Genomic DNA, 55955 nt, shown 5'->3' on the forward strand with positions numbered 1-55955 from the left:
CCAGCTGCTCCTCGGTCAGCCACTCCACGTCGTGCCCGCCGGCCGCGATGAGACGGTGGATCAGCTCGTCGCCGTCGCCGGGGTACTCGGTGAGCGAGTAGCCGGCGTCGCGCAGCGCGTCCAGGACGCGTACCGCCGAGGCGGGGGTGTCGAGGCCGACGGCGTTGCCGACACGTGAGTGCTTGGTCGGGTAGGCGGTGAAGACCAGCGCGAGCCGCTTGTCGGCGTTCGCCGTGTGCCTCAGCCGCGCGTGCCGTACGGCGATCCCGGCGACGCGCGCGGCGCGCTCGGGGTCGGCGACGTAGACGGGGACGCCGTCCGGGCCCTGTTCCTTGAAGGAGAACGGCACGGTGACCAGGCGCCCGTCGAACTCGGGGATGGCGACCTGCATGGCCGCGTCCATGGGGGAGAGCGCGGCGTCCGACGCCTCCCACGCGGCCTGCGAGGAGGTCAGGCACAGGCCTTGCAGCACCGGGACGTCGAGATCGGCGAGCGCGCCCACGTCCCAGGCCTCCTCGTCGCCGCCCGCCGAGGCGGGGGAGGCGTGGGTGCCGCCCGCCGCGAGGACGGTGGCGACCAGCGCGTCGGCCCGCCCCAGCAGCTCGTACAGCCCCAGGTCCGCGCCGCGCAGCGAACCGCAGTACACCGCGAGGGCGTTGGCGCCGCGTGCCTCGATCGCCTCGCACAGCGTGTCCACGAAGGCGGTGTTGCCGCTCAGTTCGTGCGCCCGGTAGAAGAGCACGCCGACCGTAGGACGGTCCGGCACCGCGGCGGGGGTGCCGTGGACGCCGTACTCGGGCATCGGCCGGGGCTGTTCGAAGCCCTCGCCGGTCAACAGCACCGTGTCGGACAGGAACCGGGCCAGCTCGGTGAGGTTGGCCGGGCCGCCCTCGACGAGATAGCGCAGCGCCTCCGCGACCACCCCGGCCGGCACCGACGACTCGGCCATCAGCTCGGCGTCGGGGACGGTCTCGCCGCCCAGCAGCACGGTCGGGATCCCGGCGGCCCGCAGCGCGGCGAGCCCGTCCTCCCAGGCCCGCTTGCCGCCCAGCAGCCGTACGACCGCCACGTCCGCGCCCTCGACCAGTCCCGGCAGCTCGGCCGTGACGTCCACGCGGGTGGGGTTGCCGATCCGGTAGGCGGCGCCGGAGGCCCGGGCCGCCAGCAGATCGGTGTCGGCGGTCGACAACAACAACACTGTGCTCATGCGGGCGCTCCCGGGGGAATGAAGGGCAGTCCTTGCGGCGCGCCGGACTCGATGAGCCGCCACAGCGCGTCCGTGTCCGCGTGCTGTTCGATCAGGTCGCCGAGCCGGTCGAGCTGCTCCTCGCGCAGCGCGGCGAACGAGGTGCCGTCGGCGGGCACGAAACGGCGGCCCGCGGCGGCCGCCACCTCGCGCAGGAAGGCCCGCCGGAAGCCGTCCGACTCCAGCGAGCCGTGCCAGTGCGTGCCCCAGACCGCGCCGACCCGGCAGCCGTCCAGGGGGCGGCCCCCGTCGTCGGTGAGGAAAGCCTCGCCGCCGAGGACCTCGGCGACGCCGTGGTGGATCTCGTACCCCTCGACGCGCTCGCCGAGGGCGCGGCCCACCGGGCGGGTGAGGGTCTTCTCGCGGGCGAACCGCACCCGCACGGGCAGCACACCGAGCCCGGCGACCCGCCCCGCCCGGCTCTCCACGTCGTCGTCGATCGACTCGCCGAGGATCTGGAAGCCGCCGCACACCCCGAGCACCGGACGGCCCTCCCGGGCCCGCTCGGCGACGGCGCGCGCCAGTCCGCGCTCGCGCAGCCACGCCAGTGCGCGGACGGTCCCGCGGGTGCCCGGGATCACCACGAGGTCGGCGTCGGCGAGTTCCTCCGGCCGGTCCACGAACCGCACCACGACGCCCGGTTCGGCGGCCAGCGCGTCCACGTCCGTGAAGTTGGACATCAGGGGCACCGCGCAGACGGCGACCCGCAGCACCTCCTCGCCGGCCGGCGGGGCGACGGCCGACTCGCGCACGGTGCCCCGCAGGGACACCCTCCCCCAAGCTCTCGACTGCGTTCGAGCAGGGGGGACCCCCATTCCGTCCTCCTCGTCGATGCCGAGCCCGTGCCGGAACGGCAGCACGCCGTACGTCCGCCGGCCGGTGAGCCCGTGCAGCATGTCCAGGCCCGGCTCCAGCAGCGACACGTCGCCGCGGAACTTGTTCACGAGGAACCCGGCCACGAGTTCCTGGTCCTGCGGGGACAGGAGCGCCACCGTCCCGAAGAAGGAGGCGAAGACGCCGCCCCGGTCGATGTCGCCGACGACGAGCACCGGCAGCCGCGCGCCCCGGGCGATGCCCATGTTCACGATGTCCGTCCGCCGCAGATTGATCTCGGCGGGAGAACCCGCCCCCTCACAGATCACCGCGTCATACGTGCCCCGCAGTTCGGCCAGACAGTCCAGCACCGTGCCGAGCAGCTTCTGCTGCCGCCCGCCGTGGTAGCCGCGCGCGCTCAGCTCACCCACCGGTTTGCCCAGCAGCACGACCTGGCTGCTCTGCTCGCCGCCCGGCTTGAGCAGCACCGGGTTCATCAGCGCGGCCGGCTCGATCCGGCAGGCCTGCGCCTGCATGGCCTGCGCCCGGCCGATCTCGGCGCCCTCACGGGTGACGAACGAGTTCAGGGACATGTTCTGGGCCTTGAACGGCGCGACCCTGACCCCCTGCCGCACCAGCCACCGGCAGATACCGGCCGTCACGACGCTCTTGCCCGCGTCGGAGGTGGTGCCGGCGACCAGAAGACCTCCGCTCATGACCTCTTCCCCCTCATGCCTCGGGTGACGAACCGTCCGGCGACCGCGACGCCGAGGGCGAGCGTGCCGACGCGCCGCGACAGCCGTACGGCGCGCTCGATGTCGGTGACGACGACGGCGCGCCCCGCCGCGCCGTTGAGGACGGGCCGGTGCTCGACGCGGCCCCCGTACGACAGCGTGCCGCCGAGCCGGATCCCCAGGGCGCCGGCGAACGAGGCCTCCACGGGACCGGCGTTGGGGCTGGGGTGCCACCCCGCGTCGGCGCGCCAGGCGGCCACGGCACCCCGCGGATCGTCCCCGGCGAGCGCCGCGAGGACGGCGGTCAGGCGGGCCCCGGGCCAGCCGGCGACGTCGTCCAGGCGCGCGGCGGCCCAGCCGAAGCGCCGGTGGCGGGCCGACCTGTGGCCCACCATGGCGTCGAGGGTGTTGACGGCCCGGAACCCCAGCAGTCCCGGCACCCCGGCGACGGCACCCCACACCAGGGCGCCGACGACGGCGTCGGAGGTGTTCTCGGCGACCGACTCCACCACCGCGCGGGCGATCCCGTCGGCGTCGAGCGCCTGCGGGTCGCGTCCGCACAGATGCGGCAGGCGCTCCCGCGCGGCCTCGACGTCACCGGCGTCCAGCGCCCGCCCGACGGCCCTGGCCTCGCGCGCGAGCGACGTCCCGCCGACCACCGCCCAGGTGGCGGCGGCCGTCAGTACGGCCGGGGCGGCGGGGAAGGGGCGTACGGCACGCGCGGCGACGGCACCGAGCGCGACGGCGCCACCGGCGCATACAGCGGTGTGCAGCGCGCCCCATGCGCGGTTGTCGCGCCACAGTGTCCGTTCCACGGCGGCGGCGGCACGGCCGAACGCGGCGACCGGATGCCCGCGGCGCGGATCGCCGAGGAGGAGGTCACCGAGGAGGCCGGCGGCGGCGCCGTACGCGAAGTCGCGATCGGCACCCACCGGCTCAGCCGACCGGGCGGCGGGTCAGCGGACCGACGGGCCCGGCGGACCCACCGGGCCGGAGGGGTCTGGTGGGCCGGACGGATGCGGTGGGTCGGGCCGATCCGGTGGGCCGGACGGATGCGGGGGTTCCGGAGGTCCCGGGAGACCGGTGCGGGGACCTCGGACGGCGGCCGAGCATGGCGGTATGTCCTCACTCAGGGTGTCCACGCCCTGGTTCGACGAGACCGGCGGCGAGAGTTCCTGGCTCCCGGGGACGAACACCCCGGTGACAGTGGCGGGACCGCGCCGGACTCGCACCGGCTTCCTCTCGTTGCCGCCGTACATGGCCCCGGAAGTCCACCACGGGGCCCGAAGGGCCGTCAACCTGCTGTTGACCTGGGGCGGAGGAGTGTGGGCAGATCCACACCCGGGGGTTTGACATGGGGGTACAGCTGTGTGGGGTGCGGGACGGCACATACCGTTCCGCACCCCACACGGTGCTGCGAGCAGAGGCCCGGGGCCGCTGTCAGGGGCCGGTGTCAGCCCTTGGCCATGATCAGTTGGATGCCGTAGAGCACCGCGGCCGCGCAGGCCGCGAAGCACACGTACGCCGCCGTGACGGCGAGGGTGGCCGAACCGCCCTCGGCCGCGGCGCGTTCGCGGCGTGACAGGCCCGCCACGCCGAGGGTGAACAGGCCGACGAGGGCCACGGTGACCACGAGGCTGACGCCGAAGACGGAGCCGAGGGCCGCCCAGTCGATCTTCATGGTGATTCCTTCTTAACCGAGGGCTCGATGACTCGGGGACGGGGACCGGGGCTCAGACGGCCGCGGCTGGTGGGACCGCCTGGTCGGCGGCGGGTGCCGGGGCGACGGTGGGCAGCACGGCCGGGGCCGGTGCGGGGATGGTGGCCGTGAGGTCCTCCGGCACCATGACCGGCGGGACCGGGGTGACGGGGGCGACCGGGGCCACCACCACCGGGGCGACGGCCGGGGTCACGGGGGTGATCTGGGGCGTGGAGGCCGTGGGCGCGGTGGGGGTCAGCACCTCGGCCGGGTCCTGGCCGTGGTCGGTGACGTTGGTGTGGTCGATCACCTGGCGGCGGGAGACCCGGTAGATCGTGACGGCGGCCGCGATCAGGAACACGGCGACGACGGCCGTGCCCCAGTCACCGAGGTCCATGACCGACTCCGCACCGGCACCGACGACGGCGGCGGCCGGGAGGGTGAGCATCCAGGCGATCATCATCTGGGTCGCGGTGGACCAGCGGACCACCCCGCCCTTGCGGCCGAGGCCGGCGCCCATCACCGAGCCGGACACGACATGCGTCGTGGAGAGCGAGAAGCCCAGGTGCGAGGAGGCGAGGATGGCCGTGGCGGCGCTCGTCTGGGCGGCGAAGCCCTGCTGCGGCTGGAGGTCGGTGAGGCCCGTGCCCATGGTGCGGATGATGCGCCAGCCGCCGATGTAGGTGCCGAGCGCGATGGCCGTACCGGCCGACAGGATCACCCAGGTGGGAGGGTTGGAGCCGGGGGCGAGGGCGCCGCCGGTGACCAGGGCGAGGGTGATGATGCCCATCGTCTTCTGGGCGTCGTTGGTGCCGTGCGCGAGGGAGACCAGGCCGGCCGAGGCGATCTGGCCCGCACGGTAGCCCTTCTTGGCGGCCTTGCCGTCCGCGGTGCCGCCGACGGTGTAGGACAGCCGGGTCGCGACCATCGCGGCGATACCCGCGACGAGCGGGGCGGCGAGGGCGGGGAGCAGCACCTTGGTGACGAGCACGTCGCCGTGGACCGCGCCGGTGCCCGCCGAGGCGATGGTCGCGCCGATCAGGCCGCCCATCAGGGCGTGCGAGGAGCTGGAGGGCAGGCCCACCAGCCAGGTCAGCAGGTTCCAGAGGATCGCGCCGACCAGGGCGGCGAAGATCACCTCGGGACGGATGCCTGTCTCGTCGACCAGGCCCTTGGAGATCGTGTTGGCGACCTCGACGGACAGGAAAGCGCCAGCAAGGTTGAGCACGGCGGACATGCCGACGGCGACCTTGGGCTTGAGGGCACCGGTCGAGATGGTCGTGGCCATCGCGTTGGCGGTGTCGTGGAAACCGTTCGTGAAATCGAACGCAAGTGCGGTGACCACCACAATCGCGAGAATCAGCGAGAAGTTTTCCATTTACCCAGGCAATCGTTCGTAGTAATTGGCGCGATGAACGTACGTAACCTGGGTGAACGGAAGGTGAACTGGGACGGGCTTCCGAGTGTCCAAAGGTGCGGAACGTTCCTCCTCTGCGGATCCACGGCGCCGGTGCCGCCTGGCCTGGGGCGGTGAGCGATCGATTCCGGCCACCCGGAGCCCCGTTGAAGAGACGTTCGTCACTTTGGCAGGATCACCGCATGGCTGATCACGGGAACGACCACGAGGCCCGACAGGGTGTGACGGACGAGGCCGGTGCGACGGGCGGGGCGCCGGAGCGGGCGTGGGAGGCACTGGTCGCGACCGCCCGCCGGACCGTCGCCGACGGCCTGGTCGTCGGCACCTCGGGCAACGTCTCCGTCCGGGTCGGCGGCACCGTGCTGGTCACGCCGTCCGGAGTCCCCTACGACCGGCTGACCCCGGCCGACATCACCGGCACCGACCTCGACGGTCGGCAGGTGCTGGGCACCCTCGTGCCGACCAGTGAACTGCCGATGCACCTGGCCGTCTACCGCGGCACGGACGCCGGTGCGGTGGTCCACACCCACGCGGTGCACGCGACGGCGGTCTCGACCCTCGTCGACGAGCTCCCCCTGATCCACTACATGGCCGCGGCCCTCGGCGGCCCCGTACGGGTCGCCCCGTACGCCACCTACGGTACGGAGGAGCTGGCCGGAAACATGCTCCGCGCCCTCACCGGCCGCAGCGGCTGCCTCCTGCGCAACCACGGCACGATCACCTACGGCGCCACCCTCGACCAGGCCTACGACCGCACCGCGCAGCTGGAGTGGATGTGCCGCCTCTGGCTGACGGCCTCCTCCCTCCCGCACCTGACCCCGGCCCTGCTCACCGAGGACCAGCTGAAAGAGGTCCAGGACAGACTCCGGACCTACGGCCAGACCACCCCCGGCAGCCCGTCCGGCGTCTGACGGCGGGGGACAGGGGACCGGGGACAGGGGGTCCGGGGCGCAACCCCGGGGGACGGGAACGGGAAGGGGCGGCGGGGGCGAGAACCCCGTCCTGCCCCGCCCCCTGCCCCACCACCCCGCTCCCGCCACGCCCCCGCCCCCCACTGGCCCGGGAACGGATCCGCCCCGACACTGGACAGGTGCGCACAGTCACAGCGGCGGCCACAGCCGCCACCGCGGTCCTGACGGCCGCCGCCGCCGGCATCGCCGCGGGGCGGCTCGCCAGCGACGCCGCGCTCAGGGCGGCACCCGGCCGGCCCCTGCCCACCGAGCCCAGGCTCACCGTGCACGGCACCGCCGCGGGCCACATCACGCTCACCCGGGACCTGGCCTCGCTGCGCCCCGGCACCTACGGCCTGACCGGCAACGGCTCCCACGCGGTCGTCGGCGGTGTCCTGGAGTCGGCACCGCACGGCGCGGACAGCGTCGTACGGCGGCTGGAACGCGTCACACGCGGCACCCTGGCGTCCGGCGACAAGGTCTGGTTCACCCCCGCCGTCCATGTCGGCGACCCCGGCACGGCCCTCGGCCTGGAGCACGCCGACATCGACATCCCCGGTGAACTCGGCTCCCTGCCCGCCTGGTTCGTGCCCGGCGTACGGGACGTCTGGGTGATCGCCGCGCACGGGCTCGGCACCACCCGTGAGCACACCATGAACGTCATGGCCTTCCTCAACCGCCGTCACGTCCCGGTCCTCGCCCTCGCCTACCGGGGCGACCCCGGCGCGCCGCGCCCCGCCGACGGCCTCGGCCACCTCGGCGAGACGGAGTGGCGCGACCTGGACGCGGCGATCCGCCACGCCGTCCGCCACGGCGCGAAAGGCGTCGTCCTGCTCGGCTGGTCCACCGGCGCCACCATGGCGCTGCGCGCCGCGGAGCGCTCCCCGGTACGCGACCGGATCCGCGGGCTCGTGCTGGACTCCCCGGTGCTCAGCTGGGAGACGACCCTGCGCGCCCTCGCCACCGCCCACCACACCCCGCGCCCGCTGCTGCCGCTGGCGGTGCGCGCCGCGCAGGGCCGCACCGGACTGCACGCCGGTGGCACCGCCCCCGGCCCCGGTGGCCTCGGCGTGCCGACGCTGATCTTCCACGGCCCCGGCGACCGGGTGGCCCCCTGGGGCCCCTCCCGCCGCCTGGCCGCCGTCCGGCCCGGCCTGGTCGCCCTGCACACCGTCCAGGACGCCCCGCACGGCGCCATGTGGAACGCCGACCCCGCCGCCTACGAGGAGATCCTGCGCCGCTTCCTCACTCCGCTGATGTGAGAACCCGACACCGACCCCTGGCGGGAACCCAGATGGGCCCAGGCCCTCGCGGCCCGCCCCCGCAGCCCGCTCCTGCGGCCTCACACCGCTGCGCGCCCCACGGCCTCCCCGCGGACGTCCGGCAGGAGCCGCCTCCCCGCGTGGGCCCCGATCCGGCCCCGATCCGGTCCGGCGCCGGACCGCCGACGACCGCGCGCGGCAGCCGACACGGCAGCCCGTCGCGCCACGCCCCGGCGCGCCGCGCGGCACTTGCGGCAGCCTGCCGCGCAGCCCGTCCCACACCCGTTCCCACGGGCGTTCCCGCGGGTGGCCGCGCGGCGGCCGAGCCCCGTTCCGGGCCCTCCGGCAACCGGTTGCCGCCATTCCGTTTCATTTCGTACCACCGGCCCGATCACGCCCCCCACCGTTGCGGAGACCCGGGTACCGGTCGGCCCAGCGGTCGGCCAGGGCATTCCGTTTGGGTTTTCGGACCGTCAACCGGAAGACTGCACCCGTGACGTCCCGTATCCCGCGCGACTCCAGGCTTCGACTCGTCCGCCAGCGACCCCTGGCCGCCGCCCCCACAGCTGTGAACCAGCGGCGCCCACGCCGCCCCGCACCACGCCCCCCGGAGGGCACGCCGGCACCCGCGGAACTGGCCAGAATGGCGCGCTCCGGCCTGGCCGGGGCGGTCCGCGTCGCCCGGTGGGCGGACGCCGCGCTCGGTCCCGGCCGGCATGCCGCGGCCTCCGACGGCAAAGCCACCCTCTCCGACGCCACCGCCGAACACGCCGCCCAGGCGCTGGGCCTGACCACCGCTCAGGTCCGCGCCGACTGGGACAACGCCCGCCTCGCGGGCCTCGTCGAGGTGCACGGCGCCACCGCCCGCCCCGGCTGGCGGCTGCGCGCCTGGGACCGTGACGACAGTGCCGTACTGCGCGGCTGGGTCGCCCTGTTCGACGCCTGGTCGCTCGCCGACCCGGGGCCGGCGCACCACGACCAGTCCGCCGTCGCCGACGTCGTCTCGGCCATGCCCCAGGTGCTCTCCTTCCTCCAGCTGTCCGCCGGACCCGTGCCCGTGGCCCAGCTCCTCGACCTGCTCCAGCAGCGCGTCACCGAACTGCGCACCGAACGCTGCGAGGTTCCCTACGGTCCCCGCCCCGCCCCGGCGGACCCGGCGACCGGCCAGGCCCACCAGGCCACCGCCGCCCTCACCGCGGGCACGGCCACCGCCCCCGCGCTGCCCGCCGATCCGGCCCCCGCCGACCACGCCTCGCTCGCCCCGCTCCTCGACTGGGCCCTGCGCGCCCTCACCTACGTCGGCGCCCTCACCTACGGCGACGGACACGCCACGCTCACCCCGCTCGGCAGCTGGGCGGTCTGGGTCAAGCTGGAGCAGATCTGCGTCGCCGCCCAGAGCCCGGCCGGCCACATCGAGCAGGCCGCCGAGGACATGCTGCGCGGCTGCGCCCAGCTCCGCCCCAACGCGGCCCGTGCCGAGTACCGCGCCTGGCTCGCCGCCCGGCCCGTCGGCAGCGCCGTCACCGCGCTCCTCGGCGCCGCCCGCGGCGAGGACGCCCTGCTGCGCGGCCTCGCCTTCGAGGCGCTGCGCGTCGTGGGAGCCCCCGCCGAACCCGACGTACGGGCCGTCGTCGACGAACCGGCGCTGCGCCCGTACGCCCTGCTGTGGCTCGCCGAGCACGACGGCGTCGACCCCGAGGACGCGCACGAGGTCCTCACCCGCGACGAGGCGACCTGGCTGTGGGTGGACACCGCCGCGGCCGTCGCCGACCACGGTGAGGCCCCGATGCTGGTGCGCCACCTGGAGTCCGCCGTGCAGCCCACCGTGCCGCAGCTGCTCGACGAGGTGCGCGCCGTCGGCCATCCGCGCACCGTGCAGGTCCTCGTCGCGCTCGCCGCGGCACACCCCGACCCGGCCCTCGCCAAGGCCGTACGCCGAGCCGCCTTCCAGGTCCACACCGGAGGCAACTGACCACCCCCGCCCCCTGGCCGCCGCCCCCGATCACCGGTCCTCGGCGCCAGGCCCTCCGGGGCGGCGCGGGCCTCCCCCGCGCCCGGCGGCGCGGCGCACGACGAGAAACGCGGCGGCGTGCCCCGGTCGGCTTTCCTGGTGCACACCGGGGCGGCTGACCCGTCCCTGCCCGCTGCCCCCTGACCGCCGGCCCCCGACCACCGGCCGCCGGTCCTCGGCTTCCGGCCCACGGCGCCCGGCTCTCCGGGGCGGCGCCAGTCTCAGGCCGTGCCCGGCGGCACGGCGCACGACGAGGAGCGCGGTGCCCGAGCCACTTTCCTGGTGCACACCGGAGGCAACCGACCCGCCCCCGCCCCTCGCCCCCTGGCCGCCGGTCCTCGGCCGTCGGCCTCCGGCCCACGGCGCCCCGCCCGCCGGGGCGGCGGCCTCCCGCCGTGCCCGGCTGCGCGGCGCGCGGTGGGGTGCGCCGGTGCCGCTGCCACGGCAGATGCGACGCCCGACGCCCGCAGGGCCCGCCCAAGCTGCCCGCCGTCGGCCGGTGTCCGCAGAGGGACCTTGCCCAGAGGGGCCTCGCCGCACCCGGGGGAGCGGAACCCCCTACCGAGCCCCGCGGCCCCGCGGCCCCGCCCCGGAAATGCGCTTGCGTCGCCCCGTTAGACTTGCCGCATGGCCATTCTCCTCGCGCATTAGACGGCGGGAACGTCCTCAGCCGCCCATCCCGCCCTCCGACCCCGCTCTGGAGTCTGTCCGTGATCTCCGCCTCCGGTATCGAGCTGCGCGCCGGTGCCCGTGTCCTCATCGAGTCCGCCAGCTTCCGCGTCGCCAAGGGCGACCGTATCGGCCTGGTCGGCCGCAACGGCGCCGGCAAGACCACCCTCACCAAGGTCCTGGCCGGTGAGGGCATCCCCGCCGCGGGCACCGTCACCCGCTCCGGCGAGGTCGGCTACCTCCCGCAGGACCCCCGCACCGGCGACCTCGACGTCCTCGCCCGTGACCGCGTCCTGTCGGCGCGCGGCCTCGACGTCCTGATCCGCAAGATGCGCGAGAACGAGCAGCGCATCGCCAACGGCAAGGGCGCGACCCGCGACAAGGCGATGAAGCAGTACGAGCGCCAGGAGACGGAGTTCCTCACCAAGGGCGGCTACTCCGCCGAGGCCGAGGCGGCCACCATCGCCGCCGCGCTCAACCTGCCCGACCGGGTGCTCGGCCAGCCCCTGCACACGCTCTCCGGCGGCCAGCGCCGCCGTATCGAGCTGGCCCGCATCCTGTTCTCCGATGCGGACACCCTGCTGCTCGACGAGCCGACCAACCACCTCGACGCCGACTCGATCATCTGGCTCCGCGACTATCTGAAGTCCTACCGCGGCGGCTTCATCGTGATCTCGCACGACGTCGACCTGGTCGACACGGTCGTCAACAAGGTGTTCTACCTGGACGCCAACCGCTCCGCCATCGACATCTACAACATGGGCTGGCGGCTCTACCAGCAGCAGCGCGAGGCCGACGAGAAGCGCCGCAAGCGGGAGCGGCAGAACGCCGAGAAGAAGGCCGCCGCGCTCCACTCGCAGGCCGACAAGATGCGCGCCAAGGCCACCAAGACGGTCGCCGCGCAGAACATGGCCCGCCGCGCCGACAAACTGCTCGCCGGTCTGGAGGCCGTCCGCCAGTCCGACAAGGTCGCCAAGCTCCGCTTCCCCGAGCCCGCCTCCTGCGGCCGGACCCCGCTGATGGCGGAGGGCCTGTCGAAGTCGTACGGCTCGCTGGAGATCTTCACCGATGTCGACCTGGCCATCGACAGGGGCTCCAGGGTCGTCATCCTCGGCCTCAACGGCGCCGGCAAGACGACCCTGCTGCGTCTGCTCGCGGGTGTCGAGCAGCCCGACACCGGCATGGTCGTCCCCGGGCACGGCCTCAAGCTGGGCTACTACGCCCAGGAGCACGAGACCCTGGACGCCGACCGCACGGTCCTGGAGAACATGCGCTCGGCCGCGCCCGACATGGACCTCGTCGAGGTCCGCAAGGTGCTCGGCTCGTTCCTCTTCTCCGGCGACGACGTCGACAAGCCCGCCGGGGTCCTCTCCGGCGGCGAGAAGACGCGGCTCGCCCTGGCGACCCTGGTGGTCTCGTCCGCGAACGTGCTCCTGCTCGACGAGCCCACCAACAACCTCGACCCCGCCAGCCGCGAGGAGATCCTCGGCGCGCTGCGCACCTACAAGGGCGCGGTCGTCCTCGTCACCCACGACGAGGGCGCGGTGGAGGCGCTCCAGCCGGAGCGCATCATCCTGCTCCCCGACGGCGTCGAGGACCTGTGGGGCTCGGACTACGCCGACCTCGTCGCGCTGGCCTGACCGACCCGGCCCGGCCCGACCGCCGCTGTTCTCACCGCTTGTCGCACGGCCCTGACGTTCCGCAACGTCAGGGCCGTTTGCTCGAACGCGTGATCCCCTGGGTATGGATCATTCGGCCCAGTGGTGATCCATCATCTGTGTGAGATCTCCTCATACCCCGGTGTGTCATACATCTATTCGGCACTCTGTCTCTTTGTCGACAGGGGGTGTTCGAGGGTGCGCCTGTGACCTGGTGTTTCACGGAGGAACCCGTTCGGCCGTACCGGCGGAACAGTTCGGAATAAGCGATTCCGTATGTGGGGGCGTGCTCCTGTCGTCACAACCTTGTCCCACGGACCTTGCCGAATGGGTGGCCATGAAGGCCCAGAGGGGTGATCATGAGGGGACCAGAGCGCACTTCCCATGAGGAGGCACGGGTGGCCGAGACTCTGAAGAAGGGCAGCCGGGTGACCGGCGCCGCGCGCGACAAGCTCGCGGCAGACCTGAAGAAGAAGTACGACTCCGGTGCGAGCATCCGGGCACTGGCCGAGGAGACCGGCCGCTCGTATGGCTTCGTGCACCGGATGCTCAGCGAGTCGGGCGTCACGCTCCGTGGGCGTGGCGGGGCGACCCGTGGCAAGAAGGCCGCATCGGCCTGAGTCCGGGCAGCTCCACGGCTCCATGGCTTCGATGGTGGCCACCCGGTCGGTCGTCCGATCGGCCGGGTGGTTACTGTGCAGTCACTTAGGGATGTCCGACCGCCGGCTACGGCGGCGTCCCCTACGACCGCACTCATCGGAGGCACTCCATGGCTTCGCCCGCGAAGGACCTCGCTCCCGTACTCGACAAGGACGGCGTACGGCTCACCGTCGACGACGCGATCGCCACGGTGACGCTGGCCAATCCGGCCAAGCGCAATGCGCAGAGCCCCGCCCTGTGGCGGGCGCTCACCGAGGCCGGGCGGCTGCTGCCCGGTTCGGTGCGCGTGGTCGTGCTGCGCGGCGAGGGCCAGTCCTTCTCCGCGGGGCTGGACCGGCGCATGTTCACGCCCGAGGGAATCGCCGGCGAGCCGACGTTCATCGACCTGGCGCGCCGTGACGACGCCGCGCTGGACGCGACCATCGCCGGGTACCAGGAGGCGTTCACCTGGTGGCGGCGCAACGACCTCGTGTCCGTCGCCGCCGTACAGGGACACGCCATCGGGGCGGGCTTCCAGCTCGCCCTCGCGTGCGATCTGCGGGTGGTCGCGGACGACGTGCAGTTCGCCATGCGCGAGACCTCCCTCGGCCTGGTCCCGGACCTCACCGGCACGCATCCGCTGGTCGGCCTCGTCGGCTACGCACGCGCCCTGGAGATCTGCGCGACCGGACGCTTCGTCGGCGCCGAGGAAGCCGTGGCCACCGGCCTGGCCAACCTCGCCGTGCCCGCCGGTCAGCTCGACGACGCCGTACGGGATCTCGTGGCGGCGCTGCTGGCCGCGCCCCGTGACGCGGTGATCGAGACGAAGACCCTGCTGCGCGGCGCGCCGGCCCGCTCCTACGACGAGCAGCGCGCCGCCGAACGCGCCGCCCAGGCCCGCCGCCTGCGCGACCTGGCAGGCATCGGGGAGTAAGGGGAGTAAAGGGGAGCAGGGGGAGTGAAGGGAGTGCCCGGCGGGGCCGCCCCCGGCCACTCTTCTGCCGCTCCCCGGTCGGTCACTCCCCGGACCGGTCGACCGCCGTCACCAGCACGGCCACCGTCGGCCGGTCCGGCAGCGCCGCACCGACCGCCGCGCGGACCGCCCGGGCCACCTCCACCGACCGGTGGCCCGCGGCCACGCCGATCTCCACGCGTGCGTGCCGCCGCGGCAGGGCCTCTCCGGCGGCCGTGTGCTCCTCGACCAGGTACACGGCCCGGCCGCCCGGACCGCCGAGGGTACGCGTCAGCAGCGCCACGCCCGGTACGGCCAGCGCCGCCCCGGCCGCCCGTACCTCTTCGGCGTCCGCGAACCCCGCCCAGGGCGCGGCGTCCGGCGCACAGGACACGTCCGGCGTCTCCGTCACCCGTACGGCGGAAGCCGACACGCCTCCGCTCGTCCTGCCACCCTCCGACACGCCGGACGCGCCGGACGTGCCGCCGCTCGGCGTGTCCGGCGTGTCGCCCCCCGGCGCCTCCTCGTCCCACAGCTCCGTCACCCGCAGATCCACCTCCGCGACCGCCAGCCCCACCCATTCCGCAGCCCCCGACAGGGCTGCCCGCAGTCGGGCCGCCACCACCGGCAACGGCTCCCCCGCGGCGTCGGCGGCGAAGTCCGCCGTCACCCGCAGCGGCCCCGGCGGCAGACCGCCCGGCGGCGCCGGTACGACCGGCTCACAGGTGTCCTCCGGGTCGGCGAGAGCGATACGCAGCGCGCCCAGCCGCACCCCCGCCACGTCCCCGGCCGCCCGCCGCAGCGCGTCCCGCGCCGCGTCCTCCGTGATCCACCCGCCGTCGTACGGGCCGCCCAGCGGCAGCAGCCTGCCGGGCCCCGACTGCCGCCGTACCGTCCGTGCCCACCGATCCGCCGTCATTGCCCCAGCCTGCCGTATCCCGGGGCGCGAGGGCGTGAGCGCACTTACGGTGGACACAGAACGACGACCGAAAGGGACGTACGGCGATGAGCGACATGACGCAGCAGAACCGGACGGCGAACCTCGAGGGCGGCCAGGACGTGCCGGACACCGCGGCGACCCGGAAGACACCGGTCACCCGGCGCGGCGGCGGTGACCCCGCCACCCGGGGGCGCACCACCATCGCCGACGGTGTGGTGGAGAAGATCGCGGGGCTCGCCGCCCGGGACGTGGTGGGCGTGCACGCCATGGGCAGCGGCATCTCCCGCACCTTCGGCGCCGTACGGGACCGGGTGCCGGGCGGCTCCAAGTCCGTCAGCCGGGGCGTGAAGGCCGAGGTCGGAGAGGTGCAGACGGCACTCGACCTGGAGATCGTCGTCGACTACGGCGTGTCCATCTCGGACGTGGCGCGGGACGTGCGGGAGAACGTGATCGGCGCCGTCGAGCGGATGACCGGGCTCCAGGTCGTGGAGGTCAACATCGCCGTGAGTGATGTGAAGCTTCCGGAGGAAGAAGAAGAGGAGCCGGAACCCCGGATCCAGTGAATCTGAACCGCCCGTGAGGTGAGGAGCGCACCATGAGCTTGGCCGTGGTCGGCATGATCGCCGGCATGGCGCTCGGTTTCGCCGGGTACTTCGGCGGGTTCTCCGCCTTCCTGCTGGTGGCCGCGCTCGGCGCCATCGGTTTCGTGGTCGGCCGGTTCCTGGAGGGCGACCTCGACCTCGGTGACTTCTTCCGTACCCGCGACGACCGGCGGCGGTGACCGCCACGGCCGGCGGGGCGACGCGGCCCCGCAGACGCCCGCCCGTGATCCCGCCCGGTGACCGCGGCGCCACCAAGATCGCCGACCGGGTCGTCGCGAAGGTCGCCGCCCAGGCGGCCCGCGAGGCACTGGGGGCGCTCGGCGTGCTGCCCCCGCGGGCCGGACCCCCGCACGCCGAGGTCGTCGTCCACCACGACACCGCCCGGGTCCGGGTCCATCTGGAGCTCGGCTACCCCTGCGACATCGGCGCGAGCGGCGCGGCGGTGCGCCGGCGCGTGACCGAGCGGGTGACCGCGCTGGTGGGCATGGAGGTGCCGGAGGTCACCGTCCAGGTGGAGCGGCTGCACCCGGTGGCCGAGCACGGCGCGCTACAGGGGAGGACGCGATGAGCGAACCCGGGGGCACCGGCGACGGCGCCCCTTCCGGCGGCTCCGGCAGCACCGACGACTCCGACGGCGTCACCCGGCGGCTCCCGGTGCTGGAGAAACCCCCTGCCGGGGACGGCGCCCCCGCCGGGGCGCCCGCCGTCGCGTCCGCCCGCGACGGGCGTTTCTGGTCGGCCCGGCGCGTCCCGGCGGGCATCGCCGCCCTGCTGCTCGCGCTCCTCGCCGGGGTCCTCCTCTACGACGTCGCCGCGGTGCGCGCCCACCGGCCCGCCCCGCTGGTCCGGCGCCGCGACCTGGCCCGGCAGCTCGCCACACGGCCCCTCGACGACACCTGGGTGCTCGTCGGGGCCGGCGTCGCCGCGGTGCTCGGACTGTGGCTGGTCGTCCTCGCCGTGACGCCGGGGCTGCGCGACGTCCTGCCGATGCGCCGCACCCACACCGACGTACGGGCCGGACTGCACCGGGGTGCCGCGGCGCTGGTGCTGCGCGACCGGGCCATGGAGGTCTCCGGAGTGCAGTCGGTGCGGGTACGCATGGGCCGCGCCCGCGCCGACGTGCGGGCCGTCGCCCACTTCCGCCCGCTGGAGGACGTCCGGGGCGACCTGGACACGACGCTCGGCGAGGCGATCGGCGGCCTGGGACTCGCCCGGCCGCCCGCCCTGACGGTGCATGTGGTCCGTCCCGGACGGAAGGGGTGATCCGGCGGTGCTCAGGATCGTCGACCGTGTCCTGCTCGGCCTGCTCGGACTGGGCCTGCTGGTGCTCGGCGGCGCCGTGCTCGCCGTCGGCCTGGGCGCGCCCGCGCCGTCCTGGTGGATCCACGACAGCCGCCACGACGTCCTGCTCAGCAACGCCGAACGCACCCGCTGGACGGACTCCTCCTGGTGGTGGCCGGCCGTCATCGCCGCACTCGCCGTCGCCGTCCTGCTCACCCTGTGGTGGCTGACCGCGAACCTGCGCAGGCGCCGCCTCGCCGAGATCCTGGTCGACACGGGTGACGGCGAGGGCGCGCTGCTGCGCGGGCGCGCGCTGGAGAGCGTGCTGGAGGCGGAGGCGGGCGCCCTGGAGAGCGTCGCCCACGCCCACGTCCACCTCACCGGACGCCGTACCGCCCCGGCCGCCCGGGTCCGGCTCCAGGTCGAACCCCATGTGGAGCCGGCCGAGGCCCTGGCGGCCCTGACCGCCGGCGCCCTGGCCCACGCGAAGGCGTCGGCGGTCCTGCCGGCGCTCCCCACCGAGGTCCGCCTGCGCGGCGTCCGCCACCGGGCGGAACGGGTCAGCTGAGCGGAGGCCCACCGCTTCAGGCCTACCGTTTCAGCAGCACCGTTTCAGCAGCACCGCTTGACAAAGGATCACCGGCCCCAGGGCCCCAGGGCCGGCGAATTCCAGGGGCCCTCCGACCGCAGCGGCCCCAGAGGGGCCCCGGCCCAGAGGGGCCCCGGCTCTCCGGCCCAACGGCTCTCCGGCCCAGGAGGCCCGTGGCGGGTCAGAAGCCGTGCCGGGCGCCGCCGTCCACCGGGAGCATCACGCCCGTCAGATACGACGCCGCGGGCGACAGCAGGAACGCCGCCACCCGGCCGAACTCCTGCGCGGTGCCGTAGCGGCGCAGCGGGATCCGGGACTCGTGGGCGGCGCGGGTGGCCTCCGGGTCCGCCGACAGGCCGTCCAGCTCGCGGACGCGGTCCGTGTCGATACGGGCCGGCAGCAGGCCCACGACCCGGATGCCGCGCGGTCCCAGCTCGTCGGCGACGGACTTGGCGAACCCGGCGAGACCGGGCCGCAGGCCGTTGGAGAGGGTCAGTCCCGGGATCGGCTCGTGCACCGACCCGGACAGCACGAAGCCGATGACCCCGCCCGCCTCCAGCTCGGCCGCCGCGGCGCGCGCCAGCCGTACCGCGCCGAGGAACACCGACTCGAAGCCCGCCCGCCACTGCTCGTCCGTGTTGTCGGCGACGAACCCCGGCGGCGGCCCGCCGACGCTGATGAGGATGCCGTCGAACCGTCCGAAACGCTCCCGCGCCGCCGCGACGAGCCGTTCCGGGCACTCCGGGTCCGCGTTGTCCACGGCCAGCCCGGCCGCGTCCGGCCCCAGTCCGGCGACCGCGTCGGCCACGGCCTTCTCGTCCCGCCCCGTGATCAGCACCTTCGCCCCGTCCGCGACCAGCTCACGCGCGGCGGCGTTGCCGAGCCCGCGGGTGGCCCCGGTGACGACGTACACCCGGTCCTTCAGTCCAAGATCCATGGTCCTATCCTGCCGTGCCGCACCCGTACAGGGCGAGAGCGGTGCCGACCAGACCGATGTGGCTGAACGCCTGCGGGAAGTTGCCCAGCTGCCGCCCGGCCACCGGGTCGTACTCCTCGGACAGCAGGCCCACGTCGTTGGTGAGCCCCACCAGTCGCTCGAACAGCTTCTCGGCCTCCTCGGTGCGGCCCGTCATGTGCAGCGCGTCGGCGAGCCAGAACGAGCAGACCAGGAACGCGCCCTCGGTGCCGGGCAGCCCGTCGACGGTCGACGAGTCCGTGCCGTAGCGGCGCAGGAAGCCGTGGTGACCGAGGTCCTCGCGCACCGCGTCGACGGTGCCCGCGACCCGCGGGTCGTCGGGCGGCAGGAAGCCCACCCGGGGTATCAGCAGCAGCGCGGCGTCCAGCTCACGGGAGCCGTAGTACTGAGTGAAGGTGTTCCGCTCGCTGTCGTACCCCTTCTCGCACACCTCGCGGTGCACCTCGTCGCGCAGCGCGCGCCAGCGGCCGATGTCGCCGCGCAGCGAGGGATCGGCCTCCATCGTCCGTACCGCGCGGTCGGCGGCGACCCACACCATCACCTTGGAGTACACGAAGTGGCGCCGTCCGCCGCGCACCTCCCACAGTCCCTCGTCCGGCTGCCGCCACACCGTCTCCAGGAAGTTCATCAGGGCGAGCTGCATCGACCACATGTGCGGCTTGACCCGCAGGCCCGAGGCACGGGCCAGCCACAGCGAGTCCATGACCTCCCCGTAGACGTCCAGCTGGAGCTGTTTCACCGCGTCGTTCCCGATCCGCACCGGCACCGAACCGGCGAAACCGGCCAGCCACGGCAGCTCCGTCTCGGGCAGCCGCCGCTCGCCCGCGAGGCCGTACATGATCTGCAGGTCCGCCGGGTCCCCGGCGACCGCGCGCAGCAGCCAGTCGCGCCACGCCTCGGCCTCCTCGTGGTACCCGGCCGTCAGCAGCGCGCCCAGCGTCAGCGTGGAGTCGCGCAGCCAGCAGTAGCGGTAGTCCCAGTTGCGCACCCCGCCCAGTTCCTCGGGCAGCGAGGTGGTGGGGGCGGCCACGATGCCGCCGGTGGGCGCGTAGGTGAGCGCCTTGAGCGTGATCAGGGAGCGCAGCACGGCGTCCCGGTACGGCCCGTCGTAACGGCACCGCGCCGACCACGCCTGCCAGTCCGCGACGCTGCTGTCGAGCGCCTCGTACGGGTCCACCAGCGGCGGGCGCGGATGGTGCGAGGGATGCCAGGTGAGGACGAACGCGACCTTCTCGCCCTCGGCGACGGTGAACTCCGCGTGGGTGCCGAAGTGCTCGCCCCACGTCCGCACCTGCGGTTCGCTGCGCAGCCACACCGAGTCCGGCCCGGCGACCGCCACCCGGTGGCCGTCGGCGCGGCGCACCCAGGGCACGATCGAACCGTGGTCGAACCGCAGCCGCAGGGTGCTGCGCACGGTGACGCTGCCGCTGAGGCCCTCCACGATCCGCACCAGATCGGGGGCCCGCTCACGCTGCGGCATGAGGTCGGTGACCCGTACGGAGCCCTGCGGGGTGTCCCACTCGGTGTCCAGGACGAGGGTCCCGGGCCGGTACGCCCGGCGCGTGCACCGGCCCGCGCCGCCGTCCGGGTCACCGCCCGCTCCACGGGGCGCGATGCGCCAGTGCCCGTTGTCCTCGTCGCCGAGCAGCCTCGCGAAACAGGCGGACGAGTCGAAGCGGGGCAGGCACAGCCAGTCGACGGAGCCGTCCTTGCCGACCAGGGCCGCGGTCTGCTCGTCGCCGATGAGTGCGTAGTCCTCGATGAGCGGGTGCACGGCATTCCGGATTCCCTGCGTTGTGCCCGGGCAATCCGGCGCGGGGCCGGGAGAGTGACGGCGGCGGGGTCCGCCTGCCGCGCCGTCCGCCCCGGGGCGCCCGACCGCACGGCCCCTGGGGGCCGGGTGTCTGTCCGGGACGCACGCCCGGGGCGTTTTCCCGGCTCCCGCGCGGGCCGCCTTCGGGCGGCTGCCAGGCCGCGGGCCGGGCGGGGGAGTGCGGGGACGCGCCGGGGAAAGCCCGTCCGAGCGCCCCGGGCGGTGCCTGCTCACGGGCTGCGGGCGAGGTGCCCGGCCGCGTGCCTCACACCGTCGCCGGCTCCGCCTCCTCCGCAGGGGTGCTCGCCGCCTTCTCCTCCCGGTCGCGGCGCTCCCGCCGCACCAGGACCCACCAGCCCACCGGGACGCCCGCCGCGAACAGCCACCACTGGATCATGTAGGCGTAGTTCAGCGGGGCGTCCTCCTTGCCGGGGTCGGACAACTGCTCCGGGGTGCCGCCCTTCGGCGCCGGCGCGGTCTGCGCGACGTACCCGCCGAGCACGGCCGTGCCGAGCCGCTTCGCCTGCTCCCCGCTGTCGATGAGCATGATCTGCCGGTCCGGCAGGTCCTTGATGTCCTTGATGCCGCTCGCCGCGGTCGTCTCGTCGGGCATCAGCCGCCCGGTGACGGTCGTCCGGCCCGACGGCGGTGCGGGGACCTTCGGGAACGTCGTCTGCGCCCCGCTGTCCGCCGGGATCCAGCCACGGTTGACCAGCAGCACCTTGCCGTCCGTCAGCACGAACGGGGTGAGGACGTGGAAACCGACCTCGCCGTCGCCGTTGACCCGGCGCCGCACGACGACTTCACGACCGGTGTCGAAGGTGCCCGTCGCGGTGACCCTGCGGTACTTGTCGGCGGTCGCCACGGCGTGCCCGGGCGAGGTCAGCCGCTCCACGGGGACCGGCTTCGCGGCCAGCGCCTCGGAGACCATCCGGTTGCGGTCGCTGCGCATCTCGTACCGGTGCATCTGCCAGATGCCCAGCCTGATCATCGTGGGGATGAGCAGGATCGCGACGAGGGTGAGGATCACCCACTGGCGGCTCAACAGGAAGCGGTACACCCCCCGACCGTACTCCGCCCGTCCCGGCCCGCCGCGAGAGGGTCCCACGACGGGCCGGACACCGGTCGGCGGTCCGCGGGCTCACACCCGGTCCACGATCCTCGCCTCCCCCTCCGCCCGGGCGCAGTGCCCGCCGCAGTACCAGTGGCCCTCGACCTCGACGCCCTGGCCGATGATCTGCACCCGGCAGTGCTCACAGATGGGGGCCATCCGGTGGATCGCGCAGGAGAAGCAGTCGAAGACATGGACCGCGCCCTGCGCGTGCACCTCGAAGCTCATGCCGTAGTCGTTTCCGCACACTTCGCATCTCGCCATGCGCCACAGGGTGGGCCGTGACGGCGGGCCGGGCGAGCGCGCGGCGGGCGAGTCGCGCGCCAATCACCCGTCCGTACGGGTCACCTGCCTGCCCGTCCCCGCACGTGCGGCCCGCGCACAGGGACGGGCACCGCCCCGCACGTCACCGCCGTGCCGTGCCCTCCGCGGGTGCCACGTCGCGCAGCAGCTGTCCGAACGCGGCCTCGTCCATCACCGGCGTGCCGTACTGCCGTGCCTTGACCACCTTCGACGTGCCCGAGTCGGGATCGTTGGTGACCAGCAGACTGGTGAGCCGGGACAGGCTCGTCGAGACATGCAGCCCGGCCTCGACGGCGCGGTCCTCCAGCAGCTCGCGCTCGACCGTCGTGTCCCCGGAGAACGCGACACGCATGCCCTGCCTGAGGGGCTTGCCGTCCTCGTACCGCCCGGGGTTGGGGTAGGGGCAGGCGGGCCGCTTGCGGGCGGGGCGCCAACTCGACTGCCCGTAGCCGTAGGAGCCGCCGCCACCCTGCTGTCCGGCGGGCGGGGCGGGCCGGTCCGAGAACTCGGTCAGCGGCAGGCACTCGTGCAGCGGCAGCCGTACGTTGCCCGCCGCCGCGGCGTGCAGACTGGGCCGGAACGCCTCCGCCAGCACCCGCGCGTCGTCCAGCGCGTGGTGCGCGTGCTGCTGGACGACGCCGAAGTGGGCGGCCAGCGACTCCAGTTTGTGATTGGGCAGCGGCAGGCCCAGTTCCTTCGACAGCGCGATGGTGCACAGCCGCTGACGCACCGGCGCCGCACTCTCCGCGCGCGCGTACTCCCGCGCGATCATCTGCCAGTCGAAGACCGCGTTGTGCGCGACGAGCACCCGGCCGTCCAGCCGGCTCGCGAACTCCTCCGCGATGTCCCGGAAGAGGGGCGCGCCCTCCAGCGCCTCGCTCGTGAGGCCGTGTATCCACACCGGGCCGGGGTCGCGCTCCGGGTTGACCGTCGTGTACCAGTGGTCCTCGACCTCGCCGCGCGCGTCCAGCCGGTAGACGGCCGCGGACACGATCCGGTCGTCCCGGGCCAGTCCGGTGGTCTCCACGTCGACCACCGCATATCCCTCGGGGTACGCGGCCGGCCAGTCGGCCGGCGGGGGCGCTGTGGGCGAGTGCGCTTCGGTCGCAGGGTTGTCGAGCATGGTCACTGAGGATACGGGCCCGCACCGACACTCCGTCCCGCCAGGCCCGCAGCCCCGTCCGGGAGTCAGGTGGTCATATCGCACAAAACCGACTTGCCCCCCGCCTGTCCGTCCCGGTACGGGACCCCGCCCGGACCGGCCGCCGCCCCCAGGGGAGTCGGTACGGGCCTGACGACACGCGGGGTGGGAACCTGCTCGGTGTGAAGGAACCAAGAGACCCGGCCGCATCCCACGGCCCGAACGGCCCGAACGGCCCGGCGGACTCCGCAGACGCGACGCACCCCATGGACCCGGCCGGTCCGGCCGAGCCCGCACACGAGGGCGAGGCCCACGGCGGCGGCCTCGGCACCCGCCTGAACTGGCTGCGCGCCGCGGTCCTGGGCGCCAACGACGGCATCGTGTCCACCGCGGGACTGGTCGTCGGCGTGGCCGGTGCCACCAGCAACCGCTCGGCCCTCCTCACGGCGGGCCTGGCCGGGCTGCTCGCCGGGTCGATGTCGATGGCGGCGGGCGAATACGTGTCCGTCTCCACCCAGCGCGACTCGGAGAAGGCCGCACTGGCCATGGAGAAGCGCGAGCTGCGCGAGCAGCCCGAGGCCGAACTGGCCGAACTCGTGGGGCTGCTGGAGGACCGGGGACTGTCCCCGGAGGTGGCGCGTGAGGCGGCCGGGCAGCTGACCGAGCGGGACGCGCTGCGCGCCCACGCGCGCGTGGAGCTCGGTATCGACCCCGACGAGCTGACCAACCCGTGGCACGCCGCCTGGGCGAGCTTTCTGGCGTTCACGATCGGCGCGCTGCTGCCCCTGCTCGCCATCGTGCTGCCGCCCACGGGGTGGCGGGTGCCGGTGACGGTGGTCTCGGTCCTGGCCGCCCTGGTCCTCACCGGCTGGGCCGGCGCCCGCCTGGGCGCCGCCGCGGCCCGCCCCGCGATCCTCCGCAACGCCCTGGGCAGCGCCCTGGCGATGGGCGTGACCTACGCGGCGGGGTCCCTGCTGGGAGCGGCGGGGGTCTAGTGCCGCGGCACTGGCGGCCGGGGTTCACAGCCAGCGTGGCGTGTCGCTTCCCCAAGGGGTCGGCGGGCGCGTCCAGTCGGTCGGTCCGCCGTCGAAGGAGACGGGTGAACGCGCGTACCTGAGCCGTCCCAGGGCGCTGTCCGTCCCGGCGAGCCATGCGTCCGGAGCGTCGTGGGGCGCGCCTGCCTCCTCGTACGACACGCCCGGCCCCGTATGCGGGACCTCCTCCGCGTGTCGCCCGCCCGCGTCCCCCGCCCCGCCGGTCAGCCAGGCGGCCGTCCGGGCCAGCGCCAGCCGCAGCACGGCCCCGTGTCCCCGCTCGGCCCGCTCCGTGAGCGCCCGCAGCACCGCCGCCGCGAGGAGATAACCGGTGCCGTGGTCCAGGGCCTGCACCGGGAGGGCACCGGGGGCGGACGGCGAGCCCTCGAGCACGGCGATGCCGGACGCCACCTGTACCAGGCTGTCGAAGCCGCGCCGCCCGCCCCACGGCCCGTACGCACCCCACGCCGACACCTGGGCCACGACCAGCCCGGGACGGCGTTCCGCCAGCGCCTCGGGGGAGAGGCCGAAGCGGTCGAGTGCGCCCGGCCGGTAGCCGGTGACCACCACGTCGGCTGCGGACAGCAGTTCCTCGAACACCGCCCGGTCACCGGCGAGGGACAGGTCCAGGGCCGTCGTCCGCTTCCCGAAGCCCGTGTCCGCGTGCTGGTCCGGCAGTTCGGGCGACCGGGGCGGGTCCACGCGCAGCACGTCCGCGCCGAGCAGGCCGAGGGTGCGGGTGGCGACCGGGCCCGCGAGCACCCGGGTGAGGTCGAGGACCCGCAGCCCCGCTGCCGGCAGCAAGGGGCCGGTGCCGGAGCCGCTGCCGGAGAGCGGCGGGAGTGCGGCGGGCGCGTGGCCGAGAGGGGCCCGTTCGACGAGCGGGTGGGCGGCCACGGCGGCGGACTGCGGGTGCGCGGCCCACTCGGCGGGCGTGCGCAGGGCGACGGCCAGGCCCCCGGCGCCGTAGACCGTCTCCTCCACCTCCGGCGCCCGCCGTCCGGCGAGCAGGGCGGCGACGTCGTCCGCCGTCGCGTCCTGCGGGAGCCCCAGCGCGCCGAGCAGCCGCTCCCGGTGGTGCGGGTAGTTCGCGTGGGTGCGCACCCAGCCGTCCGCGGTACGCCAGAAACGCGACAGCGGCGCGAAGGAGACCGGGGCCCGCCCGTCGACCAGCAGCTGACGCTCGCTGCTGAACGCGGCCGCGAGCGCCCCGTCGTCGATCCGGACGCGGGGCACCCCGGCGAGTCCGGCGCGCCGCGCCCCCAGCTCGGCCGCGGCCAGCGCGCACGCGCCCGCGCAGGCGCGCGCCAGAGGGCGTACGGGAAGGCGCGCATCGAGCGCGCCCTCCCGCACCACGGTGGTGACCCGGTCGAGAAGGGAGGGCTCCCCGCCCAGCGCCGACCATGCGTTCTCGAGTGCAGTCATGACTGCACTATGCAGGACTGATCGACCGACCCGCCGACGGGGCCGACCAACTGAGGCGGCCGATCGGCCGCCTCGGCCGCCTCCCGGCTACTTCGTCACCGCGTCCAGCGCGTCCGCGGTGCCCCATCCGTAGAAGCCGTTGCGGTTCTTCGTGCCCTCGCACACCGCGTCGACCTTGCCGTCACCGTTGATGTCGTACGGGTCCGTGCACGGCGTGGCGTCGGCCTCGGCGTACAGCAGGGCCTTCACCAGGGCGGCGGAGGCGTGCGGATGGGTGGACTTGATGAGCGCGGCCACGCCCGCCACATGCGGGGTCGCCATGGACGTACCGGCCATGTACCCCCACCGGCCGCCCGGCAGCGGGCCCAGGATCAGGCCGCTGGTCGCCGGGGGCTCCGGCTTCTGGTACGCCGTGGAGTCACCGCCGGGCGCGGCGATGTCGATGACGCCCAGGCCGTAGTTGGAGAAGGACGACTTGAGACCCTTGGCGCCGGTCGCCGCGACCGTGACGACGCCGGGCAGCTGGGTCGGTATGTCGTAGCACGTGCGCGGGTCGATCACGCGGTCCGAGGGCGTGCCGTCGTTGGGGGACACCGGGTCGGTGATGGTGTCGGCCGCCAGGTCGTACGACTCGTTGCCCGCGGCGGCGACGTTGACGACCCCCTTGTGCTCCGCGTACCGGGTGGCCTTCGTGATGGCGTCCACCAGGGCCCGCTGGTCGGGGTCGTTCTTGCAGTTGAAGTACCAGGGGTCGGTGTAGTAGCTGTTGTTGGTGACGTCCACGTGGTGCCCGGCCGCCCACATGAACCCGCAGACCACGGCCTCGGTGTAGAAGTACCCGGCGGTGGTGGCCACCTTGATGCCGGCGACCTTCACGCCCGGCGCCACGCCCGTGATGCCGACGCCGTTCCTGGCGCCCGCTATCTCACCGGCCACGTGGGTGCCGTGCGGGCTCTCCGCCGCCGTCGGCCGCCAGGCACCGTCGGTCGTGTCGGGCTTGCCCGTCACGCAGTTGACGGAGGCGGCCCGGTCGAAGTTGGGCGCGATGTCGGGATGGGTGTCGTCGACGCCGGTGTCTATCACCGCGACGGTGACGTCGGGGCTGCCGAGCGACTTCTCGTGCGCCTTGTCCGCCTTGATGGCCGGCAGATCCCACTGCAGGGGCTCCAGCGGGTCCTGCCCGTCGGTGGCCTCGGCCGTGGCGTCGGCGATCTGCGTGGCGTCGAGCGCGACGGGGGCGCCCTCGTCGGTCGTCGACTGCGCGGGCAGCGGCGCGTTGCGGGTGTTGCCCGCGGACTCCACGCCGGGCACCCCGCGCAGCGTCGGGGCGAAGGCGGCGTTCGAGGAGTGGACGACGATCACGCCTATCTCGTCGTACGACGTCACGATCGTGCCGCCTGCGTCGGCGATCGCCTTCCTCACGTGCTTCGGGACACCGTGTCCCGGGCGGACGTTGACGACGTAGCTGAGCGCGGTCGCGTCGGTGGCCACCGACGCCGACGCCGGGGCGGCGGCCGGCTCCGCCGCGGAGGCGGTGACGTTCGGGAGGAAGGCGAGAGCCGTGGCCATGGCCGTCCCGAGCGGGAGGACGAGGACGCGGCGGAGGCGCGGCTGAGGCACTGTCATGCGGTCTGTGTCTCCAGTTCGGTCTACGGGAGGAAGCGAAACCGCCCGAGACACGGTGGTGTTCGGGCAGGTACATGACGAGCGGTACAGGGCGAAAACTATCTTCCGTACGCGCCGGGCAGCAATGAGCGGCCAGGAGCAGTTCCCGAAGAACCGTGCGAATGCGTTGAACCGCCCCCCGCACCGCGCCGTGACGTTGGGCAGGGAGCCGCCGGGACGACGGCGGCGACCGCCGGACCCACGCGGGGGAACCTGCCGCTCACTCCCCGTGCCGTGAGTCATGTGACCCAGAGACCGGCAACCGCATGCCCGCAAAGCGAGGAGACTCCGTGGCCACCGAGACACCACCGCCCTCGAAGACACCGGACCGGCTTCCCTCGGCCGACGAGTTCACCGAGGTGCAAGGCAGCCCGGAGTTCGCCGAACTGCGCCAGTCCCACCGCTCGTTCGCGTTCCCGCTGACGGTCGGCTTCATCACCTGGTACCTGCTGTACGTCCTGCTGTCGAACTACGCGGGCGACTTCATGGGCACCAGGCTGTTCGGCAACATCAACGTCGCCCTGGTACTGGGCATGGCCCAGTTCCTCACCACGTTCCTGATCGCCTACTGGTACGCCCGGCACGCCGCCGCGAAGCTCGACCCCAAGGCCGAGGCGATCAAGTCCCGCATGGAGGGCGACGCATGAGCAACACGATCACCCTGGCCGCGGGGGCGGCCGGCGAGCACCGGACGCTGATCATCAGCCTGTTCTCGGTGTTCGTCGTCGCGACCCTCGTCATCACCGTGTGGGCGGGCCGGCAGACCAAGGACGCCGCCGACTTCTACGCGGGAGGCCGCCAGTTCACCGCCTTCCAGAACGGCCTCGCCGTCTCCGGCGACTACATGTCCGCCGCCTCCTTCCTCGGCATCGCCGGCGCCATCGCCCTCTTCGGCTACGACGGCTTCCTCTACTCCATAGGCTTCCTGGTCGCCTGGCTGGTCGCCCTGCTCCTGGTCGCCGAGCCGCTGCGCAACTCCGGCCGCTACACCATGGGCGACGTCCTGGCCTACCGCATGCGCCAGCGCCCGGTCCGCACCGCCGCCGGCACCTCCACGATCGTCGTGTCGATCTTCTACCTGCTCGCCCAGATGGCCGGTGCCGGCGTCCTCGTCTCCCTGCTGCTCGGCATCACCTCCGACAGCGGCAAGATCGGCATCGTCGCCCTCGTCGGCGTCCTGATGATCGTGTACGTCACCATCGGCGGGATGAAGGGCACCACCTGGGTGCAGATGGTCAAGGCCGTGCTGCTGATGGCGGGCGCCCTGCTGCTCACCGTCATGGTCATGGCCAAGTTCCACTTCAACATCTCCGACCTGCTCGGCAAGGCCGCCGACAACAGCGGCAAGGGCACCGCGTTCCTGGAGCCCGGCCTCAAGTACGGCGCCACCGGCACCACCAAGCTCGACTTCATCTCGCTCGGCATCGCCCTGGTGCTCGGCACCGCGGGCCTGCCGCACATCCTGATCCGCTTCTACACCGTGCCCACCGCCAAGGCCGCCCGGAAGTCCGTGATCTGGGCGATCGGCTTGATCGGCGCCTTCTACCTGATGACCCTCGCCCTCGGCTTCGGCGCCTCCGCCCTGATCAAACCGGACGAGATCATCGCCTCCAACAAGGCGGGCAACACCGCCGCACCCCTGCTCGCCCTGCACCTGGGCGGCGTCGACTCCAACTGGGGCGCGATCCTGCTGGCGACCATCTCCGCCGTCGCCTTCGCCACCATCCTCGCCGTCGTCGCGGGCCTCACCCTCGCCTCGTCGTCGTCCTTCGCGCACGACATCTACGCCAACGTCATCAAGAAGGGCACCGCCACCGAGAAGGAGGAGCTCAGGGCGGCCCGCTGGGCCACGGTCGGCATCGGCGCGGTGTCCATCCTGCTGGGCGCCATGGCCCGCGACCTGAACGTGGCGGGCCTGGTCGCCCTCGCCTTCGCGGTCGCCGCCTCCGCCAACCTCCCGACGATCCTCTACAGCCTCTTCTGGAAGCGGTTCACCACCGGCGGCGCCCTGTGGTCGATCTACGGCGGTCTCGTCACCGCCGTGGGCCTGGTGCTGTTCTCCCCGGTCGTCTCCGGCAAACCGACGTCCATGTTCCCGGACGTCGACTTCCACTGGTTCCCGCTGGAGAACCCCGGCCTCATCTCCATCCCGGTCGGCTTCCTCCTCGGCGTCCTCGGCACCTACCTGTCGAAGGAGGAACCGGACGCCGCCAAGTACGCGGAACTGGAGGTGCGCTCGCTGACCGGCACCGGCGCGCACTGAGCGCCGCCCTACGACGGCACCGGCCGCGCCGCAGGACCCGTAAGGGCCCGCGGCGCGGCCGTTCGGTCCCTGGACCCGGCGGCCCCGGGGCATGGGCGTTGTCACCGCGGTCACGTAGTCTCACAGATGACGGAAAATACGAACCGCGGCTGTACATATCCGGTGCGGGTATCCGTGTGCGGGTACCCCAGGCCATGTACCGCACCGCACCACCGCGAGGAAGGAGGCCAGCGTGCTCATCGACACCTACGGCCGAGTGGCGACCGACCTGAGGGTCTCCCTGACCGACCGCTGCAACCTCCGGTGCACGTACTGCATGCCCGAGGAGGGCCTGCAGTGGCTGGCCAAGCCCGATCTGCTCACCGACGACGAGATCGTCCGCCTCATCGGCATAGCGGTCACCGCCCTCGGTATCCGCGAGGTCCGCTTCACCGGCGGCGAGCCACTGCTGCGCCCCGGCCTCCCCGGCATCGTCGAGCGGGTCGCGGCGCTGGAGCCGCGCCCCCAGATGTCCCTGACGACGAACGGCATCGGCCTCAAACGCACCGCGAACGTCCTGAAGAAGGCGGGTCTGGACCGGGTCAACGTCTCGCTGGACACCCTGCGCCCGGACGTCTTCAAGGCGCTCACCCGCCGCAACCGCCACCAGGACGTCCTGGACGGCCTCGCCGCGGCCCGCGAGGCGGACCTGGCCCCCGTGAAGGTCAACGCGGTACTGATGCCCGGGCTCAACGACGACGAGGCCCCCGACCTGCTGGCCTGGGCCGTCGAGCACGACTACGAACTCCGCTTCATCGAGCAGATGCCGCTGGACGCGCAGCACGGCTGGAAGCGCGAGGGCATGGTCACGGCCGACGACATCCTGACGTCCCTCCGCACCCGTTTCGAGCTGACCCCCGAGGGCGAGCGGCAGCGCGGCGCCGCCCCGGCGGAGCGTTGGCTGGTGGACGGCGGCCCGCACCGGGTCGGGGTGATCGCGTCCGTCACCCGCCCGTTCTGCGCGGCCTGCGACCGCACCCGTCTGACGGCCGACGGCCAGATCCGCACCTGTCTGTTCGCCACCGAGGAGACCGACCTGCGTGCCGCCCTGCGCTCGGACGCCCCCGACGAGGAGATAGCCCGCATCTGGCGGCTGGCGATGTGGGGCAAGAAGGCCGGTTCCGGCCTGGACGACCCGTCGTTCCACCAGCCGGACCGCCCGATGTCAGCCATCGGCGGCTGAGCCCCGCCCGGCCCCGGGGCCGCGACTGCGGGCGCCCCGGGGTGCGGCTGTCGGCCACCGGGCCGCGGCTGCCCGGCGGCTGGCCACGGCTGTCGGACGCCTTGATCACGGCTGTCCGGCTGCTCAGCGGCCGGCTACGGCGCCCCGGCCCACGGGGCCGCCCGGCGATCTGTACCACGGCGGCTCGGCGCCACGGACCCCGACAGCGCGGCGATCCGGGTCGCGACCGCCGGCCGCCCGGCGCGGGCTACGGCGTCTCGGCCGTCTGCCAGTCGGCCAGCGGGACGACGTCCTTCAGGAAGCCGCGCATCCCGAGGAACGACGAGAGATGCTCGCGGTGCTCCTCGCAGGCGAGCCAGGTCTTGCGCCGCTCCGGCGTGTGGATCTTCGGGTTGTTCCACGCCAGCACCCACACGGCGCCGGCACGGCAGCCCTTGGCGGAGCACTGGGGGGTTTCGTCAGCAGTCGGGGGATTCACCGGTTCGTCTCGCAGAACTCGCTTCACGGGGACCAGACCCCGTGGAATGGGCGACGCCGAGCAGCCACGGGGGGAGCTGCCCGGCGTCGGTCCGTCGCTCCGACGGGGGATGCGGAGCGCGTACGCAGTATGTCACGCATCACCCCGGGCCCGGCAGCTGAACAGCACGATTGATCTGAAGCTTTTCTCGCCCACGGCACGGCCCCGCAGCCCGGCGGCCGCCCGTCGGGCGAGCTCACGGCCCCTTGGGCCGTTCGGCGCGGGTCCCCTTCGGGTGATCGCCGGCACGGTCTTCCGGGCCGGGCTCCGGGCGGGCGTCCGCATGCGGTCCGGAACGCTGCCGCGCGTACGGCCCGGAGTCCTGCCGGTGCTCGTCCTCCGCCGCCGACGAGATCATCGGCCGCATCGGTGAGGTCACGAACGTCGACGGCAGCGACGGCGCCCGCTCGCGTCCCGCGTTGGCGACCACGACGGCGATGTAGGGCAGGACCGCGCCGAGCACCAGCGCCACGACGGCGACGTACCGTTCGACGTTCCACAGGGTCACCGCGAGGATCACCGACAGCGTGCGGACGGTCATGGAGATGATGTACCGCCGCTGCCGGCCGCGCACATCCTCCGCGAGTCCCGTCCGGGCGCCGGTGATCCGGAACACCTGGACGCTGCCGTCTTGTTGCTTCCGCATCTGATTCCACCATCCGCCCGCATCGGACTCGCCCCGGCCCGTATCGCCCCGTCCCCGGCAGGAGCGCCGGCCCCGCACACTGCTTCCACGGTACGCCGGGCCTCCGCAGCCTTCGAGACCGGGGCGCCCACCGCCTGCGCGGACGTCCCGCGCCGCACGCCGCGGGGCCGTCCCCCGGACGGCCGTACCCGGCGTGCGCCGCACACCGCACAGGCCCGAGACTCGTCGTGATGATCACGACGGACGGGACGAGGAGGCAGCCATGGGCTGGTTGTGGGCGATCATCGTGGGACTCGTACTGGGCGTGATCGCCAAGCTGCTCATCCCCGGCAGACAGCACAGCCCCCTCTGGCTGACCATCATCTTCGGCATGCTCGGCGCGCTCGTCGGCAACGCCCTCGCCCGCGCCTTCGGCGTCGAGGCGACCAGCGGCATCGACTGGACCCGGCATCTGTTCCAGCTGATCGCCGCGATCGTGATCGTGTTCTTCGGCGACATGCTGTACATGGCGCTGTGGGGCAACAAGAAGCTCCAGCGCACCCAGGCCGGCCGGGCCTGACGGCCCTCGGCGGCGCCACCCGGACCCCTGTCCGACGGCGAAGCGGACAGGAGAAGGAGGGCGGCTCCCCGGTCAGGGGGAGCCGCCCTCCTTCGTCTGTTCCGCTGTTCCGTGGAACGGCTACGCGCCGGTGACCTCGACCGCGGCCAGGTTCTTCTTGCCCCGGCGCAGCACCAGCCAGCGGCCGTGCAGCAGGTCCTCCGCGGCGGGCACCGCGTCCTCGGCGGTCACCTTGGCGTTGTTCACGTAGGCACCGCCCTCCTTGACGGTGCGCCGCGCGGCCGACTTGCTGGCGACCAGCCCCACCTCGGCGAACAGGTCGACCACCGGGCCGGGCTCGGCGACCTTGACGTGCGGCAGCTCGGAGAGGGCCGCCGCCAGCGTCGGCTCGTCGAGGTCCGCCAGCTCGCCCTGCCCGAACAGCGCCCGGGACGCGGCGATCACGGCGGCCGTCTGACCGGCGCCGTGCACCAGCGTCGTCAGCTCCTCGGCGAGGGCGCGCTGCGCGGCGCGGGCCTGGGGCCGCTCCTCGGTCTGCCGTTCCAGCTCCTCCAGCTCCGCACGGGAACGGAAGGACAGGATCCGCAGGTAGCGGGAGATGTCCCGGTCGTCCACGTTCAGCCAGAACTGGTAGAACGCGTACGGCGTCGTCATCTCCGGGTCGAGCCAGACCGCGCCGCCCTCGGTCTTGCCGAACTTGGTGCCGTCCGCCTTGGTCATCAGCGGGGTCGCCAGCGCGTGCACCTCGGCGTGCGGCTCCAGCCGGTGGATCAGGTCCAGACCGGCGGTGAGGTTGCCCCACTGGTCGCTGCCGCCCTGCTGGAGGGTGCAGCCGTAGCGGCGGAGGAGCTGGAGGAAGTCCATGCCCTGGAGCAGCTGGTAGCTGAACTCGGTGTAGCTGATGCCCTGGTCGGACTCCAGACGGCGGGCCACGGAGTCCTTGGTCAGCATCTTGTTGACGCGGAAGTGCTTGCCGATGTCCCGCAGGAACTCGATCGCCGACAGACCCTCGGTCCAGTCGAGGTTGTTGACCATCACGGCCGCGTTCTCGCCCTCGAAGGACAGGAACGGCTCGATCTGCGCACGCAGCCGCCCGACCCACCCGGCGACCGTCTCAGGATCGTTGAGCGTGCGCTCGGCCGTCGGCCGCGGGTCGCCGATCAGCCCGGTGGCCCCGCCGACCAGGGCCAGCGGCCGGTGCCCGGCCTGCTGGAGCCGGCGCACCGTGAGCACCTGCACCAGGTGCCCCACGTGCAGGGACGGTGCCGTCGGGTCGAAGCCGCAATAGAACGTGACGGGACCGTCCGCGAGCGCCTTGCGCAAAGCGTCCTCGTCGGTGGACAGGGAGAACAGCCCCCGCCACTTCAGCTCGTCGACGATGTCCGTCACGGTTCTCGTATCTCCTAGATAGCTGGACAGCTCTCGCAGCCGGGCCCGGACCGGGCCCGTGCCCGGCTACGAGGTTATACGCCCTGGCTGACAGAGCTCATATTGAAATCGGGTACGCGCAGCGCGGGCATCGCGGCCCGGGTGAACCAGTCGCTCCACTCCCGCGGCAACGTCTTCTCGGTGCGCCCGGCCTCGGTGGCCCGCCCGAGCAGGTCCACCGGCGACTCGTTGAACCGGAAGTTGTTGACCTCGCCGGTCACCTCGCCGTTCTCGACGAGGTAGACGCCGTCCCGGGTCAGACCGGTGAGCAGCAGGGTCGCCGGATCGACCTCGCGGATGTACCAGAGGCAGGTCAGCAGCAGCCCGCGCCCGGTGTCGCGCACCATGTCGTCGAGCGAGCGGTCGCCGCCGGCGTCGAGGATGAGATTGGACGTCCCCGGGGCGACCGGCAGCCCGGTGAGGGCGGCGGTGTGCCGGGTGGTGGTGAGACGGGCGAGCGACCCGTCCGCGATCCACTCCGTCGCCGTGACGGGCAGCCCGTTGTCGAAGACGGACTGATCACCGCCGGAGGAGTGCGCCAGCACGAACGGCGCGCTCTCCAGCCCCGGCTCGTGCGGGTCGCTGCGCAGGGTCAGCGGCAGCTCGCTGAGCCGCTCGCCGACGCGGGTGCCGCCGCCGGGCTTGGAGAACACCGTCCGCCCCTCGACCGCGTCCCGGCCCGACGCCGACCACAGCTGGTAGATCAGCAGATCGGCCACGGCGGACGGCGGCAGCAGCGTCTCGTACCGCCCGGCGGGCAGCGCGACACGCCTCTGGGCCCACCCGAGCCGTACGGCGAGTTCGGCGTCCAGGACGGCGGGGTCGACGTCCTTGAAGTCCCGGGTCGACCGCCCGGCCCACGCCGACCGGGTCCGGTCGGGCGACTTGGCGTTCAGCTCCAGCGTCCCGTTGGGCTGGTCGTGCCGCAGCCGCAGCCCGGTGGACGTCCCCACGTAGGTGGACACGAACTCGTGATTGGCGAACCCGTACAGCTCACGCCCGCCGGCCCGCGCCCGGGCGAACGACTCACCGAGCGCGGGAGCGAAGTCGGCGAAGACGGCGGACGAGGTCTCGGCGGGCGCGTCGGTGAAGTCCGGCGACTCGGGCACCCCCGCCACCAGCGGCTGGGCGTCCTCGGCGGCCCCGGCCCCGCGCGCGGCGGCCTCCGCGGCCCGCACCAGCGGCTCCAGGTCACCGGCGGTCACCGCGGCCCGGGTCACGACCCCCGACGCGGTGCCCTCCTTGCCGTCCACCGTGGCGATGACGGTCAGCGAACGCCCGCGCGTGACCCCGTTGGTGGTGAGCGCGTTACCGGCCCACCGCAGATTGGCGGTCGAGTACTCGTCGGCGATGACGACACACCCGTCGGCCCGGGACAGCGCGAGCGCCCGCTCGACGACCTCGTGCGGCGCACTCGCCCTGCCGCCCTTGCTGCTGGTGGGGGCGCTCATCGACCGGCCTCCTGGGTGGTGTTGAGGATGTTGACGCCCTTGAACAGGGCGGACGGGCAACCGTGCGACACGGCGGCGACCTGACCCGGCTGGGCCTTGCCACAGTTGAAGGCCCCGCCCAGGACATAGGTCTGCGGCCCGCCGACGGCGGCCATCGACCCCCAGAAGTCGGTGGTCGTGGCCTGATAGGCGACGTCCCTCAACTGCCCGGTCAGCCGCCCGTTCTCGATCCGGTAGAACCGCTGCCCGGTGAACTGGAAGTTGTAGCGCTGCATGTCGATGGACCACGACCGGTCCCCGACCACATAGATCCCGCGGTCGACACCGCCGATGAGGCCCTCGGTCGACAGACCCGCCGGGTCCGGCTTCAGCGACACGTTGGCCATGCGCTGCACGGGCACATGGCCGGGGGAGTCGGCGTAGGCGCAGCCGTTGGAACGGCCGAGGCCGGTCAGCTTCGCGATCCGGCGGTCGAGCTGGTAGCCGACCAGCGTCCCGTCCTTGACCAGGTCCCAGGACTGGGCCTCCACCCCCTCGTCGTCCCAGCCGACGGTGGCGAGGCCGTGCTCGGCGGTGCGGTCACCGGTGACGTTCATCGGCTCGGAGCCGTACTTCAGCGTGCCGAGCTGGTCGAAGGTGGCGAAGGAGGTACCGGCGTAGGCGGCCTCGTAGCCCAGGGCGCGGTCCAGTTCGGTGGCGTGGCCGATGGACTCGTGGATGGTCAGCCACAGGTTCGACGGGTCGACGACGAGGTCGTACAGCCCCGCCCTGACGCTGGGCGCGCGCATCTTCTCGGCGAGCAGTTCCGGGATCTGCTCCAGCTCGCTCTCCCAGTCCCAGCCGGTGCCCTTCAGATACTCCCAGCCCCGTCCGACCGGCGGCGCGAGCGTGCGCATCGACTCGAACTCACCGCTGGACCCGTCGACGGACACGGCGGTGAGCTGCGGATGCAGCCGCACACGCTGCTGCGTGGTGACGGTGCCCGCCGTATCCGCGTAGAACTTGTTCTCGTGCACGGTGAGCAGCGACGCGTCGACGTGGTCGACCCCGGCCGCCGCCATCAGCCGCGCGCTCCACTCCTCGAGCAGCCCGGACTTCTCCGAGTCGGGCACGTCGAACGGATCGATCTCGTACGACGACACCCAGCTCTTGTCCGCATGCACCGGCTCGTCGGCCAGCTCCACCCGCTCCTCGGACCCGGCCGCCGCGATCACCTGAGCCGACAGCTTGGCCATCGCCACGGCCTGCGAAGCCACCTTGGCGGCGGCGTCCAGCGTCAGATCCACGCCCGACGCGAACCCCCACGCCCCGCCGTGCACCACGCGCACCGCGTACCCCAGGTCGGTACTGTCCGACGCCCCCGCCGGCTTGGCGTCCCGCAGCCGCCACGACGCGCTGCGCACCCGCTCGAACCGGAAATCGGCATGCTCGGCCCCCAGCGCCCGCGCCCGTGCCAGCGCGGCATCGGCGAGCGGGCGTAGGGGGAGTGCCAGGAACGACTCATCGATGTCATGGGGCACGGGCAGGTTTCCCTTCACTGCGACGACGCGGTGCTGCACAGCAGCATGTCGCACGCGAGGCGCATACGGGAAACACCGCCCGCCGAGTTCAGCTCCCGCCGGTCACCAGCCCCGTGAACGCCGCCCAGGCCTCCGGCGCGACGGCGAGGGGGCGGATGCGCTTGTCCTTGGAGTCACGGACGTGGACCATGCCGGGGCGTAGGGCTACCTCGACGCAGTTGTCGCCGTCTCCACCGCTGTGACTGCTTTTGAACCAGGTCAGTTCGGGGATGGCAATCATGCTGCTCCTCGCATCTGTTCCAGGAGAGTCACCGTAGCCCGGTGGTCCAGAGCTTGGGAACGGAGTTTGCCGTAGCGCTGGTGCAGCGCGCTCACCTGGGCCGGATCTGCGATCAGGTTGCTCGACAGATGGCCTTCCGTGTAGCCGAACCACTGATGACTCGGTGTCTCGGCCAGGTACAACTGCCCGTCGGAACCGCAGTGGTCTTCCTGCCGCCGAGGCATGACCTGGATCTCGACGTTGGTGCGCTCGCCGATGCTGAGCACATGGTCGAGGACAGCTTTGGTGACCGACGCACCGCCGATCCGGCGTTCCAGAACGGACTGCTCGATGATGAAGGTGAACGCGGTGTTCGGCCGCTTGCCGAGCAGGTCCTGCCGCTCCAGCCGGGCGGCCACCTTGCGGTCGATCTGTTCCGCACTGTGCGGAGGGAGCTGGCGCTCGAAGATGGCTCGCGCGTACCCCTCCGTCTGCAACAGCCCTGGAATCACCCGGCACTCGTACGCGTAGAGCGAGATGGCGTCCTCCTCGATCTCCGCCCAGTGCTGGAACCACGACGCCAGTCCGGCTCGCCGGGTCAGACTCCGTGCCGCCGCCGCGAGGACCTTGGCCGCTGTCGGCCCCAGCACGTCCTCGGTCCTCCCCGGCAGATCCCCCGGCGGGAACCGCTTCCCCTGCTCGATCTTCGCGATGTACGTGGGCGAGTACCGCACCCGCGTGGCGAACTCCTCCTGGGTGAGCCCGGATTCCTCACGCAACGCCTTGAGGACCGCGCCGAAGGTCTTCAGGCTGTCGGACAGTTCGGGTCCGTTGTTGTCCGCCGTCATGGCCAGGTGCCTCCCCGCGCTCACGGTTGCGTCATCCTGCTCAACGGCCATCACCTGTTCGGCGTCACGGCGCGTGACCCACCCAGTTCAGCGGCCTGACTGACACAGGCTCAGCTGTGTCGGCGGCGTCCCTGTCGGGCCCTCGGCAAGGTCCGCAAATCTCGGCACATGCCTGCACCACGTGCCGTAGCGGCCGTCACCGTGAGTCTGTTCGTCCAGCGTTTCTCCGCCACCCGTCGAGGGGCCCGGCTCGCCAGGAGGCTGGCCGTGCACCGGCTGGACGTCTGGGGTGTGCCGTACGGCAGCGAGACCTCCGACACCGTCGCGCTCGTCGTGGCGGAACTCGCCTCCAACGCCGCGCTGCACGGCTGCGTCCCCGGGCGGGACTTCGAGCTGCGGCTGCGCTGTGACCGCGGCGCCGGGGTCGTGCGTGTGGAGGTGGCCGACACCCACCCCGCGCAGCCGGAGCCGCCGCAGCCCGGCACGGACACCACGGACGCGGACGGCGGGCGGGGGCTGCTCCTGGTGGCGGCCGTGGCCGAGCGCTGGGGGGTCACCACGCGGACGGGACCGGGCAAGACCGTATGGGCCGAGTGCGCCTGGTGTGTTTCTCCTGCCGGCGAGCAGATCGTGGGTACGACGTCTCCCCACTACGAGGTGCCGGAGGAGGTGGATCCGCTCGCGCTGCTCCTGGCTGAGCGCGAGGAGGATGATCGGTGATCTATATGGACACATCGGTGCTGGTCACATGGTTGACACGCCGCAACCACCGGGTGGAGTCGGACGGGTTTGTCGCACAGCGGGTCACCACGCCTCTGGCCACCAGCACACTCGGCTTCGTGGAGACCGTGCGGACTCTGGACCTCGTGGGGCACTTTCCGAAAGCCATGGAAGACCTGGACACCCGAGTCACCGAAATCCTGCTCACCCGAGAGGTGCGCGACGGGGCGGCTGCCCTGGTCGGACGGCTGCGCACGCTGGATGCCATCCATGTCGCCAGTGCGCTGGCGCTGCGGAACGACCTGACGGTACTGGTGACGTACGACCGCAAGGTGCTGGAGACGGCCCGCGCCGAGGGCCTGCCCGCTCATGCTCCCGGAATGGTGGACTGACTCAGGGGGGTGGAGCAGGTCGACTGTAGAAACCCGACAGTGAGTCCCCCGAGCCACTGTCGGTGCCCGAATGCCCGTGAGGGGGGTGCGACCGATAGATTTTCTGGGAAGCCGCCTGTCCTGAGATGTTCGGGCGGGTGTGCCAGACCGCTATCGAAAGGGTGATCCGTTGAGCCGCTCGGTTCTCGTCACCGGAGGAAACCGGGGCATCGGCCTCGCCATCGCCCGTGCGTTCGCCGACGCCGGTGACAAGGTCGCCATCACCTACCGGTCCGGGGAACCGCCGGCCGGCTTCTTCGCCGTGCGGTGCGACATCACCGACCCGGAGCAGGTGGAGCAGGCCTACAAGGAGATCGAGGCCCAGCACGGCCCCGTCCAGGTACTGATCGCCAACGCCGGCGTCACCAAGGACCAGCTCCTGATGCGCATGTCCGAGGAGGACTTCACCTCGGTCATCGACACGAACCTCACCGGCACCTTCCGCGTCGTCAAGCGTGCCAACCGCGGCATGCTGCGCGCGAAGAAGGGCCGCGTCGTGCTCATCTCCTCGGTGGTCGGTCTGCTCGGCTCCGCGGGGCAGGCGAACTACGCCGCCTCCAAGGCCGCCCTGGTCGGCTTCGCCCGCTCCCTCGCCCGTGAGCTGGGCTCGCGCAACATCACGTTCAACGTCGTCGCACCCGGCTTCGTCGACACCGACATGACCAAGGCGCTCACCGACGAGCAGCGCTCCGCCATCGTGTCCCAGGTGCCGCTCGGTCGTTACGCGCAGCCGGAGGAGATCGCCGCAACGGTGCGGTTCCTCGCCTCCGACGACGCCTCGTACATCACTGGAGCCGTCATTCCCGTTGACGGCGGACTGGGAATGGGTCACTGACACCATGAGCGGAATTCTCGAAGGCAAGCGCGTCCTGGTCACCGGCGTGCTGATGGAGTCGTCCATCGCCTTCCACGTCGCCAAGCTGGCCCAGGAGCAGGGCGCCGAGGTCATCCTGACCGCGTTCCCGCGTCCGTCGCTGACGGAGCGGATCGCCCGGAAGCTCCCCAAGCCCGCCAAGGTCATCGAGCTCGACGTCACCAACGCCGAGCACCTCGGCCGGCTCGCCGACCTGGTCGGTGAGGAGCTCGGCGGTCTCGACGGTGTCGTGCACTCGATCGGTTTCGCCCCGCAGGACGCCCTCGGCGGCAACTTCCTCAACACGCCGTTCGAGTCGGTCGCCACGGCCATGCACGTCTCGGCGTTCTCCCTGAAGTCGCTGACCATGGCCTGCCTGCCCCTGATGCAGAACGGCGGCTCGGTCGTCGGCCTCACCTTCGACGCCACGATCGCCTGGCCGCAGTACGACTGGATGGGCCCCACCAAGGCCGCCCTGGAGGCCACCAGCCGTTACGTCGCCCGCGAGCTCGGCAAGCAGAACGTCCGCTGCAACCTGGTCTCGGCCGGTCCGATCGGCTCCATGGCCGCCAAGTCCATCCCGGGCTTCGGCGAGCTGGCCTCCGTCTGGGACACCCGCTCCCCGCTGGAGTGGAAGCTCGACGACCCCGACCCGGCCGCCCGCGGCGTGGTCGCGCTGCTCAGCGACTGGTTCCCGAAGACCACCGGCGAGATCGTCCACGTGGACGGCGGGCTGCACGCCGTCGGCGCCTGAGCCTGATCGGTTTCCCTCTTCTCCAGTTGGTTTCGGCCGGTTTCGGTCGATTCCGGCCACGGGTGAGGGTCCGTGTCCCCCTGTGGGGCGCGGGCCCTCACCCGTTCGGTTTATCCGGCGGGCGGGACACCGCCGTGACCAGGCATTCTGAGGTACGGCACCGCTACGTCCCCGGTGCCTTCCCTCATGCGATCCCTCCCCAGCCCCGCCGAGGAGGTCCCCCTTGTGCGCCTGTCCCTCAGCCTGGCCTCAGTGAGCGTCGCCGTCCTGCTCGTCATGACCCTGCCCGACGAGGCGGCCCCGCATCCGCGCGTCGCGGCCGGGAAACCCGTTCCCGATCTGTTCGGCGCCGCCTGCCGGACCGTCGTCCACGGCTCGCACGCCGTCTCCGACTGCCACAACCCCTACGTCGACGTGGACCGCGTCAGCCTGCACGTCGAATGCGCCCGCTGGTGGGACCTCGACACCGACGCCGCCCCCGTCGAGGCCGGTCCCGCCCAGAACGTACGGCTCACCGGGCGCTGCTGGAAGGAGGTCCGCTCGGCCTGGGTCACCCACGAACGGGTGCCGACGGGCCAGGCAGCGGGCTGATCCGCCCCGGGCGGCACAGGAACGGGTAACTCGCCGCCTCCGCCGCGGCCGTCTCCGCGTCGCCGCCCCGGATCGCGTCGACCAGCCGGGCGTGGTCCATGTACGTCTCCGGCGTCAGCGCCGCCCCCAGGTCGTCCCGCAGCCAGTCCCGCAGCACCTCGCCCAGGTCCGCGTACATCGCCGTCATGACCTCGTTGCCGGACGCGGCCATCACCGCCAGGTGGAACGTCGCGTCCGCCGACACGAACGCCTCCGTGTCACCCGACTCCCAGGCCTCCTCGCGCCGTACCAGCAGCGCGTCGAGCTGCTTCAGGTCCCGCTCGGTGCGCCGCTGTGCCGCCATCCGCGCCGCCGCCGACTCCAGCGTGGCGCGCAGCTCCCCGATGTGCCGCGGGTCGGCGTCCGCGAACCGGCGGTGCATCACCCCGGCCAGTTCGCTGGTCGCGGCGACGTACGTGCCGGAGCCCTGGCGGATGTCCAGCAGCCCGTTGTGCGCCAGCGCGCGCACCGCCTCCCGCACCGTGTTGCGCGCCACGCCGAGCAGCTCGACCAGCTCCGGCTCCGTCGGGATGCGTGATCCCACCGGCCACTCGCCCGACGTGATCTGGTTGCGCAGCTCGGCGATGACCTGCTCGGACAGCGCCGAACGGCGGGGATGGCTCAGGGGCATGACTCACCTTCGCACGCGGGATCCGGAAAACGGCGCCCAGGGGATGGACGGCCTATCATCCCATGATTCTATGATGGCCGACATGGCGAGCGACGACATACCGACCCCCTCATCCACGCCGGACCCGGCGCGGGACACACCGGACACACCGGACGCGGCGGCGAAGGCGGCGGCTACCGCTACCGGTGCGGCGTCGTCCGCCGGCGCGCCCGCGCGGGAGGACGTACGGCCCACCGCGCGGCCGACGGCGCCCTGGGCGACCCGTCTCGTCGTCGTCGGCATCGCGCTCGCCGCGCTCAGCCTCCGGCCCGCCATCACCAGCCTCGGCGCCCTGCTCGCGGACGTCCGCGCGGGGCTCGGCATGAGCGGCAGCGTCGCCGGTCTGCTGACCTCCGTACCGCCGCTCTGCTTCGCCGCCTTCGGCGTCATGGCGCCGCGCCTGGCCCGCCGCTTCGGACCCGCCGCCGTGGTGGGCGCCGGAATGACCGCCGTCACCGCCGGACTGCTCCTGCGGCCCTACCTGGGCGGCACGGCCGGGTTCCTGGCCGCCAGCGCACTGGCACTCATGGGCATCGCCGTCAGCAACATCCTGATGCCCGTCATCGTCAAGCGCTGGTTCCCCGACCGGGTCGGCCCCATGACCGGGCTCTACTCGATGGCGCTCGCCCTCGGCACCTCGGCCGCCGCCGCGGTCACCGTCCCGCTCAGCGACGCGCTGGGCGGCGGCTGGCGGCCCGGCCTCGCCGTCTGGGCACTGCCCGCCGCGGTCGCCGTACTGCCCTGGCTGCCGCTCGTCCGGGACCGGGACCGCGACCGGGGCGCGGCTCCCGGTGCGGGGGTCTCCGCTGCCGCGGGCACCCCCGCACCCACGCTGCGGATCACCCGCAGCCGTACCGCCTGGGCCCTCGCCGTCTTCTTCGGGCTCCAGGCCACCGCCGCCTACATCACCATGGGCTGGATGGCGCAGATCTTCCGCGACGCGGGCGTGCCCGCCGGTACCGCCGGGCTGCTGCTCGCCGTGACCATGGTGATGGGTGTGCCGCTCGCCTTCGTCATCCCGCGCCTGGCCACCCGGCTGCCCCGGCAGGGACCGATCGTGCTGGTGCTCGGCGCCTGCGGCCTCGCCGGGTACGCCGGGCTGTACGTCGCCCCCGCCGGGGGCGCCTGGGCCTGGGCCCTGCTGCTCGGCATCTCCAACTGCGCCTTCCCGCTCGCTCTCACCCTGGTCGGGATGCGCGCCAGGACCGGTGCGGGCGTGGCCCAGCTGTCGGCGTTCGCGCAGAGCACCGGCTATCTGATCTCCGTCCCGGGCCCGCTGCTGGTCGGCGTCCTCTACCAGGGCAGCGGGGGCTGGGGGCTGCCGATCGCGCTGATGGCGGGGCTCATGGTGCCGCAGATGGTGACGGGTGTGCTGGCGGGGCGGAACCGCACGGTGGAGGACGAAGCGATGGGTGCGGTGGACGCGGTGGACGTGGTGAGTGCTGCGGGCACGACGGGTATGACGGCGGGTGCGGAGGCCGGGCGGTCCGGGGCCGGGTCCGGACCGGGCCGGGGCTGAGTCCGGGGCCGGCCCGGGGCGCCCCGGCTGAGGGGGACCGGGGGCCGGGTGCGAGACTGGGCGGTATGCCAGTGCTCGATCCGCATCCCAAGGACGGCCAGAAGAAGATGCTGCTCATCTTCGGCTCGTTCCTCGCCATCTTCGTGATCATCGCCGTCATCGCGACCATCGCGGCGCCGTGAGCCGCCCGCAGCGGGCCTCTCTCGGGGTCGGAGGTGGGGTTAACCCCCGATCCCCTAGGGGGTGATACTCAGGGGGAAGTGGGTGGGTCACCGGATGGGCCGGAGGCCGCCGGTTCCGTAATTTCGAGATGTGGCCGCGAGGCGCGGCCGCGGAACGCTCGAACCGACGGAGGCCCTCCATGTCCGCCCCCCTCCAGACCCGGCACCACCCGGCGGCCACGGGCGGCGTCGACATCCGGTTGCCGTGGTGGGCGCTGGCCCTGCCCGCCCTCGCCTTCATCACTCTGCTCCTGCTGATACTCAACCCGGTGGACGCCCACGCGGCGAGCGGCGACCCCGTCGTCGCCCACTTCATCGAGCGCGCCCAGCAGCTGATCACCCGCGGCTGATCATCCGTGCGGGACGCCCGCCGATCACCCTGCCGATCACCCGCCGGGTGACCGCGACGAGGGGCCGCTCGGCCCGGGACCTGCGGTCATCCGACAGGTTCGGGCCGAAGCCGCAAGTCAACTACCTGCGCCCCGTGGCCTGTTTCATGCGAAGCTGGATTCCATGAGCGTCGCAGAACCTCGCAGGATTGTCCTCTTCCGGCATGCGAAAGCCGACTGGCCACAGGTGACCGACCACGAGCGTCCGCTCGCCGAGCGGGGCCGTACGGACGCCGCAGTGGCCGGACGCAGGCTGGCCGACAGCGGCATCCCTTTCGATCTGGCCCTGTGCTCCACCGCGACCCGGACCCGGGAGACCTGGAAGCTCGCGGTCCACGAGTTTCCGCACCGGCCGAAAACGGTCTATGAGGAGCGGCTCTACGAGGCCACGCCCGGTGAGCTGATCGCCGTGCTTAACGAAATCCCGGACGACGTACAGAACGTGATCATGATCGGGCACAACCCGAGCATCCACGGCCTCGCCGACATCGCGTGCGGCGCGGCGGAAGGGGACGCCCGGGAACGGATGAACCGGCGCGGCTTCCCTGCGGCGGCCTTTGCCGTGGTGACCTTCGACGGGTCCTGGAAGACGGTGGAGCCGGGGGCGGGGACGCTGGTCGACTACTGGGCACCGTCCGACTGACGCCGGTCCCCCTTCGACCTCGTTCACTCGCATGAGGCCCGGCGCCGGTTTCTCCGGCCTGCACCGGGCCTCTCCTGCATCGGGCCTCTCCTGCGCGCGGGAGGCGAGGGAGCCCGGGGCGGGATGCCGGGAGGGTCAGTCGTCCTCGTTGGCGTCGGCTGCTTCCACCTCTTCCCGGGTGATGCCCAGGAGATAGAGGACCGTGTCCAGGAAGGGCACGTTCACCGCGGTGTGGGCCGCCTCGCGGACGACCGGCTTGGCGTTGAAGGCCACCCCGAGGCCGGCCGCGTTCAGCATGTCCAGGTCGTTGGCGCCGTCACCGATCGCCACGGTCTGCGACAGCGGTACGCCCGCCTCCGCGGCGAACCGGCGCAGCAGCCGCGCCTTGCCCGCCCGGTCCACGATCTCACCGGTGACCTTGCCCGTCAGCCTGCCGTCGGCGATCTCCAGCGTGTTCGCCTGGGCGAAGTCCAGGCCGAGCCGCTCCTTGAGGTCGTCGGTGACCTGCGTGAAGCCGCCCGAGACGACCCCCACCTGGAAACCGAGCCGCTTCAGCGTACGGATGAGGGTGCGCGCACCCGGAGTCAGCCGGACCTCGGCACGCACCTTGTCCACCACCGAGGCGTCCAGACCCGCCAGGAGCGCCACCCGGGCGTGCAGCGACTGCTCGAAGTCCAGCTCGCCGCGCATGGCCGCCGCCGTCACCTCGGCCACCCTGTCCTCGCAGCCCGCGTGCGCCGCGAACAGCTCGATGACCTCGTCCTGGATCAGCGTCGAGTCCACGTCCATGACGACCAGCCGCTGCGCCCTGCGGTGCAGCCCGGCCGAGACGACCGCGATGTCCACCCCGAGCGCACCGGCCTCCGTCGCCAACGCAGTCCGCAATGGCGCGGTCTCCACGCCCGACACCGCGAACTCCACCGCCGTGACGGGGTACTTGGCCAGCCGGAAGATACGGTCGATGTTGCCGCCGGTCTTGGCGATCCGGGCGGCGATCGCGGCCGTCGACTCCGCGGTGAGCGGATTGCCGAGCACCGTCACCAGTGAACGGCCCAGCCCGCGCGGCCGGTTGTCGCCCTTGCCGGAGATGATCTCCGCCTGCATCTTCACCGACTCGGCCCAGCTGTGCACGGTGGCCCGCAGATCGCCCTCGAGACCGGCGGGCGGCGGGGTCACGAGCGCGCACAGCACCATCCGGCCGCGGGTGACGACCTGCTCGATGTCGATGACGTCGACGGAGTAGGCGGCCAGGGTGTCGAAGAGCCCGGCTGTGATACCCGGCCTGTCCTTGCCGAAAATCTTGACGAGGACCGTGGGGGAATCGGAGGTCTGCGAAGCGCTCATGGTGGTCCTACTGTATTCGGCACCCAGTGCCTTTGGCGCCTCCGGTCCGCTTGGCGGACAGGGAACAGTGGGTTACATGCAGGTGGCGCGCCCTTGACAGCGCGGCGATGACGTTGTGCTCCCGTACCGCCGAGGCAGACCGGAGGCCCTCGCCGACCTGCCGCCGGGACGGTAAACCCGAACGGCGTCCCGAACACGGCCTCCGGGCACAGTGCTTCCCTTTCGGCCTCAGCGCCGTCCTTTCGGCCCGCGGGGCGGGGCAGCGGGCGGTGGTGGGGGAGGGGGAGGCGGCCCGTCCTGCGAGCCGCCCAACGACCGGGCCCGGTCGCCCGGCGGGCGCCGGCGGGGCGGGGACGGTTCCGGGAACGGGCCGATCATCGTGGGCGCCCCGGCGACATCGGCGGGCGGTGCCGGATCCTCGGGCGTCCTGCCCCCGGCCGACGGGGCGCGCCGGGCGTCCGGCTGCCGCCGTACCTCGTCCGGCAGGCGGAGATACGGGTTGGTGTCCGGGTTCGGCGGGCGGTACGGGCTGCCCGCCGCGTACGGTCCGTTCTCCTCCGGGCGCGGCTCGCCGCCGTGGACCGGGGAGGCGGGGGGAGACGGGGGCTCCGTGCGCGGTGGGTACGACGGTGCGTACGGCGGCGCGTGCTCCGTGAACCCCCCGCCCGCCTCCCGTACGTACCCCGGACCTCCGGCTCCGCCCGCCCCCGCCACGTCACCCCGTGCCGGAACGACCGCCCGCCGTCCCGCCGCACCCGCGACCCACGCCAGCAACGCCCCGGCCGCCCCCGCCCCGGCCCCCCACACGGCGCCGAGCAGCAACGCCGTCCCCGTACGGCCGTGCAGCTCGATGCCCGCGCCGAACGCGTCGAAGCCCAGCACCGACAGCGAGGCGTTCACGGAGACGTCCGTGAGCAGGACGAGCAGCGGCAGCGCGAGGGCGGTCACCACCCCCAGCCGCACGGCGCACCGCCCCGCGAACCCGAGCGCCCCCGCGCCCCGCTCACCACCGGAACCCGCCCCCACCGGTGTGCGGACCGCCGTCAGCACCCCCGCCAGCAGCATCGCCGTCGCCGCCGCGACCGCGAGCAGCCACACCCGCCCGTCCAGGTCGGCCAGCCGCCCCAGCGTCACCGGCCGGCCGCCGGGGTGCGTGCTCAGGAGCTTGTCCAGCGGGGCCGGAAGGAAATGGGTGAGGACGCCCGTCGCCTTTCCGTCCCAGGGCACGAACAGGCCGAGCGGGACGCCGAGCCATGTCCCGTTCGGCGCCCCGAGCAGTGCCGCGCCGGCGATGCGCTTCGGATGGGGGTCGCCGATCGCCGCGTAGGCCGCCGCCGCGAGACCCGCCGCCACGGTGCTCAGCAGCACCGTGACCAGCGCCGACACCGCCGGACGCACCACCCGGTGCACGGCGTCCCAGCCCGCCGGCAGCGGGGTGCGGCGGGAGGCGAGCAGCGCGACGGCCAGGACGCCCGCCGTCCAGCCGAACCCCCCGAGCAGCGTGGGCACGGTGTCGACGGTGAAGCCCACCGCGGCCTTGGCGTCGACGAGTTTGCCGATGCTGTCCGGCAGCAGCCCGCCGATGCTCCCGATGTCGCCGAGCCCCGGGATCTTCACCCCGCCCGACCCCGACCCCGACCCCGACCCCGACCCCGATCCCGAACCCAGGCCGCCGGGAAGCCTGTCGAGGCCCAGCTTGGCCCCGTCGATCGTGATGAGGTCGTGCCCCGCCCAGGCGAGCCCGCCCAGCATCGCCGTGAACAGCACCGTCACCGTGCCCGCCCGCGCCAGGAGTTCGCCGGGCGCGATCACGGCTCCCGCGCTCCGCAGTGACCGCAGGAAGAACCAGGACAGCAGCAGCGCACCCACCAGGCTCACCCCGAGCGGAGTGATCTGCAGGGCGGTGTGCGCCACGGTGCCCTGCAACCCGAACGCGGAGACGTCGCCGGACGGCCTGACCGAACCGCCCGCCCCGAGTGCCACCACCGCGGCGGTCATCGGGCCGAGCGCACCGGTCGAATCGGCCTCCAGCAGATGCAGGCCGAGCGCGGCCACGGCCGCCATCCCGGTCAACGCCCAGCCGACCGAGACCAGCGCGGACAGCAGGACGTCCGCCCAGGGCAGCGGCGCGGCACCGCCGTGGACCGGCGTACGCCGACCGCCCCTCGCACCCGTGGCCGAACTCATGGCAGACCCCCCGATCCGCGATGCGGCCGACGAGACGGCCGCACGTGTCCCCCTCGCGGGGATTACCACTCTCCGGTCCGGTTTCCACCCCGTCAACGGCACGGGCCGAAGCACTCCCCCGCACGGCTCGTACGCGGCGTCCGAACGGCTTGTGCGCGGCGCCTGAACGGCTCGCGTGCGGCGCATGCGCGGCGCGTGCGGAGCGCGCAGGCGGCCTTGCCGCAAGCCCCGCCGCCGGGCCCGCCCGTCGTCCGCGGAGTCCGCCGGGCGGCGCCGCGCACGTCCCGGGTTTCGGTCAGAGGCCGGAGCCTGGAATAGTTCCCCACGATGTTCGACATCCCTACACTCCCTGTCGATGGGGGTAATTCGGGGGACAACTCAGTGGGGCATGGAGTGCCGGAACTCGTACTGGAATCAAACGGACGGACCTGGACGCTGGATCCGTCCAGGCCATACACCCTCGGACGTGATCCGCAGGGGGACATAGTCTTCGACGACGCCAGGGTGTCCTGGCGCCACGCCACGGTCAGTTTCGACGGCCGCGGCTGGGTCGTCGAGGACCACGGAAGCACGAACGGAACGTTCGTGCAGGGGCGGCGGATCCAGCGGACCGAGCTCGCGCCGGGCACGGTGCTGCACCTGGGCAACGGCACGGACGGACCGCGCGTCGGCTTCTCCGGCACCGGCGCCGCAGTGGCCCCGCCGCAGCAGCAGCCGTACGCGGCGCAGGGCGCGGCCCCCGGCTGGCAGCAGGCCGCTCCGCAGCCGCAGGCCGCGCAGCCCGGCTGGCCCGCGCCGCAGCAGTCGGCGCCGCCCATCCCGCAGCAGCAGGGACCCGCAGGTCACGGGCCCGCCGGCGGTGCGGGGGCGCCGCCGGTCTACGGTGGCGACCGCAGCCCGACCACCTTCCACCAGTTCTCCCTCGGCCGCGTGATGCGCATCGGCCGCGCCCTGGAGAACGAGCTGGTGGTCTCCGACCTCCAGGTCTCGCGCCATCACGCCGAGTTCCACTCGACGCCCGACGGCCGCTACGAGATGCGCGACCTGGGCTCGCACAACGGCACGTACGTCAACGGCCAGCCGATCCCCAAGGGCGGCTCGGTCCAGCTGGGCCCGACCGACATCGTCGGTGTGGGCCACTCGACGTTCCGGATCGTCGGCGACCGCCTCGAGGAGTTCGTCGACACCGGTGAGGTGTCCTTCTCGGCACGTCATCTGACGGTCACGGTCGACGGCGGCAAGCAGATCCTCAAGGACGTCTCCTTCGGCGTCCCGGAGAAGTCGCTGATCGCGGTGATCGGCCCGTCCGGCTCCGGCAAGTCCACGCTGCTCAAGGCGCTCACCGGCTACCGGCCCGCCGACCAGGGCGAGGTCCTGTACGACAACCGGAACCTCTACAAGCAGTTCGCCGAACTGCGCCAGCGCATCGGTCTGGTCCCGCAGGACGACATCCTGCACAAGGAACTGACCGTCAAGAAGGCCCTCAAGTACGCGGCCAAGCTGCGCTTCCCGGCTGACACCACGGCCACTGAGCGCGAGGCCCGCATCGACGAGGTGCTGCGCGAACTGAAGCTGGACGTCCACAAGGAGAAGAAGGTCACCTCCCTCTCCGGCGGCCAGCGCAAGCGCGTCTCGGTGGCGCTGGAGCTGCTCACCAAGCCGTCCCTGATCTTCCTGGACGAGCCCACCTCGGGGCTCGACCCGGGCATGGACCGCGACGTGATGCAGCTGCTGCGCGGGCTGGCCGACGACGGCCGCACGGTCCTCGTCGTCACCCACTCGGTGGCCGAACTCGCCATCTGCGACAAGCTCCTGGTGATGGCACCCGGCGGCTCCGTCGCCTACTTCGGCCCGCCCGAGGAAGCCCTCAACTTCTTCGGCTACGACACCTGGGCCGACGTCTTCTCCGCCTTCGAGAACTACCGCGACTACGACTGGGCGGGCCGCTGGAAGGGCTCGCAGCACTACCAGATGTACGCCGCGGACATCGACGCCGTCGCCGCGCAGTCGGTGACGATGCCCCCGGCGCAGGCCATCAGGCCGCCCAAGCCGCAGGGCTGGATGTCGCAGCTGATGACCCTCGTCCGGCGGTACACCGCCGTCATCGTCTCCGACAAGGGCTTCCTCGCGCTGACGGTGATCCTGCCCGCGGTGCTCGGCGCGGTCAGCCTCCTCATCGACAGCAACAAGGGCCTGCTGGTCAACCACGTCAACCCGAAGACCGGCGTGCCGATCCCCAACGGCACCGCGACCACGGTGCTGCTGATCCTCGCCGTCGGCGCGTGCTTCGCGGGCGCGGCCAACTCGGTGCGTGAGCTGATCAAGGAACGGGTCATCTACGAGCGGGAGCGCGCCACCGGCCTGTCCCGCTCGGCGTACCTGATGTCCAAGGTGGTCGTGCTCGGCGTGGTCACCCTGCTGCAGGGCCTGATGGTCGGCCTGATCGGCTTCTCCAGCCGTGACATCCCGCCCAAGGGCCTGGTCCTCGGCAACTCGACCATGCTCGAACTGTGCGTGCCGATCATGGCGCTGGGCTTCACGTCGATGATGTTCGGCCTCGTCATCTCCTCGCTGGTGAAGACCGCCGAGAAGACCATGCCGCTGCTCGTCATGTTCGCGATCATCCAGGTCGTGTTCACCGGCTGCCTGTTCACCCTGCACGGCGCGGTCGGCGCCAACGAGTTCTCGTACCTCATGCCGTCGCGCTGGGCGGTGGCCGCCGCGGGCACCACGCTGGACTTCAACAAGATCGCCCCGAACACGGACGACCCGACCAGCACCGACCCGCTGTGGAACCACACGGCGTCGGCCTGGGGCATGGACATGGCCGCGCTGATCGTCCTCGGCGTGATCTGCGGCTTCCTCGTGGCCCGCTTCCTGCGCCGCCACGAGCCGGAGGTCATGCGCAAGTGACCGCGCCGGGCGGCCGCGCCGACCGACCGCCCCGTACCGGACCGAAGGGCGGCACCCCGTCAGGAGGGTGCCGCCCTTCGGCGTGCAGGGGCGCGAGCCGCTCCGCGGGCTCAGTACGCGCTGTTGACGTTGTCGATCGAGCCGTACCGGTCGGCCGCGTAGTTGGCGGCGGCGGTGATGTTGGCGACCGGGTCGAAGATGTTCCAGGACGTGCCCGCGACGTGGTACGCCCTGAACGTCGGCTGGATCACCTGCAGCAGACCCTTGGACGGGATACCGGCGGCGGCGTTCGTGTCCCAGCCGTTCATCGCGTGCGGGTTGCCCGAGGACTCCCGCATGATGTTGCGGTGCAGCCCGCTGTAGCTGCCCGGGATGCCCTTGGAGTGCATGATGTTCAGGGCTTCCTTGATCCAGCCGTTCAGGTTGTTGCCGTAGTGCGTCCGGGCCGCCCGCTTGAGCGGGGCGCGCTTCGCGGACCGGCTCGCCGCCTTCTTCGACCGGTGCGTTCCGGCGGCGCGGTGGGAGGTGCCCTTCTTCGCGGCGCCGTGCCCGCGCTGCGCCGCGGCACGGTCCGCGGCGGCCTTGTCCGCGGTCGCCTTCTTCGCCGCGGCGGCCTCGACGGCGGCCTGCCGGCGCGCCGCGATGTCCTCGGTCTTCACACCGGCGCCGGCGAGCTGGTCGGTGACCTGGACCCGTACGTCCTTGATCGGCTCGGCCCGGTACGCCACCGACGCCTGCGAGTGCGCGCCGGCCGCCGTCGTCCCGCCGGCCACCGTCGTCTCGGCGCTGCTGGGAACCGCCGAGAAGGCCAGAGCGGCGGTGCCGAGAGCGGTGACACCGGCGATCGCGACCTTGTGGTGACGGGTCAGCGCACGGCGGTGGAGACGAAAGCGGGTGAACTCGGGCATGACGGAGAGACCTCTTCGGATAGCGGGAAGGGCGCTCGGCGTCAGACAGGAGGACACGTGATCAGGAGGACACGTGATCCACTCGCGTAGATGTGTCGCGGGAAGGACCCGCAGCGCTGAGCGACAGAAGCCATTCTTAGCGGCCGCTAAACAGGCGGGCAAAGGTGTGACGTACTAGGCCGGGTAGTGGATCACATGGCGGTAAATCGGGACAAAACGCATCGACCGATCCGCTCGACTGCACCTCATATGCTGCGCATGACTCCTAAGCCCCTTCGTACGTGATCTGCGTCCCGTGCGCCGACTCACATAAGCTATGCATATGAACTACCAGGAGTTGCCGCAGCAACGCCGTGAGTGAGCGCCATCGGCCACCGATGGCGGACAGCCCCGCCCGCTATGGCACCTCGCCGTCGTAGGGAGACTCCGCCCCGCCGCCCTCGACGAGGACGACCTCGTCCTGAGCCGGCCGACCGGGCCGCTGCCCCGGGCGGTCCCGGACCGGTTCCGTGAGCCGCCCGGTACCGGGGCTACCCGATGCCGCGCTCCCGCTCCTCCACGTACGCGTTGTACGCGGCCACCTGCGCGCGTCGCGCCGTACGCTCCACCGGACGCAGCGCCAGCGCCCGCGCGCCCATCTCCGAGGCGCTCACCGCGCCGCCGTGGCCGCTCTCCTCCGCCAGCGACACCAGCAGAGCCACCCGCTGCGCCAGCTCCAGGACCCGTGCCGCCCGCGCCGGGTAGCCCGGCGCCAGCACCTCGCGGCCCTGCTCGGACCGCGCCCGGTAGGCGTCGATCGCCGCCTCCGCCGCCGGGCCCGACGCGGCCACGTCCAGCCGCGACAGCACCGCCGTCGTGTCCCGCAGCGCCTCCGCCAGCTCCCGCTCCGCCTCGCCGAGCGACGGCACGTCCGCGGGCGGGGCCTCCCGCACCGGCAGCACCCGCCAGACCACCTCGGCGTGCACATCGCCCTCGGGCCCGGCCTCGGACACCTCCGGCACAAGTCCCAGCGCGACCCCGTGACAGATCACCGCCTCCCCGGCCTCCAGCGCCCGCGCGTTGAACTCCGGCGGTCCGCTCAGCCCCAGCGGATGCCCCGGCGCGGGCAGCGCCACCCGCAGCCCGCTCACCCCGAGCGCCCGCAGCCGTCCCAGCGCCAGCGTCAGTCCGACCGGCGACGATTCGCCGGGCAGCCCGGTCACCCGGTGCACGGCGTCCGCCCCGACGACGGCGTGTACGGCGTCGTCGGGAGAGGCAAGTCCGGCCAAAAGCGCATTTCCCCAAGCGGCGAGGCGACCAGAGCGCGGTTCCGAGAGCATGCCCCCACCCTAAGGAGCGGACCGATGAACCGGACCGCGGGGGCGGTGGCGTAGATTTCCTAGGGGACTGCGCCACAGGCGCGGCGGACCGAGCCACAGGCGAACGCGACCAGCCGAGACCGGCCACACTGCAAGGGGAGACAACGCGCTCATGAGCGATGTTCTGGAGCTTCAGGACGTATCCGTGGTCCGTGAGGGCCGGGCTCTGGTGGACCAGGTCTCCTGGTCGGTCAAAGAAGGCGAGCGCTGGGTCATCGTCGGTCCGAACGGTGCCGGCAAGACCACCCTGCTGAATGTCGCGTCCAGCTACCTGTACCCCACCACGGGCACCGTCGCCATCCTCGGCGAGACCCTCGGCCGGCCCGGCACCGACGTCTTCGAGCTGCGCCCCCGCATCGGCATCGCCGGCGTCGCCATGGCCGAGAAGCTCCCCAGGCGCCAGACCGTCCTGGAGACCGTGCTGACCGCCGCGTACGGCATGACGGCCCACTGGCAGGAGGACTACGACGAGGTCGACGAGCTGCGGGCCCGCGCCTTCCTCGACCGCCTCGGGATGAGCGACTTCCTGGAGCGCAGGTTCGGCACCCTCTCCGAGGGCGAGCGCAAGCGCACCCTCATCGCCCGCGCCCTGATGACCGACCCCGAACTGCTCCTCCTCGACGAGCCCGCCGCCGGACTCGACCTCGGCGGCCGCGAGGACCTCGTCCGCCGGCTCGGCCGTCTCGCCCGCGACCCCATCGCCCCCTCCATGATCATGGTCACGCACCATGTCGAGGAGATCGCCCCGGGCTTCACCCACGTCCTGATGATCCGTCAGGGCAAGGTCCTCACCGCGGGACCGATCGAGCTCGAACTCACCTCCCGCAACCTCTCGCTCTGCTTCGGCCTGCCCCTCGTCGTCGAGCAGCTCGGCGACCGCTGGACCGCGCACGGACTTCCGCTGTCCTGAACCCCGTTGCGCCCTGTCCGCGGCCCGGCCGCGGTCCTACCATGACCTTGTGAACGACATCGAGGCGTGGGTGTGGTGGCTCGTCGGCGCGGCAGCGCTCGGAATCCCGCTCGTCGTGACCGCCATGCCGGAGTTCGGCATGTTCGCGGTGGGGGCCGTGGCCGCCGCCGTCACCGCGGGGCTCGGATTCGGCATCGTCGTACAGGTTCTCGTCTTCGTCGCCGTCTCCGTCGCACTCATCGGCGTCGTACGGCCCATCGCCGCCCGGCACCGCACACAGAGCCCGCAACTCGCCACCGGGGTGGACGCGTTGAAGGGCAGGCAGGCCGTCGTCCTGGAGCGCGTCGACGGGACGGGCGGCCGTATCAAGCTCGCGGGCGAGGTCTGGTCCGCGCGGGCACTCGACACCGACCGGGTCTACGAGGCGGGCCAGGAGGTCGACGTCGTGGACATCGAGGGAGCCACCGCGATCGTCCTGTGACCGTCGCCGCATGATCCTGCACGCCTCTGCGCATCATGTTGTTGTCCGATGTACGCCCAGTGCACCGATCCAACTGAACCGAACAACCAACGAGGCAGACGCCGTTCTGCCAGACTCGACCAGCAAGATCTTCCGCGGTCCGGAGGATCTTCGAGGTCTTCCGAGAGCGCCGAGGCGGAGAAGGGTACGGGGAACGCGATGGCACCGGTCATCATCGTCCTGGTCATTCTGGTGGTGTTGGTCTTCATCGCCCTGATCAAGACGATTCAGGTCATCCCACAGGCCAGCGCCGCGATCGTGGAGCGCTTCGGCCGTTACACGCGGACACTCAACGCGGGGCTCAACATCGTGGTCCCGTTCATAGACACCATCCGCAACCGCATCGACCTGCGTGAACAGGTCGTCCCGTTCCCGCCGCAGCCGGTGATCACCCAGGACAACCTGGTCGTCAACATCGACACCGTCATCTACTACCAGGTGACCGACGCCCGGGCCGCCACCTACGAGGTCGCCAGCTACATCCAGGCCATCGAGCAGCTCACCGTCACCACGCTGCGCAACATCATCGGCGGCATGGACCTCGAGCGCACCCTCACCTCCCGCGAGGAGATCAACGCGGCCCTGCGCGGCGTCCTCGACGAGGCCACCGGCAAGTGGGGCATCCGCGTCAACCGCGTCGAGCTGAAGGCCATCGAACCGCCCACCTCCATCCAGGACTCGATGGAGAAGCAGATGCGCGCCGACCGTGACAAGCGCGCCGCGATCCTCACCGCCGAAGGTACCCGCCAGGCCGCGATCCTCACGGCGGAGGGCGAGAAGCAGTCCCAGATCCTGCGTGCCGAGGGCGAGGCCAAGGCCGCCGCCCTGCGTGCCGAGGGCGAGGCGCAGGCCGTCCGCACGGTCTTCGAGGCCATCCATGCCGGAGACCCGGACCAGAAGCTCCTCTCCTACCAGTACCTCCAGATGCTCCCGAAGATCGCCGAGGGCGACGCCAACAAGCTCTGGATCGTCCCCAGCGAGATCGGCGACGCCCTCAAGGGCCTCTCCGGCGCGATGGGCAACTTCGGCGGAATAGGCGGCGGTTCCGGCTCCTCGACCAACGGCACGGACCGCCGCGAGAAGCCGCCGATCGACTGAACCCCGGCACGGACAGAGGGGCTCGCCGTCGTGACGGCGAGCCCCTCGCGTACGGCTGGAGCAACTCCCGGGCAGAAGACGCCGGTACGGCGGAGATCACGCCGCGGGCTGACCGAGCCACTCCGGAAGCCCCCGTACGGACTCCGTCCCCAGAGCCAGGAGCATCGCATCCGCCGGGGACGGCTCGAACGGCAGCCGCAGCAACGGCATCCCCGCCTGCTCCGGAGTCCGGGCCGCTTTGCGG

55 protein-coding genes and 1 riboswitch (2 of these 56 cut by a window edge) are annotated in these 55955 nt (G+C 72.7%); of the genes, 29 read left to right on the forward strand and 26 right to left on the reverse strand.

Annotation, left to right across the window (positions count from 1 at the left end):
• From cobN to ABZ862_RS10290, 5 genes are all read right to left on the reverse strand, one after another.
• Positions 1–1207 carry the beginning of a cobaltochelatase subunit CobN gene (gene cobN / locus ABZ862_RS10270; protein WP_360955373.1) on the reverse strand. It extends 2444 nt beyond the left edge of the window, so only the first 1207 of its 3651 coding nucleotides appear in the window; it begins with the start codon at positions 1205–1207; its stop codon lies off the left edge, out of view.
• Entirely contained in the window at positions 1204–2775 is a 1572-nt protein-coding gene (locus tag ABZ862_RS10275; protein WP_360955375.1) for a cobyric acid synthase, read from the reverse strand. Before ABZ862_RS10275 ends, cobN begins: the two co-directional genes overlap by 4 nt.
• Positions 2772–3725, reverse strand: a complete 954-nt coding sequence (locus ABZ862_RS10280) for a cobalamin biosynthesis protein (protein ID WP_360955377.1) — start codon at positions 3723–3725, stop codon at positions 2772–2774. Before ABZ862_RS10280 ends, ABZ862_RS10275 begins: the two co-directional genes overlap by 4 nt.
• A gap of 237 nt (positions 3726–3962) precedes the next feature.
• A riboswitch (cobalamin riboswitch) is annotated at positions 3963–4036 on the reverse strand.
• A 210-nt stretch (positions 4037–4246) separates the two neighbouring features.
• Positions 4247–4474 carry a hypothetical protein gene (locus tag ABZ862_RS10285; protein WP_360955379.1) on the reverse strand — a complete coding sequence of 76 codons (228 nt, stop codon included), beginning with the start codon at positions 4472–4474 and terminating at the stop codon, positions 4247–4249.
• Between the two features lie 52 nt (positions 4475–4526).
• Positions 4527–5870, reverse strand: a complete 1344-nt coding sequence (locus ABZ862_RS10290; protein WP_360955381.1) for an inorganic phosphate transporter — start codon at positions 5868–5870, stop codon at positions 4527–4529.
• 221 nt (positions 5871–6091) lie between these two features.
• Here ABZ862_RS10290 and ABZ862_RS10295 point away from each other — a divergent pair, with 221 nt between their 5' ends.
• The 6 genes from ABZ862_RS10295 (at position 6092) to ABZ862_RS10320 (ending at position 14032) form a co-directional block, all read left to right on the forward strand.
• Complete coding sequence (locus ABZ862_RS10295) at positions 6092–6820, forward strand: class II aldolase/adducin family protein (protein ID WP_360955383.1); 729 nt, start codon at positions 6092–6094, stop codon at positions 6818–6820.
• Positions 6821–6999: 179 nt separating this feature from the next.
• Entirely contained in the window at positions 7000–8121 is a 1122-nt protein-coding gene (locus tag ABZ862_RS10300; RefSeq protein WP_360955385.1) for an alpha/beta fold hydrolase, read from the forward strand.
• Between the two features lie 643 nt (positions 8122–8764).
• The gene (locus ABZ862_RS10305; protein ID WP_360955387.1) at positions 8765–10093 is read left to right on the forward strand and encodes a hypothetical protein; all 1329 of its coding nucleotides are present in this window, start codon (positions 8765–8767) and stop codon (positions 10091–10093) included.
• A 749-nt stretch (positions 10094–10842) separates the two neighbouring features.
• Positions 10843–12441, forward strand: a complete 1599-nt coding sequence (locus tag ABZ862_RS10310) for an ABC-F family ATP-binding cassette domain-containing protein (RefSeq protein ID WP_360955389.1) — start codon at positions 10843–10845, stop codon at positions 12439–12441.
• Between the two features lie 416 nt (positions 12442–12857).
• A complete protein-coding gene (locus ABZ862_RS10315; RefSeq protein ID WP_006123601.1) occupies positions 12858–13079 on the forward strand; it encodes a helix-turn-helix domain-containing protein in 222 nt (73 codons plus the stop codon).
• 149 nt (positions 13080–13228) lie between these two features.
• The gene (locus tag ABZ862_RS10320) at positions 13229–14032 is read left to right on the forward strand and encodes an enoyl-CoA hydratase/isomerase family protein (protein WP_360955391.1); all 804 of its coding nucleotides are present in this window, start codon (positions 13229–13231) and stop codon (positions 14030–14032) included.
• 82 nt (positions 14033–14114) lie between these two features.
• On the opposite strand, the gene ABZ862_RS10325 is transcribed toward ABZ862_RS10320, so the two are convergent.
• Positions 14115–14969 (reverse strand): nucleopolyhedrovirus P10 family protein, encoded by an 855-nt coding sequence (locus ABZ862_RS10325; RefSeq protein ID WP_360955393.1) that lies wholly within the window; start codon positions 14967–14969, stop codon positions 14115–14117.
• Positions 14970–15055: 86 nt separating this feature from the next.
• Here ABZ862_RS10325 and ABZ862_RS10330 point away from each other — a divergent pair, with 86 nt between their 5' ends.
• Genes ABZ862_RS10330 through amaP form a run of 5 tightly spaced genes read left to right on the forward strand, consistent with a single transcriptional unit; the run spans position 15056 to position 17441 of the window.
• Positions 15056–15553, forward strand: coding sequence for an Asp23/Gls24 family envelope stress response protein (locus ABZ862_RS10330; protein WP_360955395.1), 498 nt, complete (start codon positions 15056–15058; stop codon positions 15551–15553).
• 32 nt (positions 15554–15585) lie between these two features.
• On the forward strand, positions 15586–15771 hold the full coding sequence (locus ABZ862_RS10335; RefSeq protein WP_360955397.1) for a hypothetical protein: 186 nt from the start codon (positions 15586–15588) through the stop codon (positions 15769–15771).
• Positions 15768–16160 carry an Asp23/Gls24 family envelope stress response protein gene (locus ABZ862_RS10340; protein ID WP_360955399.1) on the forward strand — a complete coding sequence of 131 codons (393 nt, stop codon included), beginning with the start codon at positions 15768–15770 and terminating at the stop codon, positions 16158–16160. Before ABZ862_RS10335 ends, ABZ862_RS10340 begins: the two co-directional genes overlap by 4 nt.
• On the forward strand, positions 16157–16855 hold the full coding sequence (locus ABZ862_RS10345; RefSeq protein WP_360955401.1) for a DUF6286 domain-containing protein: 699 nt from the start codon (positions 16157–16159) through the stop codon (positions 16853–16855). The genes ABZ862_RS10340 and ABZ862_RS10345 overlap by 4 nt, the downstream gene beginning before the upstream one ends.
• Positions 16856–16862: 7 nt before the next feature.
• Positions 16863–17441: an alkaline shock response membrane anchor protein AmaP gene (gene amaP / locus ABZ862_RS10350; protein WP_360955403.1), complete on the forward strand. Its 579-nt coding sequence runs from the start codon at positions 16863–16865 to the stop codon at positions 17439–17441.
• A gap of 202 nt (positions 17442–17643) precedes the next feature.
• On the opposite strand, the gene ABZ862_RS10355 is transcribed toward amaP, so the two are convergent.
• The 5 genes from ABZ862_RS10355 to ABZ862_RS10375 all read right to left on the reverse strand — a co-directional run bounded on the left by ABZ862_RS10355 (position 17644) and on the right by ABZ862_RS10375 (position 22788).
• On the reverse strand, positions 17644–18399 hold the full coding sequence (locus ABZ862_RS10355) for an SDR family oxidoreductase (RefSeq protein WP_360955405.1): 756 nt from the start codon (positions 18397–18399) through the stop codon (positions 17644–17646).
• A 4-nt stretch (positions 18400–18403) separates the two neighbouring features.
• Complete coding sequence (locus ABZ862_RS10360) at positions 18404–20212, reverse strand: glycoside hydrolase family 15 protein (RefSeq protein ID WP_360955407.1); 1809 nt, start codon at positions 20210–20212, stop codon at positions 18404–18406.
• 304 nt (positions 20213–20516) lie between these two features.
• The gene (locus tag ABZ862_RS10365) at positions 20517–21311 is read right to left on the reverse strand and encodes an SURF1 family protein (protein ID WP_360955409.1); all 795 of its coding nucleotides are present in this window, start codon (positions 21309–21311) and stop codon (positions 20517–20519) included.
• A gap of 81 nt (positions 21312–21392) precedes the next feature.
• Positions 21393–21626, reverse strand: coding sequence for a hypothetical protein (locus ABZ862_RS10370; RefSeq protein WP_360955411.1), 234 nt, complete (start codon positions 21624–21626; stop codon positions 21393–21395).
• Between the two features lie 142 nt (positions 21627–21768).
• Positions 21769–22788, reverse strand: a complete 1020-nt coding sequence (locus ABZ862_RS10375; RefSeq protein ID WP_360955413.1) for a DEDDh family exonuclease — start codon at positions 22786–22788, stop codon at positions 21769–21771.
• A gap of 284 nt (positions 22789–23072) precedes the next feature.
• Here ABZ862_RS10375 and ABZ862_RS10380 point away from each other — a divergent pair, with 284 nt between their 5' ends.
• Entirely contained in the window at positions 23073–23801 is a 729-nt protein-coding gene (locus tag ABZ862_RS10380; RefSeq protein ID WP_360955515.1) for a VIT family protein, read from the forward strand.
• A gap of 24 nt (positions 23802–23825) precedes the next feature.
• On the opposite strand, the gene ABZ862_RS10385 is transcribed toward ABZ862_RS10380, so the two are convergent.
• Together ABZ862_RS10385 and ABZ862_RS10390 are read right to left on the reverse strand one after the other, a co-directional pair.
• Positions 23826–25265 carry a CoA transferase gene (locus tag ABZ862_RS10385; protein WP_360955415.1) on the reverse strand — a complete coding sequence of 480 codons (1440 nt, stop codon included), beginning with the start codon at positions 25263–25265 and terminating at the stop codon, positions 23826–23828.
• A gap of 87 nt (positions 25266–25352) precedes the next feature.
• Entirely contained in the window at positions 25353–26891 is a 1539-nt protein-coding gene (locus ABZ862_RS10390) for a S8 family serine peptidase (RefSeq protein ID WP_360955417.1), read from the reverse strand.
• A gap of 329 nt (positions 26892–27220) precedes the next feature.
• On the opposite strand from ABZ862_RS10390, the gene ABZ862_RS10395 reads away from it, so the two are divergent.
• From ABZ862_RS10395 to moaA, 3 genes are all read left to right on the forward strand, one after another.
• On the forward strand, positions 27221–27577 hold the full coding sequence (locus ABZ862_RS10395; RefSeq protein WP_360955419.1) for a DUF485 domain-containing protein: 357 nt from the start codon (positions 27221–27223) through the stop codon (positions 27575–27577).
• Positions 27574–29193 (forward strand): cation acetate symporter, encoded by a 1620-nt coding sequence (locus ABZ862_RS10400; protein WP_360955421.1) that lies wholly within the window; start codon positions 27574–27576, stop codon positions 29191–29193. Before ABZ862_RS10395 ends, ABZ862_RS10400 begins: the two co-directional genes overlap by 4 nt.
• Before the next feature lie 232 nt (positions 29194–29425).
• Positions 29426–30415 carry a GTP 3',8-cyclase MoaA gene (gene moaA / locus ABZ862_RS10405; protein WP_360955423.1) on the forward strand — a complete coding sequence of 330 codons (990 nt, stop codon included), beginning with the start codon at positions 29426–29428 and terminating at the stop codon, positions 30413–30415.
• 247 nt (positions 30416–30662) lie between these two features.
• Here the strand turns inward: moaA and ABZ862_RS10410 are convergent, their stop codons facing one another.
• Both ABZ862_RS10410 and ABZ862_RS10415 read right to left on the reverse strand, forming a co-directional pair.
• Complete coding sequence (locus ABZ862_RS10410; RefSeq protein ID WP_360955425.1) at positions 30663–30893, reverse strand: hypothetical protein; 231 nt, start codon at positions 30891–30893, stop codon at positions 30663–30665.
• A gap of 235 nt (positions 30894–31128) precedes the next feature.
• Positions 31129–31578 carry a DUF3099 domain-containing protein gene (locus ABZ862_RS10415; protein ID WP_360955427.1) on the reverse strand — a complete coding sequence of 150 codons (450 nt, stop codon included), beginning with the start codon at positions 31576–31578 and terminating at the stop codon, positions 31129–31131.
• Between the two features lie 262 nt (positions 31579–31840).
• Here ABZ862_RS10415 and ABZ862_RS10420 point away from each other — a divergent pair, with 262 nt between their 5' ends.
• Positions 31841–32137, forward strand: coding sequence for a GlsB/YeaQ/YmgE family stress response membrane protein (locus ABZ862_RS10420; RefSeq protein ID WP_360955429.1), 297 nt, complete (start codon positions 31841–31843; stop codon positions 32135–32137).
• A 120-nt stretch (positions 32138–32257) separates the two neighbouring features.
• On the opposite strand, the gene tyrS is transcribed toward ABZ862_RS10420, so the two are convergent.
• The 5 genes from tyrS to ABZ862_RS10445 all read right to left on the reverse strand — a co-directional run bounded on the left by tyrS (position 32258) and on the right by ABZ862_RS10445 (position 37643).
• Entirely contained in the window at positions 32258–33526 is a 1269-nt protein-coding gene (gene tyrS / locus ABZ862_RS10425) for a tyrosine--tRNA ligase (RefSeq protein WP_360955431.1), read from the reverse strand.
• 74 nt (positions 33527–33600) lie between these two features.
• Entirely contained in the window at positions 33601–35016 is a 1416-nt protein-coding gene (locus ABZ862_RS10430) for a metallopeptidase TldD-related protein (RefSeq protein ID WP_360955433.1), read from the reverse strand.
• Positions 35013–36536: a TldD/PmbA family protein gene (locus ABZ862_RS10435; RefSeq protein WP_360955435.1), complete on the reverse strand. Its 1524-nt coding sequence runs from the start codon at positions 36534–36536 to the stop codon at positions 35013–35015. The genes ABZ862_RS10430 and ABZ862_RS10435 overlap by 4 nt, the downstream gene beginning before the upstream one ends.
• Before the next feature lie 88 nt (positions 36537–36624).
• Positions 36625–36816: a DUF397 domain-containing protein gene (locus ABZ862_RS10440; protein WP_360955437.1), complete on the reverse strand. Its 192-nt coding sequence runs from the start codon at positions 36814–36816 to the stop codon at positions 36625–36627.
• Positions 36813–37643: a helix-turn-helix transcriptional regulator gene (locus ABZ862_RS10445; protein ID WP_360955517.1), complete on the reverse strand. Its 831-nt coding sequence runs from the start codon at positions 37641–37643 to the stop codon at positions 36813–36815. Before ABZ862_RS10445 ends, ABZ862_RS10440 begins: the two co-directional genes overlap by 4 nt.
• A gap of 168 nt (positions 37644–37811) precedes the next feature.
• Here ABZ862_RS10445 and ABZ862_RS10450 point away from each other — a divergent pair, with 168 nt between their 5' ends.
• From ABZ862_RS10450 to ABZ862_RS10470, 5 genes are all read left to right on the forward strand, one after another.
• The gene (locus ABZ862_RS10450; protein ID WP_360955439.1) at positions 37812–38363 is read left to right on the forward strand and encodes an ATP-binding protein; all 552 of its coding nucleotides are present in this window, start codon (positions 37812–37814) and stop codon (positions 38361–38363) included.
• Positions 38364–38368: 5 nt separating this feature from the next.
• Positions 38369–38755: a type II toxin-antitoxin system VapC family toxin gene (locus ABZ862_RS10455; RefSeq protein ID WP_360955519.1), complete on the forward strand. Its 387-nt coding sequence runs from the start codon at positions 38369–38371 to the stop codon at positions 38753–38755.
• 169 nt (positions 38756–38924) lie between these two features.
• A complete protein-coding gene (fabG, locus tag ABZ862_RS10460) occupies positions 38925–39629 on the forward strand; it encodes a 3-oxoacyl-[acyl-carrier-protein] reductase (protein WP_360955441.1) in 705 nt (234 codons plus the stop codon).
• A 4-nt stretch (positions 39630–39633) separates the two neighbouring features.
• Complete coding sequence (fabI, locus tag ABZ862_RS10465) at positions 39634–40401, forward strand: enoyl-ACP reductase FabI (protein WP_360955443.1); 768 nt, start codon at positions 39634–39636, stop codon at positions 40399–40401.
• A 225-nt stretch (positions 40402–40626) separates the two neighbouring features.
• A complete protein-coding gene (locus tag ABZ862_RS10470; protein ID WP_360955521.1) occupies positions 40627–40992 on the forward strand; it encodes a hypothetical protein in 366 nt (121 codons plus the stop codon).
• Here the strand turns inward: ABZ862_RS10470 and ABZ862_RS10475 are convergent.
• Entirely contained in the window at positions 40952–41662 is a 711-nt protein-coding gene (locus tag ABZ862_RS10475) for a FadR/GntR family transcriptional regulator (protein WP_360955445.1), read from the reverse strand. The two genes, ABZ862_RS10470 and ABZ862_RS10475, sit on opposite strands and share 41 nt — an antisense overlap.
• A gap of 82 nt (positions 41663–41744) precedes the next feature.
• On the opposite strand from ABZ862_RS10475, the gene ABZ862_RS10480 reads away from it, so the two are divergent.
• From ABZ862_RS10480 to ABZ862_RS10495, 4 genes are all read left to right on the forward strand, one after another.
• Positions 41745–43220, forward strand: a complete 1476-nt coding sequence (locus tag ABZ862_RS10480; protein WP_360955447.1) for an MFS transporter — start codon at positions 41745–41747, stop codon at positions 43218–43220.
• Between the two features lie 65 nt (positions 43221–43285).
• Positions 43286–43402 carry an SGM_5486 family transporter-associated protein gene (locus ABZ862_RS10485; RefSeq protein WP_360955449.1) on the forward strand — a complete coding sequence of 39 codons (117 nt, stop codon included), beginning with the start codon at positions 43286–43288 and terminating at the stop codon, positions 43400–43402.
• 179 nt (positions 43403–43581) lie between these two features.
• The gene (locus ABZ862_RS10490) at positions 43582–43791 is read left to right on the forward strand and encodes a hypothetical protein (protein WP_360955451.1); all 210 of its coding nucleotides are present in this window, start codon (positions 43582–43584) and stop codon (positions 43789–43791) included.
• A 163-nt stretch (positions 43792–43954) separates the two neighbouring features.
• Positions 43955–44473 carry a histidine phosphatase family protein gene (locus ABZ862_RS10495; protein WP_360955453.1) on the forward strand — a complete coding sequence of 173 codons (519 nt, stop codon included), beginning with the start codon at positions 43955–43957 and terminating at the stop codon, positions 44471–44473.
• A 135-nt stretch (positions 44474–44608) separates the two neighbouring features.
• Here ABZ862_RS10495 and serB read toward each other — a convergent pair whose 3' ends face one another.
• Both serB and ABZ862_RS10505 read right to left on the reverse strand, forming a co-directional pair.
• A complete protein-coding gene (gene serB, locus ABZ862_RS10500; RefSeq protein ID WP_360955455.1) occupies positions 44609–45817 on the reverse strand; it encodes a phosphoserine phosphatase SerB in 1209 nt (402 codons plus the stop codon).
• A gap of 228 nt (positions 45818–46045) precedes the next feature.
• Complete coding sequence (locus ABZ862_RS10505; RefSeq protein ID WP_360955457.1) at positions 46046–48004, reverse strand: streptophobe family protein; 1959 nt, start codon at positions 48002–48004, stop codon at positions 46046–46048.
• A gap of 393 nt (positions 48005–48397) precedes the next feature.
• Here ABZ862_RS10505 and ABZ862_RS10510 point away from each other — a divergent pair, with 393 nt between their 5' ends.
• Positions 48398–50917 carry an FHA domain-containing protein gene (locus ABZ862_RS10510; RefSeq protein WP_360955459.1) on the forward strand — a complete coding sequence of 840 codons (2520 nt, stop codon included), beginning with the start codon at positions 48398–48400 and terminating at the stop codon, positions 50915–50917.
• Positions 50918–51027: 110 nt separating this feature from the next.
• On the opposite strand, the gene ABZ862_RS10515 is transcribed toward ABZ862_RS10510, so the two are convergent.
• Together ABZ862_RS10515 and ABZ862_RS10520 are read right to left on the reverse strand one after the other, a co-directional pair.
• Positions 51028–51825, reverse strand: coding sequence for a transglycosylase SLT domain-containing protein (locus ABZ862_RS10515; RefSeq protein ID WP_360955461.1), 798 nt, complete (start codon positions 51823–51825; stop codon positions 51028–51030).
• Between the two features lie 530 nt (positions 51826–52355).
• Positions 52356–53144: a hypothetical protein gene (locus ABZ862_RS10520; protein WP_360955463.1), complete on the reverse strand. Its 789-nt coding sequence runs from the start codon at positions 53142–53144 to the stop codon at positions 52356–52358.
• A 151-nt stretch (positions 53145–53295) separates the two neighbouring features.
• Here ABZ862_RS10520 and ABZ862_RS10525 point away from each other — a divergent pair, with 151 nt between their 5' ends.
• From ABZ862_RS10525 to ABZ862_RS10535, 3 genes are all read left to right on the forward strand, one after another.
• Positions 53296–54093 carry an ABC transporter ATP-binding protein gene (locus ABZ862_RS10525; protein ID WP_360955465.1) on the forward strand — a complete coding sequence of 266 codons (798 nt, stop codon included), beginning with the start codon at positions 53296–53298 and terminating at the stop codon, positions 54091–54093.
• A 49-nt stretch (positions 54094–54142) separates the two neighbouring features.
• Positions 54143–54574 (forward strand): NfeD family protein, encoded by a 432-nt coding sequence (locus tag ABZ862_RS10530; RefSeq protein ID WP_360955467.1) that lies wholly within the window; start codon positions 54143–54145, stop codon positions 54572–54574.
• A 198-nt stretch (positions 54575–54772) separates the two neighbouring features.
• Positions 54773–55711 carry an SPFH domain-containing protein gene (locus tag ABZ862_RS10535; protein WP_360955469.1) on the forward strand — a complete coding sequence of 313 codons (939 nt, stop codon included), beginning with the start codon at positions 54773–54775 and terminating at the stop codon, positions 55709–55711.
• Positions 55712–55807: 96 nt separating this feature from the next.
• On the opposite strand, the gene ABZ862_RS10540 is transcribed toward ABZ862_RS10535, so the two are convergent.
• Positions 55808–55955, reverse strand: the final stretch of a protein-coding gene (locus ABZ862_RS10540; RefSeq protein WP_360955471.1) for an HNH endonuclease. It continues 359 nt past the right edge of the window; the window shows 148 of its 507 coding nt (coding positions 360–507); its start codon lies beyond the right edge, outside the window; the stop codon is at positions 55808–55810.

Source organism: Streptomyces sp. NPDC047000 (assembly GCF_040644295.1).
Classification (GTDB): domain Bacteria; phylum Actinomycetota; class Actinomycetes; order Streptomycetales; family Streptomycetaceae; genus Streptomyces.

Coding starts and splice junctions, on each gene's coding strand:
- ABZ862_RS10305 (WP_360955387.1), top strand. CDS start 8,765: ATGGCGCGCTCCGGCCTGGCCGGGGCGGTCCGCGTCGCCCGGTGGGCG.
- ABZ862_RS10370 (WP_360955411.1), bottom strand. CDS start 21,626: ATGGCGAGATGCGAAGTGTGCGGAAACGACTACGGCATGAGCTTCGAG.
- ABZ862_RS10450 (WP_360955439.1), top strand. CDS start 37,812: ATGCCTGCACCACGTGCCGTAGCGGCCGTCACCGTGAGTCTGTTCGTC.
- ABZ862_RS10330 (WP_360955395.1), top strand. CDS start 15,056: ATGAGCGACATGACGCAGCAGAACCGGACGGCGAACCTCGAGGGCGGC.
- ABZ862_RS10385 (WP_360955415.1), bottom strand. CDS start 25,265: ATGACTGCACTCGAGAACGCATGGTCGGCGCTGGGCGGGGAGCCCTCC.
- ABZ862_RS10375 (WP_360955413.1), bottom strand. CDS start 22,788: ATGCTCGACAACCCTGCGACCGAAGCGCACTCGCCCACAGCGCCCCCG.
- serB (WP_360955455.1), bottom strand. CDS start 45,817: ATGAGCGCTTCGCAGACCTCCGATTCCCCCACGGTCCTCGTCAAGATT.
- ABZ862_RS10380 (WP_360955515.1), top strand. CDS start 23,073: ATGGACCCGGCCGGTCCGGCCGAGCCCGCACACGAGGGCGAGGCCCAC.
- ABZ862_RS10445 (WP_360955517.1), bottom strand. CDS start 37,643: ATGACGGCGGACAACAACGGACCCGAACTGTCCGACAGCCTGAAGACC.
- ABZ862_RS10400 (WP_360955421.1), top strand. CDS start 27,574: ATGAGCAACACGATCACCCTGGCCGCGGGGGCGGCCGGCGAGCACCGG.
- ABZ862_RS10420 (WP_360955429.1), top strand. CDS start 31,841: ATGGGCTGGTTGTGGGCGATCATCGTGGGACTCGTACTGGGCGTGATC.
- ABZ862_RS10475 (WP_360955445.1), bottom strand. CDS start 41,662: ATGCCCCTGAGCCATCCCCGCCGTTCGGCGCTGTCCGAGCAGGTCATC.
- ABZ862_RS10520 (WP_360955463.1), bottom strand. CDS start 53,144: ATGCTCTCGGAACCGCGCTCTGGTCGCCTCGCCGCTTGGGGAAATGCG.
- ABZ862_RS10485 (WP_360955449.1), top strand. CDS start 43,286: ATGCCAGTGCTCGATCCGCATCCCAAGGACGGCCAGAAGAAGATGCTG.
- ABZ862_RS10480 (WP_360955447.1), top strand. CDS start 41,745: ATGGCGAGCGACGACATACCGACCCCCTCATCCACGCCGGACCCGGCG.
- ABZ862_RS10515 (WP_360955461.1), bottom strand. CDS start 51,825: ATGCCCGAGTTCACCCGCTTTCGTCTCCACCGCCGTGCGCTGACCCGT.
- ABZ862_RS10275 (WP_360955375.1), bottom strand. CDS start 2,775: ATGAGCGGAGGTCTTCTGGTCGCCGGCACCACCTCCGACGCGGGCAAG.
- ABZ862_RS10325 (WP_360955393.1), bottom strand. CDS start 14,969: ATGACGGCGGATCGGTGGGCACGGACGGTACGGCGGCAGTCGGGGCCC.
- ABZ862_RS10320 (WP_360955391.1), top strand. CDS start 13,229: ATGGCTTCGCCCGCGAAGGACCTCGCTCCCGTACTCGACAAGGACGGC.
- ABZ862_RS10455 (WP_360955519.1), top strand. CDS start 38,369: ATGGACACATCGGTGCTGGTCACATGGTTGACACGCCGCAACCACCGG.
- ABZ862_RS10415 (WP_360955427.1), bottom strand. CDS start 31,578: ATGCGGAAGCAACAAGACGGCAGCGTCCAGGTGTTCCGGATCACCGGC.
- fabI (WP_360955443.1), top strand. CDS start 39,634: ATGAGCGGAATTCTCGAAGGCAAGCGCGTCCTGGTCACCGGCGTGCTG.
- ABZ862_RS10290 (WP_360955381.1), bottom strand. CDS start 5,870: ATGGAAAACTTCTCGCTGATTCTCGCGATTGTGGTGGTCACCGCACTT.
- ABZ862_RS10525 (WP_360955465.1), top strand. CDS start 53,296: ATGAGCGATGTTCTGGAGCTTCAGGACGTATCCGTGGTCCGTGAGGGC.
- ABZ862_RS10285 (WP_360955379.1), bottom strand. CDS start 4,474: ATGAAGATCGACTGGGCGGCCCTCGGCTCCGTCTTCGGCGTCAGCCTC.
- ABZ862_RS10535 (WP_360955469.1), top strand. CDS start 54,773: ATGGCACCGGTCATCATCGTCCTGGTCATTCTGGTGGTGTTGGTCTTC.
- ABZ862_RS10490 (WP_360955451.1), top strand. CDS start 43,582: ATGTCCGCCCCCCTCCAGACCCGGCACCACCCGGCGGCCACGGGCGGC.
- ABZ862_RS10355 (WP_360955405.1), bottom strand. CDS start 18,399: ATGGATCTTGGACTGAAGGACCGGGTGTACGTCGTCACCGGGGCCACC.
- ABZ862_RS10335 (WP_360955397.1), top strand. CDS start 15,586: ATGAGCTTGGCCGTGGTCGGCATGATCGCCGGCATGGCGCTCGGTTTC.
- ABZ862_RS10390 (WP_360955417.1), bottom strand. CDS start 26,891: ATGACAGTGCCTCAGCCGCGCCTCCGCCGCGTCCTCGTCCTCCCGCTC.
- ABZ862_RS10505 (WP_360955457.1), bottom strand. CDS start 48,004: ATGAGTTCGGCCACGGGTGCGAGGGGCGGTCGGCGTACGCCGGTCCAC.
- ABZ862_RS10345 (WP_360955401.1), top strand. CDS start 16,157: ATGAGCGAACCCGGGGGCACCGGCGACGGCGCCCCTTCCGGCGGCTCC.
- ABZ862_RS10440 (WP_360955437.1), bottom strand. CDS start 36,816: ATGATTGCCATCCCCGAACTGACCTGGTTCAAAAGCAGTCACAGCGGT.
- ABZ862_RS10430 (WP_360955433.1), bottom strand. CDS start 35,016: ATGAGCGCCCCCACCAGCAGCAAGGGCGGCAGGGCGAGTGCGCCGCAC.
- ABZ862_RS10495 (WP_360955453.1), top strand. CDS start 43,955: ATGAGCGTCGCAGAACCTCGCAGGATTGTCCTCTTCCGGCATGCGAAA.
- ABZ862_RS10295 (WP_360955383.1), top strand. CDS start 6,092: ATGGCTGATCACGGGAACGACCACGAGGCCCGACAGGGTGTGACGGAC.